This is a genomic window from Geodermatophilus sp. SYSU D00705 (assembly GCF_054050135.1).
Genome location: NZ_JBJGYT010000030.1, coordinates 1 through 54,273, shown reverse-complemented (window position 1 = coordinate 54,273; position 54,273 = coordinate 1). Strand labels below are relative to the sequence as shown.

Annotated in this window: 53 protein-coding genes, 1 pseudogene and 1 riboswitch; of the genes and pseudogenes, 28 read left to right on the top strand and 26 right to left on the bottom strand. The window is 75.5% G+C overall.

Going from position 1 to position 54,273, the window contains the following annotated elements; translation table 11 throughout:
- The first annotated feature begins 139 nt into the window (after window positions 1-139).
- Window positions 140-751: a GDSL-type esterase/lipase family protein gene (locus tag ACI78Q_RS19115; protein WP_456925021.1), complete on the top strand. Its 612-nt coding sequence runs from the start codon at window positions 140-142 to the stop codon at window positions 749-751.
- Window positions 752-793: 42 nt separating this feature from the next.
- On the opposite strand, the gene ACI78Q_RS19110 is transcribed toward ACI78Q_RS19115, so the two are convergent.
- The 11 genes and pseudogenes from ACI78Q_RS19110 to ACI78Q_RS19060 all read right to left on the bottom strand — a co-directional run bounded on the left by ACI78Q_RS19110 (window position 794) and on the right by ACI78Q_RS19060 (window position 12,875).
- Entirely contained in the window at window positions 794-1,945 is a 1,152-nt protein-coding gene (locus ACI78Q_RS19110; protein WP_456925020.1) for a cation:proton antiporter, read from the bottom strand.
- A 12-nt stretch (window positions 1,946-1,957) separates the two neighbouring features.
- Window positions 1,958-2,443 (bottom strand): cation:proton antiporter regulatory subunit, encoded by a 486-nt coding sequence (locus tag ACI78Q_RS19105; RefSeq protein ID WP_456925019.1) that lies wholly within the window; start codon window positions 2,441-2,443, stop codon window positions 1,958-1,960.
- Between the two features lie 29 nt (window positions 2,444-2,472).
- Complete coding sequence (locus tag ACI78Q_RS19100; RefSeq protein WP_456925018.1) at window positions 2,473-5,295, bottom strand: FAD-binding and (Fe-S)-binding domain-containing protein; 2,823 nt, start codon at window positions 5,293-5,295, stop codon at window positions 2,473-2,475.
- Between the two features lie 43 nt (window positions 5,296-5,338).
- On the bottom strand, window positions 5,339-5,980 hold the full coding sequence (locus ACI78Q_RS19095) for a response regulator (protein ID WP_456925017.1): 642 nt from the start codon (window positions 5,978-5,980) through the stop codon (window positions 5,339-5,341).
- Window positions 5,977-7,377, bottom strand: a complete 1,401-nt coding sequence (locus ACI78Q_RS19090; protein WP_456925016.1) for a sensor histidine kinase — start codon at window positions 7,375-7,377, stop codon at window positions 5,977-5,979. The genes ACI78Q_RS19095 and ACI78Q_RS19090 overlap by 4 nt, the downstream gene beginning before the upstream one ends.
- Window positions 7,378-7,505: 128 nt before the next feature.
- The gene (locus tag ACI78Q_RS19085) at window positions 7,506-8,039 is read right to left on the bottom strand and encodes a glycosyltransferase (protein ID WP_456925015.1); all 534 of its coding nucleotides are present in this window, start codon (window positions 8,037-8,039) and stop codon (window positions 7,506-7,508) included.
- Window positions 8,040-8,191: 152 nt separating this feature from the next.
- Complete coding sequence (locus ACI78Q_RS19080) at window positions 8,192-9,478, bottom strand: hydroxyacid-oxoacid transhydrogenase (RefSeq protein ID WP_456925014.1); 1,287 nt, start codon at window positions 9,476-9,478, stop codon at window positions 8,192-8,194.
- Window positions 9,479-9,592: 114 nt separating this feature from the next.
- On the bottom strand, window positions 9,593-10,114 hold the full coding sequence (locus ACI78Q_RS19075) for a zinc-binding dehydrogenase (protein ID WP_456925013.1): 522 nt from the start codon (window positions 10,112-10,114) through the stop codon (window positions 9,593-9,595).
- Window positions 10,115-10,271: 157 nt separating this feature from the next.
- Window positions 10,272-10,508 (bottom strand): annotated as a pseudogene (locus tag ACI78Q_RS19070) (alcohol dehydrogenase catalytic domain-containing protein); the annotation flags it as partial.
- Window positions 10,509-10,702: 194 nt separating this feature from the next.
- A complete protein-coding gene (locus tag ACI78Q_RS19065; protein ID WP_456925012.1) occupies window positions 10,703-11,104 on the bottom strand; it encodes a cupin domain-containing protein in 402 nt (133 codons plus the stop codon).
- Window positions 11,105-11,222: 118 nt separating this feature from the next.
- Window positions 11,223-12,875 (bottom strand): flavin-containing monooxygenase, encoded by a 1,653-nt coding sequence (locus tag ACI78Q_RS19060; protein WP_456925011.1) that lies wholly within the window; start codon window positions 12,873-12,875, stop codon window positions 11,223-11,225.
- Window positions 12,876-13,114: 239 nt separating this feature from the next.
- Between ACI78Q_RS19060 and ACI78Q_RS19055 the strand changes: the two genes are divergently transcribed.
- The 6 genes from ACI78Q_RS19055 to fmdA all read left to right on the top strand — a co-directional run bounded on the left by ACI78Q_RS19055 (window position 13,115) and on the right by fmdA (window position 20,620).
- Window positions 13,115-14,446, top strand: a complete 1,332-nt coding sequence (locus ACI78Q_RS19055) for an MFS transporter (protein WP_456925010.1) — start codon at window positions 13,115-13,117, stop codon at window positions 14,444-14,446.
- Between the two features lie 202 nt (window positions 14,447-14,648).
- Window positions 14,649-15,569 carry a hypothetical protein gene (locus ACI78Q_RS19050; protein WP_456925009.1) on the top strand — a complete coding sequence of 307 codons (921 nt, stop codon included), beginning with the start codon at window positions 14,649-14,651 and terminating at the stop codon, window positions 15,567-15,569.
- 73 nt (window positions 15,570-15,642) lie between these two features.
- The gene (locus tag ACI78Q_RS19045; protein ID WP_456925008.1) at window positions 15,643-17,193 is read left to right on the top strand and encodes a gluconokinase; all 1,551 of its coding nucleotides are present in this window, start codon (window positions 15,643-15,645) and stop codon (window positions 17,191-17,193) included.
- An 81-nt stretch (window positions 17,194-17,274) separates the two neighbouring features.
- On the top strand, window positions 17,275-18,852 hold the full coding sequence (locus ACI78Q_RS19040) for an FMN-binding glutamate synthase family protein (RefSeq protein WP_456925007.1): 1,578 nt from the start codon (window positions 17,275-17,277) through the stop codon (window positions 18,850-18,852).
- Window positions 18,853-19,003: 151 nt separating this feature from the next.
- Window positions 19,004-19,282, top strand: a complete 279-nt coding sequence (locus ACI78Q_RS19035) for an FmdB family zinc ribbon protein (protein WP_456925006.1) — start codon at window positions 19,004-19,006, stop codon at window positions 19,280-19,282.
- 84 nt (window positions 19,283-19,366) lie between these two features.
- Window positions 19,367-20,620: a formamidase gene (fmdA, locus tag ACI78Q_RS19030; protein ID WP_456925005.1), complete on the top strand. Its 1,254-nt coding sequence runs from the start codon at window positions 19,367-19,369 to the stop codon at window positions 20,618-20,620.
- 57 nt (window positions 20,621-20,677) lie between these two features.
- On the opposite strand, the gene ACI78Q_RS19025 is transcribed toward fmdA, so the two are convergent.
- Entirely contained in the window at window positions 20,678-20,845 is a 168-nt protein-coding gene (locus ACI78Q_RS19025; protein ID WP_456925004.1) for a hypothetical protein, read from the bottom strand.
- Window positions 20,846-20,970: 125 nt separating this feature from the next.
- On the opposite strand from ACI78Q_RS19025, the gene ACI78Q_RS19020 reads away from it, so the two are divergent.
- A complete protein-coding gene (locus ACI78Q_RS19020) occupies window positions 20,971-21,189 on the top strand; it encodes a hypothetical protein (protein ID WP_456925003.1) in 219 nt (72 codons plus the stop codon).
- Window positions 21,190-21,292: 103 nt separating this feature from the next.
- Complete coding sequence (locus ACI78Q_RS19015) at window positions 21,293-22,018, top strand: AmiS/UreI family transporter (RefSeq protein WP_456925002.1); 726 nt, start codon at window positions 21,293-21,295, stop codon at window positions 22,016-22,018.
- A 46-nt stretch (window positions 22,019-22,064) separates the two neighbouring features.
- Here ACI78Q_RS19015 and ACI78Q_RS19010 read toward each other — a convergent pair whose 3' ends face one another.
- Together ACI78Q_RS19010 and ACI78Q_RS19005 are read right to left on the bottom strand one after the other, a co-directional pair.
- The gene (locus tag ACI78Q_RS19010) at window positions 22,065-22,685 is read right to left on the bottom strand and encodes an FMN reductase (RefSeq protein ID WP_456925001.1); all 621 of its coding nucleotides are present in this window, start codon (window positions 22,683-22,685) and stop codon (window positions 22,065-22,067) included.
- Window positions 22,682-23,839, bottom strand: a complete 1,158-nt coding sequence (locus ACI78Q_RS19005) for an LLM class flavin-dependent oxidoreductase (RefSeq protein ID WP_456925000.1) — start codon at window positions 23,837-23,839, stop codon at window positions 22,682-22,684. Before ACI78Q_RS19005 ends, ACI78Q_RS19010 begins: the two co-directional genes overlap by 4 nt.
- A gap of 195 nt (window positions 23,840-24,034) precedes the next feature.
- Window positions 24,035-24,182: riboswitch (cyclic di-AMP (ydaO/yuaA leader) on the top strand.
- Between the two features lie 227 nt (window positions 24,183-24,409).
- Here ACI78Q_RS19005 and ACI78Q_RS19000 point away from each other — a divergent pair.
- The 7 genes from ACI78Q_RS19000 to ACI78Q_RS18970 all read left to right on the top strand — a co-directional run bounded on the left by ACI78Q_RS19000 (window position 24,410) and on the right by ACI78Q_RS18970 (window position 30,163).
- Window positions 24,410-25,261: an aggregation-promoting factor C-terminal-like domain-containing protein gene (locus tag ACI78Q_RS19000; protein ID WP_456924999.1), complete on the top strand. Its 852-nt coding sequence runs from the start codon at window positions 24,410-24,412 to the stop codon at window positions 25,259-25,261.
- Between the two features lie 100 nt (window positions 25,262-25,361).
- Window positions 25,362-26,000 (top strand): class I SAM-dependent methyltransferase, encoded by a 639-nt coding sequence (locus ACI78Q_RS18995; protein WP_456924998.1) that lies wholly within the window; start codon window positions 25,362-25,364, stop codon window positions 25,998-26,000.
- Between the two features lie 5 nt (window positions 26,001-26,005).
- On the top strand, window positions 26,006-26,641 hold the full coding sequence (locus ACI78Q_RS18990) for a TetR/AcrR family transcriptional regulator (protein ID WP_456924997.1): 636 nt from the start codon (window positions 26,006-26,008) through the stop codon (window positions 26,639-26,641).
- Window positions 26,642-26,702: 61 nt separating this feature from the next.
- On the top strand, window positions 26,703-28,196 hold the full coding sequence (locus tag ACI78Q_RS18985) for a flavin-containing monooxygenase (RefSeq protein WP_456924996.1): 1,494 nt from the start codon (window positions 26,703-26,705) through the stop codon (window positions 28,194-28,196).
- The gene (locus tag ACI78Q_RS18980) at window positions 28,193-29,041 is read left to right on the top strand and encodes an SDR family NAD(P)-dependent oxidoreductase (RefSeq protein ID WP_456924995.1); all 849 of its coding nucleotides are present in this window, start codon (window positions 28,193-28,195) and stop codon (window positions 29,039-29,041) included. The genes ACI78Q_RS18985 and ACI78Q_RS18980 overlap by 4 nt, the downstream gene beginning before the upstream one ends.
- A 17-nt stretch (window positions 29,042-29,058) precedes the next feature.
- Window positions 29,059-29,787: a DUF72 domain-containing protein gene (locus ACI78Q_RS18975; protein ID WP_456924994.1), complete on the top strand. Its 729-nt coding sequence runs from the start codon at window positions 29,059-29,061 to the stop codon at window positions 29,785-29,787.
- A 19-nt stretch (window positions 29,788-29,806) separates the two neighbouring features.
- Window positions 29,807-30,163, top strand: coding sequence for a nuclear transport factor 2 family protein (locus tag ACI78Q_RS18970; RefSeq protein ID WP_456924993.1), 357 nt, complete (start codon window positions 29,807-29,809; stop codon window positions 30,161-30,163).
- 104 nt (window positions 30,164-30,267) lie between these two features.
- Here ACI78Q_RS18970 and ACI78Q_RS18965 read toward each other — a convergent pair whose 3' ends face one another.
- Window positions 30,268-30,711, bottom strand: coding sequence for a DUF2784 domain-containing protein (locus ACI78Q_RS18965; RefSeq protein ID WP_456924992.1), 444 nt, complete (start codon window positions 30,709-30,711; stop codon window positions 30,268-30,270).
- A 77-nt stretch (window positions 30,712-30,788) separates the two neighbouring features.
- Between ACI78Q_RS18965 and ACI78Q_RS18960 the strand changes: the two genes are divergently transcribed.
- A complete protein-coding gene (locus tag ACI78Q_RS18960) occupies window positions 30,789-31,205 on the top strand; it encodes a hypothetical protein (RefSeq protein ID WP_456924991.1) in 417 nt (138 codons plus the stop codon).
- 7 nt (window positions 31,206-31,212) lie between these two features.
- On the opposite strand, the gene ACI78Q_RS18955 is transcribed toward ACI78Q_RS18960, so the two are convergent.
- Complete coding sequence (locus tag ACI78Q_RS18955) at window positions 31,213-31,596, bottom strand: VOC family protein (protein ID WP_456924990.1); 384 nt, start codon at window positions 31,594-31,596, stop codon at window positions 31,213-31,215.
- Between the two features lie 68 nt (window positions 31,597-31,664).
- On the opposite strand from ACI78Q_RS18955, the gene ACI78Q_RS18950 reads away from it, so the two are divergent.
- The 3 genes from ACI78Q_RS18950 to ACI78Q_RS18940 are packed head-to-tail and all read left to right on the top strand — an operon-like array spanning window position 31,665 to window position 33,261.
- Window positions 31,665-31,874: a DUF4177 domain-containing protein gene (locus ACI78Q_RS18950; protein WP_456924989.1), complete on the top strand. Its 210-nt coding sequence runs from the start codon at window positions 31,665-31,667 to the stop codon at window positions 31,872-31,874.
- A 14-nt stretch (window positions 31,875-31,888) separates the two neighbouring features.
- A complete protein-coding gene (locus ACI78Q_RS18945) occupies window positions 31,889-32,713 on the top strand; it encodes a pentapeptide repeat-containing protein (RefSeq protein ID WP_456924988.1) in 825 nt (274 codons plus the stop codon).
- Window positions 32,710-33,261, top strand: a complete 552-nt coding sequence (locus ACI78Q_RS18940) for a GXWXG domain-containing protein (protein ID WP_456924987.1) — start codon at window positions 32,710-32,712, stop codon at window positions 33,259-33,261. The genes ACI78Q_RS18945 and ACI78Q_RS18940 overlap by 4 nt, the downstream gene beginning before the upstream one ends.
- Before the next feature lie 6 nt (window positions 33,262-33,267).
- Here ACI78Q_RS18940 and ACI78Q_RS18935 read toward each other — a convergent pair whose 3' ends face one another.
- Genes ACI78Q_RS18935 through ACI78Q_RS18915 form a run of 5 tightly spaced genes read right to left on the bottom strand, consistent with a single transcriptional unit; the run spans window position 33,268 to window position 38,626 of the window.
- On the bottom strand, window positions 33,268-33,720 hold the full coding sequence (locus ACI78Q_RS18935; RefSeq protein WP_456924986.1) for a hypothetical protein: 453 nt from the start codon (window positions 33,718-33,720) through the stop codon (window positions 33,268-33,270).
- A gap of 48 nt (window positions 33,721-33,768) precedes the next feature.
- A complete protein-coding gene (locus ACI78Q_RS18930; RefSeq protein ID WP_456924985.1) occupies window positions 33,769-34,728 on the bottom strand; it encodes an anti-sigma factor RsbA family regulatory protein in 960 nt (319 codons plus the stop codon).
- A complete protein-coding gene (locus ACI78Q_RS18925) occupies window positions 34,725-35,606 on the bottom strand; it encodes an MEDS domain-containing protein (RefSeq protein ID WP_456924984.1) in 882 nt (293 codons plus the stop codon). The genes ACI78Q_RS18930 and ACI78Q_RS18925 overlap by 4 nt, the downstream gene beginning before the upstream one ends.
- Window positions 35,607-35,651: 45 nt before the next feature.
- Window positions 35,652-37,058: a Re/Si-specific NAD(P)(+) transhydrogenase subunit beta gene (gene pntB, locus ACI78Q_RS18920; RefSeq protein ID WP_456924983.1), complete on the bottom strand. Its 1,407-nt coding sequence runs from the start codon at window positions 37,056-37,058 to the stop codon at window positions 35,652-35,654.
- On the bottom strand, window positions 37,055-38,626 hold the full coding sequence (locus ACI78Q_RS18915; RefSeq protein WP_456924982.1) for a Re/Si-specific NAD(P)(+) transhydrogenase subunit alpha: 1,572 nt from the start codon (window positions 38,624-38,626) through the stop codon (window positions 37,055-37,057). Before ACI78Q_RS18915 ends, pntB begins: the two co-directional genes overlap by 4 nt.
- A gap of 234 nt (window positions 38,627-38,860) precedes the next feature.
- Here ACI78Q_RS18915 and ACI78Q_RS18910 point away from each other — a divergent pair, with 234 nt between their 5' ends.
- Window positions 38,861-40,912, top strand: coding sequence for a putative bifunctional diguanylate cyclase/phosphodiesterase (locus ACI78Q_RS18910; RefSeq protein ID WP_456924981.1), 2,052 nt, complete (start codon window positions 38,861-38,863; stop codon window positions 40,910-40,912).
- Window positions 40,913-40,944: 32 nt separating this feature from the next.
- Window positions 40,945-41,763 (top strand): HDOD domain-containing protein, encoded by an 819-nt coding sequence (locus tag ACI78Q_RS18905; protein ID WP_456924980.1) that lies wholly within the window; start codon window positions 40,945-40,947, stop codon window positions 41,761-41,763.
- 54 nt (window positions 41,764-41,817) lie between these two features.
- Here ACI78Q_RS18905 and ACI78Q_RS18900 read toward each other — a convergent pair whose 3' ends face one another.
- Entirely contained in the window at window positions 41,818-42,969 is a 1,152-nt protein-coding gene (locus ACI78Q_RS18900; RefSeq protein WP_456924979.1) for an acyl-CoA dehydrogenase family protein, read from the bottom strand.
- 7 nt (window positions 42,970-42,976) lie between these two features.
- Window positions 42,977-44,152 (bottom strand): acyl-CoA dehydrogenase family protein, encoded by a 1,176-nt coding sequence (locus tag ACI78Q_RS18895; RefSeq protein WP_456924978.1) that lies wholly within the window; start codon window positions 44,150-44,152, stop codon window positions 42,977-42,979.
- Window positions 44,153-44,280: 128 nt separating this feature from the next.
- Between ACI78Q_RS18895 and ACI78Q_RS18890 the strand changes: the two genes are divergently transcribed.
- The gene (locus tag ACI78Q_RS18890) at window positions 44,281-45,111 is read left to right on the top strand and encodes a hypothetical protein (protein ID WP_456924977.1); all 831 of its coding nucleotides are present in this window, start codon (window positions 44,281-44,283) and stop codon (window positions 45,109-45,111) included.
- An 8-nt stretch (window positions 45,112-45,119) separates the two neighbouring features.
- Here the strand turns inward: ACI78Q_RS18890 and ACI78Q_RS18885 are convergent, their stop codons facing one another.
- Window positions 45,120-46,289 (bottom strand): 4-hydroxybenzoate 3-monooxygenase, encoded by a 1,170-nt coding sequence (locus ACI78Q_RS18885; protein ID WP_456924976.1) that lies wholly within the window; start codon window positions 46,287-46,289, stop codon window positions 45,120-45,122.
- A gap of 50 nt (window positions 46,290-46,339) precedes the next feature.
- Window positions 46,340-47,116 carry an IclR family transcriptional regulator gene (locus tag ACI78Q_RS18880; RefSeq protein ID WP_456924975.1) on the bottom strand — a complete coding sequence of 259 codons (777 nt, stop codon included), beginning with the start codon at window positions 47,114-47,116 and terminating at the stop codon, window positions 46,340-46,342.
- A 69-nt stretch (window positions 47,117-47,185) separates the two neighbouring features.
- On the opposite strand from ACI78Q_RS18880, the gene pcaH reads away from it, so the two are divergent.
- From pcaH to pcaC, 4 genes are read left to right on the top strand one after another with little or no spacing between them, the layout of a single operon-like run.
- Window positions 47,186-47,932 carry a protocatechuate 3,4-dioxygenase subunit beta gene (gene pcaH / locus ACI78Q_RS18875; RefSeq protein ID WP_456924974.1) on the top strand — a complete coding sequence of 249 codons (747 nt, stop codon included), beginning with the start codon at window positions 47,186-47,188 and terminating at the stop codon, window positions 47,930-47,932.
- Window positions 47,929-48,588: a protocatechuate 3,4-dioxygenase subunit alpha gene (gene pcaG, locus ACI78Q_RS18870; protein WP_456924973.1), complete on the top strand. Its 660-nt coding sequence runs from the start codon at window positions 47,929-47,931 to the stop codon at window positions 48,586-48,588. The genes pcaH and pcaG overlap by 4 nt, the downstream gene beginning before the upstream one ends.
- Before the next feature lie 23 nt (window positions 48,589-48,611).
- Entirely contained in the window at window positions 48,612-49,940 is a 1,329-nt protein-coding gene (gene pcaB / locus ACI78Q_RS18865) for a 3-carboxy-cis,cis-muconate cycloisomerase (RefSeq protein ID WP_456924972.1), read from the top strand.
- Between the two features lie 36 nt (window positions 49,941-49,976).
- Window positions 49,977-50,372, top strand: coding sequence for a 4-carboxymuconolactone decarboxylase (pcaC, locus tag ACI78Q_RS18860; protein ID WP_456924971.1), 396 nt, complete (start codon window positions 49,977-49,979; stop codon window positions 50,370-50,372).
- Between the two features lie 293 nt (window positions 50,373-50,665).
- Here the strand turns inward: pcaC and ACI78Q_RS18855 are convergent, their stop codons facing one another.
- Window positions 50,666-52,462, bottom strand: a complete 1,797-nt coding sequence (locus tag ACI78Q_RS18855) for a ScyD/ScyE family protein (protein ID WP_456924970.1) — start codon at window positions 52,460-52,462, stop codon at window positions 50,666-50,668.
- A 267-nt stretch (window positions 52,463-52,729) separates the two neighbouring features.
- Here ACI78Q_RS18855 and ACI78Q_RS18850 point away from each other — a divergent pair, with 267 nt between their 5' ends.
- Window positions 52,730-54,190: a benzaldehyde dehydrogenase gene (locus ACI78Q_RS18850; protein ID WP_456924969.1), complete on the top strand. Its 1,461-nt coding sequence runs from the start codon at window positions 52,730-52,732 to the stop codon at window positions 54,188-54,190.
- Window positions 54,191-54,273: the final 83 nt, after the last annotated feature.

Sequence of the window (54,273 nt, the reverse complement as noted above, 5' to 3'; positions counted from 1 at the left end):
TTGCGAAGGCTGGGCCCCGGGATTAAGCCCCGGGCCGCCCCCCCCCCCCCCCCCCCCCCCCCCCCCCCCCCCCCCCCCCCCCCCCCCCCCCCCCCCCCCCCCCCCCCATGGCGGAGCACCTGCCGTTGTTGTACGCAGCGTGATCCGCCTCGCCCTCCTCGGTGACTCCCTCGCGTACGGTTCCGGCGCCGCCCGGGTGCAGGACACCCTCGGCCCTCGACTGGCGGACGTGCTGCGCGACGCCGGCTTCGACGTCGACCTGACCGTCCTGGCCGTCCCGGGCGCCGTCTCGCGCGACCTCGCCGCGCAGGCCCGCCGCGCCGAGCCGCTGGCGGTCGACCTCGCCGTCGTGGTCGTCGGTGCCAACGACCTCGCCCGCATGGTGCCGCCGGTGCAGGCGGCCTCCGCCCTGGCGGCGGCTCTGGGCACCCTCCGCGCGAGCGGGGCCGACGTGGTCGTCGTCCCGGCGCCGGACATGTCGGTCGTGCCCTTCGTGCCCCCGGCGTTCCGCGGGCTCGTGCAGGCCGCCTCCACGCAGCTGCAGCGCGAGCAGGCCGCCGTCGCCCGGGCCGCGGGCGCGCGGGTCGCGGGCGTGTCGGACGCCGTGGCCACCGCGTTCTCCGCGGACCCGGCGATGTTCTCCGCCGACCGCTTCCACCCCTCCTCGGCCGGCTACGCCGTCATCGCGGCCGCGCTGGCCCCCCACGTCGTGGCGGCGGCCGTCGCCCGACGGGACGACGCCGCCGCCTGACCGATCCCCGCGATCACGGCGCTGCGGCGGGGGACGACGTGATCAGACCGCGGCCCGCAGGTCGCGGGGCTCGACGAGGCGGGTGAGGACCGGCCCCAGCACCGCGAGGACCAGCACGTAGCCGGTGGCCACCGGCCCGAGGTCGGTCACGCCCGCCGCGACGGCCAGGCCGGCGATGACGATCGAGAACTCGCCGCGGGCGACGAGCGCCGTCCCCGCGCGCAGCCGCCCGGGCGCGCCCACGCCGTCCCGGCCGGCGGCGAACCAGCCCGTGACCAGCTTCGTCCCCGTCGTGACCGCCGCCAGGGCCAGCACGGCGGGCAGCACCGGCAGCACCGCGCCCGGGTCCGTGGACAGCCCGAAGGCGACGAAGAAGGTGGCCGCGAACAGGTCGCGCAGCGGGCTGAGGATCGCCCGCGCCCGCTCGGCGAACGACGCCGGCAGCGCGAGCCCGACGAGGAAGGCCCCGACGGCGGCCGACGCGCCGAGCGACTGGGCGAGGCCGGCCACCAGCAGGGTGAGCCCGACCAGCCGGAGCAGCACCTGCTCGTCGTCGGCGGAGGCCAGCAGCCGGCCCAGCCGCTGACCGTGCCGCTGGGCGGCGAGCAGCACCAGCACGACGGCGCCCACGGCCAGACCGGCGCCGCCGACCGCCGACACCGGCCCGCCGCCGGCCAGCGCGACGACCAGCAGGGGTAGGAACAGCGCCATCGCGAGGTCCTCGAGCACGAGCACCGACAGCACCGCCGGGGTCTCGCGGTTGGCCAGCCGGCCGAGGTCGCCGAGCAGCCGGGCGACGATCCCCGACGAGGAGATCCAGGTGACGCCGGCCAGGGCCAGGGCGCCCTGCCAGGGCAGGCCGAGCAGCAGCCCGGCGACGAAACCGGGCGGGGCGTTGAGCAGCAGGTCGACCGCCCCGGAGGGGCCGTGCCGGCGCAGGGAGGAGAACAGCTCGTCGGCGGAGAACTCCAGGCCGAGGGCGAGCAGGAGCAGCACCACGCCGATCTCGGCGGCGGCCTCGATGAACGGCTGCGCGGTGGCCAGCGGCACCAGGCCGCCGTCCCCGAGCGCGAGCGCGGCCACCAGGACGAAGGGCACCGGCGAGAGGCCGACCCGGCGGGCCAGCAGGCCCAGCAGCGACAGGCCGAGGAACAGCAGTCCCAGCTCGACCAGCAGGGCCGCGACGTGGTCCACGCCGGCCGCGCCTCAGGCCGCGCCGGCCAGGCGCCGCTCCAGCTGCTCCAGGCCGGTCTGCGAGCCGATGGCGACCAGCACGTCGCCGGCCCGCAGCAGGTCGGCCGGCCCGGGGGAGGGGACCACGTCGGTGTCCCGCACGATCGCCACCACGGAGCAGCCCGTGAGCGTCCGGGCCCGGGTGTCCCCGAGCGGCCGGTCGGCGAACGGGGAGCCGGGCGGGATAGGGAAGTGGCCGGACTCCAACCCGGGCACCTCGCGGGACAGGTCGGCGAAGCGCTGGGTCAGCCGGGGCGCGCCGAACACGTCGGCGACGGCGTCGACCTCCTCGGCGTCCAGCCGCAGGACGCTGCGGGCACGGTCGGGGTCGCGCCGGTCGTAGACGGCGAGCTCGGCCGCCCCCTCGCGGCGGATCACGATCGCGAGGAGGTCACCGGCGCGGGTCTGCAGCTGGTACCGGACACCGACGCCCGGCAGCAGGGTCTCCTCGAGGTCCACCGGCGCATCGTGGCAGACCGCCGCCGCGGTCACCGTCCGGCGAGCAGCTGCGCCAGGTGCAGCGCGCGGCGGCCGGCCAGGTCGTCGAGCTGGGTGCGGCAGGAGAACCCGTCGGCGAGGACGACGGCGTCCGGGCCGGCCTCCCGGACGGCGGGCAGCAGCTGGTGCTCGGCGATGGCGACCGAGACCTCGTGGTGGCCGCGCTCGACCCCCCAGTTGCCGGCCAGCCCGCAGCAGCCGCCGACCCGGCGCACCGTGGCGCCGGCGTCGCGCAGCAGCCGCTCGTCGGCCGACCACCCCAGCACGGCGGAGTGGTGGCAGTGCGGCTGCGCGACCACCTCGACCCCGGCCAGGGACGGCGGAGTCCAGCCCGGCGTGTCCCGCAGCAGCTCGGCCAGGGTGCGGGTGGCCGCCGCGACCCGCTCGGCGGCGGACCCGCCGACCAGCTCGAGCGCCTCGCCGCGCAGCACGGCGGTGCAGGACGGCTCGACGCCGACGATCGGCACCCCGGCGTCGGCCAGCGGGGCCAGCAGCTCGACCGTGCGGGCCAGCGTGCGGCGGGCGCCGTCCAGCTGGCCGGTGGTGATCCAGGTGAGCCCGCAGCACGCCTCGGCCGGCGGCACCTCGACCCGGTAGCCGGCCGCCGTCAGCACCTCGGCCGTCGCCTCGGCGACCTCGGGGGCGAAGTGGTCGGTGAACGAGTCCACCCACAGCGCGACCGGCCGGCCGTCACCGCCCGCCGGCCGGTCGGCCCAGCTCGCGCGGAAGGTGCGGGGCGCGAAGGCCGGCAGGCTGCGCCGCTGGTCCACGCCGGCCCCCCACTTGGCGGCCCGGCCGCCGAGGTGGGAGGTCATCACCGCGTTGACCACGCGCGGGGCCCGGGCGGCGAGGTCCGCCCAGCGCGGCAGCCATCCCAGCGTGTAGTGCGAGCGCGGGCGCACCCGGCGGCGGTAGCTCTGGTGCAGCACCTCGGCCTTGTACGAGGCCATGTCCACGCCGGTGGGGCAGTCCCGCGAGCAGCCCTTGCACGACAGGCACAGGTCGAGGGCGTCGTGCACCTCGGGAGAGCGCCAGTCGCGCACCGGCCCACCGGGGGCGAGCATCTCCTGCAGCACGCGGGCCCGGCCGCGGGTGGTGTCCTTCTCCTCGCGGGTCGCCGGCCACGACGGGCACATCACGCCGCCGGAGGCCTGCAGGTCCGCCCGGCACTTGCCGACGCCGGTGCAGCGGTGGACGGCGGCGGAGAAGTCCCCGCCGTCGTGCCGGTAGGCCAGCGCCAGGCCGGTGGTCCGGCGGGGCGCGGAGGCGACGCGGATGTCGTCCTCGACGCGGGCCGGCCGGACGAGCACCCCGGGGTTGAGCACGTCGCCGGGGTCGAACACCGCCTTGACCCGCTCGAACAGGCCCAGGACGTGCGGGGAGTACATCGAGGCCAGCAGCTCACTGCGGGCCCGGCCGTCCCCGTGCTCGCCGGAGACCGAGCCGCCGAAGCGGGCGACCAGCGCGGCGGCGTCGGTCACGAACGCGCGGTAGGCCTTCCGTCCGCGGTCGGGCCTGTGCCCCAGCGGGAAGTCGATCCGCACGTGCACGCAGCCGTCGCCGAAGTGGCCGTAGGGGACCCCCTGCAGGCCGTGCGCGCCCAGCAGCTCCTCGAACCCGCGCAGGTACTCGCCGAGCCGCTCCACCGGCACCGCGGCGTCCTCCCAGCCGGCGTGCGCGGGGCGGCCGTCGGAGGTGCGGGCGGCCAGGCCCGCGCCGTCCTCCCGGATCCGCCAGATCGCCGCGGCCTCCGCCGGGTCGGTGACCACCAGGGAGTCCAGCGCCCCGGCGTCGCCGAGCACGCCCTTCGCCTTGGCCTCGATCTCGGCGACGGTGTCGCCGGTCAGCTCGACGATCAGCCAGCCGTCGCCGCGGGGGAGCTCCGGGACGACGGCGGCGGGGACGTCGCGCAGCCGCTGGACGATCCGCTGGTCGAGCCCCTCGCAGGCGGTCGGCTCGTGCCGGAGCAGGGCGGGGGTGGCGTCGGCGGCGTCGGCCATCGACGGGTAGCCGAGGACCACCAGCCCGCGGAAGGGCGCGTCGGCCACCAGCCGCACGGTCGCGCCGAGCACCAGGGCCAGCGTGCCCTCGCTGCCGACGAGGGCCTTGGCGACGTCGAAGCCGCGCTCGGGCAGCAGGTGCTCCAGCGAGTAGCCCGACACCTGGCGGCCGAAGCGCCCCAGCTCGGTGCGGATCGCGGCCAGCTCGCCGTCCACCAGGCTCCGCAGGTCGGTGAGGACGCCGCCGTCCGGGGCATCGCCCCCCGGGCCCAGCCGCAGCCGCTGCCCCCCGCCGGTGACGACGTCGAGGCCGACGACGTTGTCCGACGTGCGGCCGTAGCCCAGGGCCCGGGAGCCGCAGGCGTTGTTGCCGATCATCCCGCCGATCGTGCAGCGGTTGTGGGTGCTCGGGTCGGGGCCGAACCGGAGCCCGTGCGGCGCGGCGGCCTTCTGCAGGGCGGCCTGGACGAGGCCGGGGTCCACGGTCGCCGTCCGGGCCTCGGGGTCGATGGCGCGGACCCGGGAGAGGTACCGGCTGGTGTCGACCACCACGCCCGGGCCGACGGCGTTGCCGGCGATCGACGTGCCCGCACCGCGTGCGGTGAGCGGCACGCCGGTCTCCCGGCAGACCGCGAGGGTGGCCTCGATCTCGTCGGGGTGGCGGGGCCGCACCACCACGCGCGGGAGCACGCGGTACAGGGAGCCGTCGGAGGAGTACAGGGCCCGGGCGAGGCCGGAGTCGTCGACGTCGCCGACGCCGGCCCGGCGCAGCGAGGAGAGCAGGTCGGCGTCGGTAGCAGCGGCCGCAGTCACCCCGTCAGTCTCGGTGCCGCGGGTCCGCCGCCGCGAGCGGGGGTCAGCGCGCCAGGCTCGTGGGGTCCTCCGGCAGGTGCGTGCGCGCCCAGAGGGCCGCCGAGGTCCGGTCCCGGACGCCGATCCGCTGGAACACGCTGGTCAGGTGGGCCTTCACGGTGCCCTCCCGGATGCCGAGGGCCCGGGCGATCTGCTTGTTGGCCAGGCCGCGGCCGACCAGCGCGAGCACCTCCTGCTCCCGCTCGGTGAGCTCGGCCGTCCGGGGCGGGGAGCGCCGGGCGTGCAGCACGGTGCGGGCCACGCGCGGGTCCAGCGGCGAGTGCCCCTGGGCGGTGGAGCGGATGGCGGCCAGCAGGTCGGCGGGCTCGGTGTCCTTGAGGACGTACCCGCCGGCGCCCGCGTCGAGCGCCTCCATCACCCGCTGCTGGTCGGAGAAGGAGGTCAGCACGAGCACCTCCACGTCGGGGTGCTCCTCGACGATGCGGCGGGTGGCCAGGACGCCGTCCATCACCGGCATGGACAGGTCCATGAGCACCACCCGCGGCCGCAGGCGGGCCACCTCGGCCACCGCCTCGGCGCCGTCGGCGGCGGTGCCCACGACCTGCATGTCCTCGGCCGCGGCGATCAGCCCGGACAGGCCCGAGCGCATGAGCGCGTGGTCGTCGACCACCAGGACGTCGATCACGGGAGTGGCACCTCCAGGCGCAGGGTGGTCCCGGACCCCGGCGCGGTGCGCAGCCACAGGGCGGCGCCCTCGGCGGCGGCGAGGTCGGCGAGCAGCCGCAGCCCGAACCGGCCGCCGTGCCCGTCCGGGTCGGGCGCGGCCTCGAACCCGACGCCGTCGTCGGTGACCTCGCACACCAGGGCGTCGGCGCGCTCCTCCACCGTCACGTCCACGCGGCGGGCGGAGGAGTGCTTGGCGACGTTGCGCAGCGCCTCCTGGACGGTGCGCAGGACCAGGGCGGCGGCGGCCGGTGGCGGGTCCAGGTCGTCGGCCACGTGCACCCGGACGTCGACGCCGCGCGGGCGCAGCCGGCCGGCGAGGTCGGCCAGGGCCATGGGCAGGCCGGAGCGGGCGAGGTCGGGCGGGTGGATCTCCACCAGCAGGGAGCGCAGGGAGCCCACCGACTCCCGCAGCGCGCCGGCGGCCTGGCTCAGCACCTCCGCCTCCGGGTGGGGGCAGCCGCAGGCCGAGGGCCCCCGCAGCTCGTCGGCGGCCCGGGCGACGAGCAGGGCGGAGGCCGAGACGTCCTGGACGATCCCGTCGTGCAGGCTCCCCGCGATCCGCCGCCGCTCCTCGGCAGAGGCGTCCAGCGCGCGGGCCTGCAGCAGCTCGCGCTCCCGCTGGGTGGCCCGCAGCTGGGTCACCATCCGGCGCACCAGGGGCAGCTGGACGGCGAGGAGGGTGAGCACCACGGCCATCGAGATGGGCGCGAACTCCCACCAGATCTCGAACTGCCGGGAGGTGGCCTGCTGGTACACCGAGTAGGTCTCCAGCAGCAGCGGCTGCCCGTCGGGGCCGGCGATGTGCCGGTACACCTCCAGGAGTTGGCCGAAGGAGCGCTCGAACCGGTTCTCCGGGCGGGTGAGGTCGCTGACCTGGGCCCGCGTGACGCCGTCGCGCAGCGCGGTCCGGTCGTCCTCGTCGAGCCCGTAGGCCTGCCCGACGAGGCGGGGCTCGTCGGAGTAGACGATCCGCCCGTCCGCCGTCCAGATCTTGACCCGCACGATGCCGACGGAGGGCAGCCGGTCGCGCATGCGGGCGTCGAACGTCTGCAGGGTCTGCGGGTCGCCGGCGAGCAGGCCGTCGTCGACGTTGGGTTGCACGAGGACGGCGGCCAGCAGGTCGGTCACGTGGCGGGCGTCGGCCAGCGCCTCGTCCTCGGCCGCCTCGACGCCGGCCCAGACGCCGCCGCCGAGCAGCAGGACCACCGCCACCAGGTTGGCGAGCAGGAAGCGGCCGACCACTCGGCGCACCGACGAGGTGCGGGCCGGGCGGTGGGCGGGCGCGGGCTGCACCAGCGGGACCCAGTCGCCGGTCGGGCGCGGTGCGGCGACCGCCGCCGTCGGGCCGGTGGCCATGGCGTCCCCCTCGCGCGTCGACGCTGCACCCGCCTGTCGGGGAGTTGTGTCATCCCGGGGGGTGGCGGCGCAAGGGACCGGGCGCCCGGCTCCCCCGATCTGGGGGCCCGGGACGAGGGGCACGCGCCTCACCCGGTGACCCGCTGCCAGGTGCGGCGCAGCCGTCCGCCGTCATCGGCCGGTGGGAGGACGCCCACTGCCCGGCTGCCGGCCAGGCCGATGCCGGCCGCGCGGACCGGGTCGTCGAGCAGCCCGGCGAGGGCCAGGGCGAGGGCGGTCGGGTCGTCCGGGGCGACGAGCAGCCCCGTCTCTCCGTGCCGGATCAGGAGCGGAGGCGCGCCCGCGGGCGTGGCCACGACCGGGCGCGCACTGGCGAGCGCGTGCCGCAGCGCCGGTGACGGGTACTCCCGGCCGCAGGGCGCCCGGTGCGGGAGGACCAGCGCGGCGCAGCGGTGCACCGCGGCCCGGACCGCCGGGGGCGCCAGGGGCTCGCGGAAGCGCACGGCGTCGTCCAGGCCCAGCCGGGCGGCGGCGGTCTGCAGCGCCCGGCGCAGCGGCCCGCCGCCGACGAGGTCCAGGCAGAGGCCGGGCCGGTCCCCGGCCAGCAGCCCGAAGGCGGTCAGCAGCGTGTCGACGCCACCGGCCGGCTCGAGCGGTGCCACGCCCAGCAACGGGCGCGGAGGCCCTCCCGCGCTCGTCGCCATGCCCGTCCTCCCCGTGGCCCCGGTCGGCCCCCGCGGCCACTGGACCAGCCCGGCGGTCCGGGACGCACCTGGACAGGAGTCCTACGACCAGGTCAGGGCGCCGCGGCGGGTCACCAGAGGGTCAGCGAGCGGCGGAAGATCCCGGCGACGTCGTCCTCCGTGACGTCCTTGGGGGCGGTGGCCAGCAGGCGCTGCTGCTTCATCGTGCCCTCGACGAGGTCGGGGATGTCGCCCTCGTCGTAGCCGACGGCCCCGATGCCGCCCGGGATGTCGATGTCGCGCATGAGGGCGGTCAGCACCGTGGGCAGGAACTCCGCCGGGTCGTCGGTCTGCTCGGCGCGGGGGTCCAGCAGCCGGGCGGCGCGCAGGTGCCGCTCGGGGTCGGCGTCGAAGGTGAACCGGAAGGCCTCGGGCGCGGTGAGGGCCACCGACATCCCGTGCGGGACCATCGGCTCGTCGGCCGGGTAGTCCTTGGGGTGGAAGTCCTTGACGCGGCCGGCGATCGGGTAGGCGTTGGCGTGCGGGATGTGCACGCCGGCGTTGCCGAACCCCATCCCGGCGAAGGTCGCGGCCATGGCCATCGCCGCGCGGGCGTCGTCGTCCTCGCCGTGCCGGACGGCGGTGCGGAAGGACCCGGCCAGCAGCGAGAGCGCCTTCTCCGACCACATGTCGGCGATCGGGTTGGCGCCGCAGTAGGGCACCCGCTCCTCCGGCCGCTTGTGCTCGAAGGTCGTGTACGGGCGCGCGGTGTAGCTCTCCAGCGCGTGGCAGAGGATGTCCATGCCCGACGCGGCGGTGACCCCGGCCGGCTGGGTCCGGGTCAGCGCCGGGTCGACGACGGCCATGGTCGGGCGCAGCCGGGCGTGGCTGATGCCGGTCTTCACCTTGAGCGCCAGGACGTCGAGCACGCAGATCGTGGTGCTCTCCGCGCCGGTCCCGGTGGTCGTGGGGACGGCGACCAGCGGGTGCAGCGGGTTGACCGGCGCCCGGCCCTCGCCGACCGGCTTGTTGACGTAGTCCATGAGCTCACCGGGGTTGGTGGTGAGCAGGTTGATCGCCTTGGCGGTGTCGATGCTCGACCCGCCGCCCACGGCGACGACCGCGTCCCACGGCCCGTGCTCGCGGGCCCACCCGACGGCGTGCTCGAGGCTCTCGTCGGTCGGCTCCACGTGGGCGCCGTCGAAGACCCGCGCCTCGATGCCGAAGGGCGTCATCTGGTCGGCGACCCGCTGGGGGTGACCAGTCGCGGCCACGCCCGGGTCGGTGACGACCAGCACGCGCCGCGCCCCGGTCAGGCTCAGGTCGTAGCCGATCTCGTCGGAGGCGCCGGGGCCGTACTTGAGCTGGGGTGCGCCGTAGGTGAAGACGCTCTCGGGGGTGGCGGGGGTGTGGGACATGGGCGGGGCCCTCCTCGGACGACGCGGCGGTCGGTGGCACGGTCCGTGTGGCACCCGGGAGTCTGCTGCGGCGGCCCCCGCTCGGCCAGCCCGGCGGGAGGCGGCGGCCCGCGCTCAGCCGGCCGCGGCGTCGTCCGGGACGATGACCGCCCGGCCGGTCACCGAGCCGGCCCGCAGGGCCGCGTAGGCCTCCGGCGCGCGGCTCAGCGGCCACTCGGTGGTCTGCGCGACCAGGTCGCCGCGGGCGGCCAGGGCCAGCACCGCGTGCAGCTCCGGCCGGGTGCCCCAGTACGTCGTCAGGACGCGGATCCCGTACGGCAGCCTCAGCCACGAGACCGGCAGCGTCCCGCCGGCGATGCCGACGACGACGATCGCCCCGTCGATGCCGACCGCGGACGCGGCCAGGGCCAGGGTGCCGTCGGAACCGACCATGTCGAGGACGACGTCGGCGCCGGTGCCCGCGGTGAGGTCCCGGATGGCCGCGGCGGTGTCGGCGTCGCTGTCGAGGACGGCGTGGGCGCCCCGGGCGCGGGCCAGCTCCCGCGACTCCGCCCGGGGGTCGACCGCGACCACGGTGGCCCCCGTGGTGGCCCGCAGGACCTGCACGGCCAGGTTGCCCAGCCCGCCGGCGCCCACGACCACCGCCGTGGAGCCCGGTCCGAGGAGGTCCGCGACCCGGGCGATCGCGTGGTAGGGCGTCGGTCAGCGGGGCCGCGGTGCGGGGTTCGAGCCCGTCGGGCAGCGGGACGAGGTGCCGGGCGGAGGGCACCAGGAGGTACTCGGCCATGCCGCCGTCGGCGCCCAGCCCGCCGACCGCGGAGCCGCCACCGGGGGCGCGGCAGTAGTTCTCGGCGCCCGCTGCGCAGGAGCGGCAGACCCCGCAGCCCCACGCGCCGTACACGGCGACCGGTTGGCCCTGCTCCAGGCCGCGCACGCCGGGGCCGGTCCCGGCGATCCAGCCGGCGTTCTCGTGGCCGAGGGTGAACGGCAGCTGCCAGGGCATCGCGCCCGGCGGGAACTCGTGCAGCACGTGCAGGTCGGAGTGGCACACCCCGGCGCCGCCGACCCGGACCAGCACCTCGCCGGGCCCGGGCCGTGGTGGTTCGAGGTCGCGGAACTCGGGGTCGCTCTGCCAGCCGGTGATCTGCAGGGCACGCACGGGGCCTCCTCGTCGGCAGGTGCTGGAGGTGGGGCCGCCGCGGGTGCGGCGGCCCCACCCGGGCCTCACTGGGTCGGCGGCTCGTCCTTGCCGGCCTCCTCGAGCTCGTCGGCCTCCTCCTTGGTCTTGTGCACCGCGCCGTCGGCGTGCTCCGGCGGGCCGTAGACCGTGTAGAGGACCAGCGGGTTGGGCCCGGTGTTCACGAAGTTGTGCTTCGTGCCGGCGGGCACGACGACCAGGTCGCCCTGCGTCACCTTTTTCTTGCTGCCCGCGATCCGCGCCTCACCGGTGCCGCTGACGAAGGTGAGGATCTGGTCGATGTCCTCGTGGACCTCCTCGCCGATCTCCCCGCCCGGCGGGATCGTCATGATCACCAGCTGGGTGTTCTTCCCGGTCCACAGGACCCGGCGGAAGTCGGCGTACTTCTCGGCCTCGGTCGCGATCTCGTAGTGGATGACGGACGCCATGGAGGCGCTCCTCTCGTCGGACGGTCTCGTGCGACCGGGGCCGGCTGGCCCCGGCGGACGCGGTCCTCCTGCCCGCCGACGTGCACGGTTAGTCGTGTCCGGGAGGGGAGTCGATCACTCACCCGGCGAGGACGAAGCCCTCGTAGTCCTTGGCGGCCACCTCGTCACACCGCTGCCGGTAGGGGCCGAGCCCGCCGATGTAGGGCATGAACACCCGCGGCTTGCCCTCCACGTTCGAGCCCATGTACCAGGAGTTCGCCGTGGGGAACAGGGTGGCGTTGCCGACCTCCTCGTTGTGCGCCACCCACTCGTTCTCGGCCTCGATCGTGGGCTCGATGGTGGGCACGCCCCGCTCGCGCAGGTGGGCGATGCAGTCGCCGATCCACTCCACGTGCTGCTCGATCGCCGTCATCATGTTCGTGAACACCGAGGGGCTCTGGGGCCCGGTGATGATGAACATGTTCGGGAAGCCGGCCACGGTGATGCCGAGGTAGCTGCGGGGCCCCGCGGCCCACTTCTCCTTCAGCGACAGGCCCTCCCGACCGCGGATGTCGATCGAGGTCAGCGCCCCCGTCTGGGCGTCGAATCCGGTGGCCAGCACGAGGGCGTCGAGGGGGTACTCCCGCTCCGTCGTCCGGATCCCACTCGGCGTGATCTCCACGAGGGGGGTCTTGCGCAGGTCGACCAGGTGCACGTTGTCGCGGTTGTAGGTCTCGTAGTAGTCGGTGGCGACGCACAGCCGCTTGGTGCAGATCGGGAAGTCCTTGGGGCACAGCGTCTCGGCGACGTCCGGGTCCCGGACGATCTGGCGGATGCGCTCCCGGACGAACTCCGAGGCGGTGTCGTTGGACGCCTGGTCCACCAGCGTGTCGTTGAAGGCCAGGTACATGTCGGCGAGGATGTTCTCCGGGTTGGACCAGGCGTTCTCGTACCGGCGCCGCCGCTCCTCCTCGTCCACCTCGAGGGCGGACTTGTCCGGCATCTCGTACGGCACGCCGAGCATCGACATCCGGGCCTGCTCCCGGTGCTCGCGGTAGCGCGCCTTCACCGCTTCCTGCTGACCGGCCGGGAAGTCGTGGTTGTTGGCCGGGATGGCGAAGTTGGGCGTCCGCTGGAAGACGTAGAGGTCGGCGGCCTGCTGGGCGATCAGCGGGATGCTCTGGATCGCCGAGGAGCCGGTGCCGATCACGCCCACCCGTTGCCCGGTGAAGTCCACGCCCTCGTGCGGCCAGCGGGCCGTGTGGTACCAGGCGCCGCGGAAGCTCTCCAGTCCGGGGACCTCCGGCTTCTTGTAGATCGACAGGCACCCGGAGGCGTGGACCAGGTACCGGGCCGCGACCTCGTCGCCCTGGTCGGTGCGGACCGTCCAGCGCTCGGCGGTCTCGTCCCAGACCGTCTCGGTGACCCTGGTCCGGAACTGGATGTCGCGGCGCAGGTCGTACCGGTCGGCCACGTGGTCGGCGTAGCGGAGGATCTCCGGCTGGGTCGGGTACTTCTCCGTCCAGTGCCACTCCTGCTCGAGCTCGGGATCGAAGGAGTAGGAGTAGTCCAGGCTGTTGATGTCGCAACGGGCGCCGGGGTAGCGGTTCCAGTACCAGGTGCCGCCGACGCCGTCACCGGCCTCGAAGACCTGCACCGAGCAGCCGAGCTGCCGCAGCCGGTGGAGCATGTACATGCCGGAGAAGCCGGCGCCGATGACGACGACGTCCACCCGGCGGGTGGGGGTGTCGGCCGCAGCGGTCTCCTGCGGGGTGGGCGCGGTCTGCGTCATGGGGTCGGGTCCTCCTCGTCGAGGCCGGGGGCGACCCGCGACCCGGCTGCCCGGGATCGCGGGAGCGGGAGTGACCGGCGCAACCGCCGGTGTGTCCTGGGTCACACAAGCTAGGAGCCGGGATCGGGGCCGGTCAAGGGCGGTGGCGGGACCCCCGGGCCGGCCGCGGGGCGGTGGTGGTGAGGGATCTCACGGCCCCGCGCCGGAAGCCTCCGGGCCGGCCGGACGTCGTCCCTGGGGTGAGCTCGCCGACCGCCACCCGCCCGACGGCCCGCGCCTACACGGTGTGGCTGGTGGCGCTGGCCGCGTACGCCGTCGCCGTCTTCCACCGCGCCTCCCTCGGTGTCGCCGGGGTGGAGGCGCAGGAGCGGTTCTCCGCGGGCGCCTCGGCGGTCTCGCTGTTCCTCGTGCTGCAACTGGTCGTCTACGCGGGCATGCAGGTCCCCGTCGGTGTCGCCCTCGACCGGTTCGGCTCGCGCCGGCTGATCCTGGCCGGCGCGCTGACCATGGCCGCCGGCCAGGCGCTGCTCGCCCTCGCCGGCGACGTCCCGACCGCCGTCGCGGCGCGGGTGCTGGTCGGGGCCGGCGACGCGATGACCTTCGTGAGCGTGCTGCGGGTGATCGGCTTCTGGTTCCCCGGCCCCACGGTCCCGCTGATCACCCAGCTGACCGGCATGCTCGGCCAGTTCGGGCAGATCGTCGCCGCCTACCCGCTGGTGACCCTGCTGCACTCGACGTCGTGGGAGACCACGTTCCTCGGCGCCGCGGCCGTCGGCGTCCTCGTCGCCGTGCTCGTCGTCGTCGCCCTGCGCGACGCGCCGCCCGGCACGCAGCTGGCCACCCCCAGCGGCCTGTCGGAGGTGCGCCGCAGCCTGGTGCTGACCTGGCGGGAGCCGGGCACCCGGATCGGCCTCTACACCCACCTGGTCACCCAGTTCTCCGGCACCGTCTTCGCGCTGCTGTGGGGCTACCCGTTCCTCGTGGTGGGGGAGGGGCGCAGCCCCGCGACGGCGGCCGGCCTGCTCACCCTGCTCGTCGTGGTCGGCATCCTCGTCGGCCCGCTGCTGGGCCGGCTGTGCGGGCGCTGGCCGCTGCGCCGGTCGGTGCTGGTGTTCTCGATCCTCGCGCTCACGGCGGCGACGTGGACCGTCGTCCTGCTGTGGCCGGGTCCGGCGCCGCTGCCGCTGCTGGTGCTGCTGGTCGTCGTCCTGGGCACCAACGGCCCGGGGTCGATGATCGGCTTCGACTTCGCCCGCACCTGGAACCCGGCCGAGCGGCAGGGCAGCGCCAGCGGCGTGGTGAACGTCGGGGGGTTCGTGGCCTCGCTGCTCACCATCCTCGCCGTCGGGGCGGTCCTGGACGTGCTCACCCCCGGCGGCTCGACCGACTACTCGCTGGACGCCTTCCGCGCCGCCTTCGCCGTCCAGTACGTGTTCTGGGCGATCGGGTTCGCCGGGGTGCTGCGGCACCGGCGGCAGCTGCGCGACCGGCTGGCCCGCGACGGCGTCGTCCTCGCGCCGCTGCACGTGGCCGTCGGCGCCCGCCTGCGGGGCGGGTCGGCCTACCGCTGACCCGGCGCCCGCCTCACCGGTCGTAGCCGTTCCGGTACGGGCAGCCGAGCTACGCCGGGGGCCCCCTCCGGCCGCGCCCGGGGGGCCCTCCGCGCGCCCGCGCGGTGGGACCGTGCGACCACCAGCACGACATCGAGCTGGCCGGGCGTGCGGCAGCCAGGCCACGGCTCCGACCGCACGTCGGGTCAGGAGGGAGGCCCCGGTGTTCGGACGGAACGAGGTCGTGGACACCGACGAGGCCCGGCCGGCCGACGCGCCGGCGTCCGCGGACGAGGTGAGGCGCCCCAACCTGGCCGGCGACCTCGACACCATCTTGGAGGGGCGGCCGCTGTTCCGGGGGGCGCTGCGCGGCTACGACCGGCTGCAGGTGGACAACTACGTCGCCTGGGCCGAGACCGAGCTGACCGCGATCCGCAGGGAGAACGACGACCTGCTGTCCCGCTACGGCACCTGCTCGGCGGAGCTGGAGATCTCCCGCCGGCTGCTGGCCTGCTCACCCGAGGGCCGCGAGCTGCTGAAGACCTCCGAGCGGATCGGCGAGATCCTGCGCCTGGCCGCCGACGAGGCCGCCGGGCTCACCGAGGCCGGGGCGGCCGAGGCCGACCGGCTGCGCGCCGAGGCCCGCGCGGAGGCCGACGCCCTGCTGCGCCGTGCCACGGAGATCAAGGAGGCCGCGCTCGCCGACTGCCAGCGGGCGGAGGAGGAGGCACGCGCCGCGCGCGCGGAGGCCGTCACCCGGCTGCAGGAGGCCGCCGCGGAGGCCGACCGGCTGATCGTCGAGGCCGCCGCCGAACGCGACCGGCTGGCCCTGGAGGCCGCCGGGGAGCGGGAGCGCCTGGCAACGGAGGCCCGCGCGGACCGGGAGCGGCTGGGCGCCGAGGCCGCCGCCGAGCGGACCCGGCTGCTCACCGAGGCCCGGGCGGAGTACGACCGGCTCACCGGTGAGGCCCGCGGGGCCGTGCGGCGGCTGGCCGAGCAGCTCGACGACGCGGTCGGCACGCTGACCGGCCTCCTGGCCGAGGCCCGGGTGCACGAGCAGCCCGACCCCGAGGAGCCCGGGGGGCCCGCGGAGCCGTCGGAGCGCTCCGAGCCGCCGGCGCCGGTGCAGCAGCTGGCCTCCTGAGCGCCCGGCTGGCGCCCGCCTCCCGCGCCGAGCACGATCGCGGCAGGGCCACGGGGCCGGTCAGGGGGTCGAGGTGGACGTCGTCGTCGGGCTCGACTCGGGCACGACGGCCACCAAGGCGGTCACCGCCGGCACCGACGGCCGGGTGCGCGACGTCGCCAGCGTCGGCTACCCGCTGCAGGTGCCCGCGCCCGGCCGCGCCGAACTCGACGCCCGGCAGCTGCAGTCGGCCGCGGTCGAGGCGCTCGCCGCCGTCGCCGCCCGCGCCCGCGAGCGCGGCGACCGCGTGGTCGGGGTCGGCCTCAGCGCCGCCATGCACGGCCTGGTGCCCATGGACGACGCCGGGGTGCCGCTCGGGCCCCTGGTGACCTGGGCCGACGACCGGGCCGCCCGGTGGGCCGGGGAGCTGGTGGCCGACGGCCGCGCCGCGGACCTGCACGCCCGCACCGGGACGCCGGTGCACGCCATGTCGCCGCTGGTGAAGCTCTCCTGGGAGCGGGCCGAGGACCCCGACCTGGTGGCCCGCACCCCGCGCTGGGGCGGGGTCAAGGAGCTCGTGGTCGCCGCCCTGCACGGCGGCCGGCACGTGCTGGACCGGTCGTGCGCCTCCTCCACCGGCCTCTACGACCTCGCCACCGGCCGGTGGGACGACGAGGCGATGACGATCGCGGGGGTACGGGCGGCCCAGCTCGGGGAGGTGCTGCCCACCACGGCGGTGCTGCCCGGGCTGCGCCCCGAGGTGGCCGCGGCGACCGGCCTGCCCGCCGACCTGCCGGTGGTCGTCGGCGCCTCCGACGGCGTGCTGGCCAACCTCGGCATCGGGGCGGTGCGGCCGGAGGTCGCGGCGGTCTCCCTCGGCACCAGCGGGGCCATGCGGGTCGTCGTCCCCCGGCCCACGGTGGACCGGGACCGTCGGCTGTTCTGCTACGCGCTCACCGACGACGCCTGGGTGGTCGGCGGCGCGGTCAACAACGGCGGCTCGGTGGTGCGGTGGGCCGCGCGGGCGCTGGCCGCCGGGTTCGACGCCCCGGACCCCGAGGGGGAGGACGCCGACGCCCTGGACGCCCGGCTGCTCGACGAGGCGGCCGGGGTGCCGGCCGGCAGCGCCGGGCTGCTCTGCTTGCCCTACCTGCTGGGGGAGCGGGCGCCGTGGTGGCGGTCGGGCCTGCGCGGGGCCTACGTCGGGCTGCGCCGTGAGCACCGCCGGCCGCACCTGGTGCGGGCAGCGGTCGAGGGGGTCTGCCAGCAGCTGGCCCTGGTCCGCGACGCGTTCGCCGCGACCGACCTGCCGGTGCGGGAGGTGCGGGCCACCGGCGGTGCCGTCGCGTCGTCCCTGTGGGTGCGCACCCTGGCCGCCGCGCTCGACCTGCCGGTGCGCGTGGCGGAGTCCCCCGAGGGGACGGGCCTGGGGGCCTGCCTGCTGGCGTGGCACGCCCTGGGCGAGCTGCCCGACCTGGACGCCGCGACCGCGCTGGTCGAGGTCGGCGACCCGGTGGTGCCCGACCCGGCGGAGGTCGCGGTCTACGCGCGGCTGCGCCCGCTGGTCGACCGCTCGACCCGGGCGCTCACCGACGTCCTGGCCACGCTCGACGCGGTCGACGACCCGCAGACCCACCCGGAGTGACCCCCGAGACCGAGGAGGAACCGTGCCCGCGAGCGATCCTGGAACCCGACCCGGAGCGGCCCGACCGAGGGGGGCCGCGTCGTGAGGCGCGGTGCCCGTGCCGCCGCCGCTGCCGCCCTGTCCGCCGTCGCGGGCGTCGCCGCCCGCGACCTGCTGCAGCGGGAGCACACGCTGCTGCGCAACTTCCCCGTGGTCGGCCACGCGCGCTACCTGATCGAGGCGATCGGCCCGGAGCTGCGCCAGTACCTCGTGGCGGGCAACAACGAGGAGCGGCCGTTCACCCGTGACCAGCGCCGCTGGGTGTACGCCTCGGCGAAGAAGGCGAACAACTACTTCGGGTTCGGCACCGACAACGACCTCGAGTACACCGCCGGCTATCCCGTGATCAACCACAAGACGTTCGGGGCCGCCGTCCCGACGTCGGCCCCCATGTCCGCGCACGACGTCGCCCTGCCGTCGGCCAAGGTGCTGGGCGGCCCGCGCGGCCGGGCGCGGGCGTTCCGCCCGCCGTCGGTCGTGAACATCTCGGCGATGAGCTTCGGCTCGCTGTCGGGCGCCGCCGTCGAGGCGCTCAACCGCGGCGCCGCGCTCGCCGGCTGCCTGCAGAACACCGGCGAGGGCGGGATCTCGGTGCACCACCGCAACGGCGGTGAGCTGGTCTACCAGATCGGCACCGCCTACTTCGGCTGCCGGGACGAGCACGGCCGCTTCGACCTCGCCCGGCTCAAGGGCCTCGTCGCCTCCGCCCCGGTGCGAGCGCTGGAGATCAAGCTCAGCCAGGGCGCCAAGCCCGGCCTCGGCGGCGTGCTGCCGGCGGCGAAGGTGTCGGCGGAGATCGCCGCCGCCCGCGGGGTCCCGGAGGGGGTGGACTGCGTGAGCCCGTCGCGGCACGCGGAGTTCTCCGACGTCGACAGCATGCTGGACTGGGTCGAGCTGCTGGCCGCCGAGACCGGGCTGCCGGTCGGCATCAAGTCCGCCGTCGGCGACATGGCGTTCTGGCACGAGCTGACCGACCAGATGAGCCGCACCGGCCGCGGCGTGGACTTCGTGACCGTCGACGGCGGCGAGGGCGGCACCGGGGCCGCGCCGCTGATCTTCACCGACTCGGTGTCGCTGCCCTTCCAGCTCGGCTTCGCCCGCGTCTACTCGGTGTTCGCCCGGGCCGGGCTGCACGAACAGGTGACCTTCATCGGCGCGGGCAAGCTCGGGCTGCCGGACAACGCGATCGTCGCCTTCGCCCTCGGCTGCGACATGGTCAACGTCGGCCGCGAGGCGATGCTGGCGATCGGCTGCATCCAGGCGCAGAAGTGCCACACCGACACCTGCCCGACCGGGGTGGCCACCCAGAACCCCTGGCTGGCCCACGGGCTGGACCCGGCGCTGAAGTCGGTGCGCGCCGCCAACTACATCGACACGCTCCGCCGGGACCTGTTCAAGGTCTCCGAGGCCTGCGGCGTGCTGCACCCGGGCCTGATCGGCCCCGACGCGGTGGAGGTCCTCGACGGGCGCACCAGCTCGACCCCGCTGGCGGAGGTGTACGACTACCGGCCGGGCTGGGGCATGCCCTCGGCGGAGGACCGCGCCGCGATCAGCGCGCTCATGGAGGGACGCGCCCCGCAGGGCGGCTCGGCCCCGGCCTCGCCCGACGCCACCGGCTGAACCCACCGGGGGTCACCCCTCCTGAGCCCGGGGTGGCGACGCGCGTGGTGCCGCGATCGGAGGGGTCGGACGGGCGTCCACCGGCTCCGCGCGACGCCAGGGGCCGCTAGCTTCCGCGTTCACCTGTGGTCCCGAGCCCCGGAGGACCTCCATGGCGGGTTACGTCTACCGGTGTCCCAGCTGCGGCCCGTGGGAGGTCCGCCGTCCCATCGGCACCGCGGACAGCACCTCCCGGTGTCCCGCCTGCGGGGCGGTGGGCCGGCGCGTCTACACCGCCCCTCTGCTCAGCCGCACGGCCGCCCCGGTGGCCGCCGCGCGGCTGAGCGAGGAGGCCAGCCGGGACGCGCCCACGGTCACGACGGAGGTCCCGCGCGCAGCCGGCCGCCCGGCGCCGCGGAACCCGCGATGGGACGCGCTGCCCCGGCCCTGACGGCTGCGGGCCCGCGTCCCCCACGGACGGCCCGTCTTCCCGCGGGCCGGCGCTCACCATCAACGCAGATCGGAGAGTGGGGACATGCCAGACGTGGTGTTCACCGTCGACCAGGCCAAGTCCATGAGGGACCAGGCCGTACCCGGCCACAACCGCTGGCACCCGGACGTCCCGGTCGCCACGATGGTGCGCCCCGGACAGAGCATCCGGGTCGAGTGCCGCGAGTGGACCGACGGCCAGATCGGCAACAACGACTCGGCCAACGACGTCCGCGACGTCGACCTGACGCACGCCCACATGCTGAGCGGGCCGATCGGGGTCGAGGGCGCCGAGCCGGGCGACCTGCTCGTCGTCGACATCCTCGACCTGGGCCCGGTGCAGGCGCCGCAGGAGTTCGGCGACGCCCCCGGGCAGGGCTGGGGCTACACGGGCATCTTCGCCAAGGTCAACGGCGGTGGCTTCCTGACCGACTACTTCCCGGACGCCTACAAGGCGATCTGGGACTTCCAGGGCCAGGTCGCGACGTCCCGGCACCTACCGGGGGTGCGCTACACCGGCCTGACCCACCCCGGGCTGTTCGGCACGGCGCCGTCGGCGGACCTGCTCGCGAAGTGGAACGAGCGCGAGCGGGCGCTGATCGCGACCGACCCCGACCGGGTCCCGCCCCTGGCCCTCCCGCCGCTGGCCGAGAACACCCTCGGCGGGACGGCGTCCGGCAACGTGCTCGACGGCATCGCCCGGGACGGCGCGCGCACGGTGCCGGCCCGGGAGAACGGCGGCAACCACGACATCAAGAACTTCTCCCGCGGTTCGCGGGTCTTCTACCCGGTGCACGTCAAGGACGCGAAGCTCTCCGGCGGCGACCTGCACTTCAGCCAGGGCGACGGCGAGATCACCTTCTGCGGCGCCATCGAGATGGGCGGGTTCATCGACTTCCACATCGACCTGATCAAGGGCGGCATGGAGACCTACGGCGTGACCACGAACCCGGTGTTCATGCCCGGCAACGTCGAGCCCCGCTACTCGGAGTTCCTGACGTTCATCGGGGTCTCGGTCGACCACGAGAGCAACACGAACAAGTACCTGGACGCGACGCTGGCCTACAAGCGGGCGTGCCTGAACGCCGTCCGGTACCTGGAGAAGTTCGGGTACTCCGGCGAGCAGGCCTACCTGCTGCTGGGCTCGGCTCCGATCGAGGGCCGGGTGAGCGGGATCGTCGACATCCCGAACGCCTGCTGCTCGCTCTACCTGCCGACGGCGATCTTCGACTTCGACATCAAGCCGTCGGCGTCGGGGCCGGTGCGCGCCGACCGCGGTCAGTGCGCCGTCAGCTCGTGACCACCCGGCGGGCGGGAGCCCGCGCCGGGTGAGCCCGTCCCGGGCCGGGCGCCGTGCTCAGGCGGCGTCCGGCTCGGAGGCGAGCCAGATGGTGGGACGGGCGGTCACGACGACCGGCCCACCGCAGTTCCAGCAGGTCGGGTCGGCATCGCCGTCCTCCTGCGCGTCCTGGCCACCCACCTCGCACGGGTGGCACGTCCACACCACCTCGACCCGGTGCTCCACCGATCGGCCCCCTCGAGTCCCCTCCGTCGTGGCCGCCGGGTGTTCGAGGCCGGGAGGGTGGTACCCCGGGGGTGCGGTCGCCGAACACGCGGCCGCGTGCGCCACCGACCCCCCTGGAGGACGCCGTGTCCGACGAGCTCCCGCCGATCGCGCGGCACGAGGCCGCCGACCGCTTCGGCAAGGCGGCCCTGCGCACCGCCGCCGACCTGACCGCGGCGGTGACCGACGACGAGGACGCCGTCCCCGACCCCGTGGTGGTGCGCACCGACGGGCCGCACCGGTCCCTCGAGGGCCTCGCCGCCCTCCTCGACGAGGCGCTCGCCGAGGACGACGCGGAGCGTTGACGCGGGAGGGGTGCGGCGCCATCGTTGCCGCTGAACGTCTGCGCACCGGCACACCTCACGGGGGACGTCCGCACCGTCGCGGGACCCGAGGAGATGACTGCACATGGGAGCCGTCGGACTGCTGTACGTCGGGGCCGTCCTGATCGTCAACGGCCTGATGCTCCTCGGCAGGGTGGACCCCCGCGCCGCGGCACCGCTGAACCTGTTCGTGGGCGCGCTGCAGGTGTTCACGCCCACCTACCTGATCCTGACCGCCGGTGGGGACCAGGCCGCGATCCTGTTCGCGGGCGGCATCTACCTGTTCGGCTTCACCTACCTGTACGTCGGGATCAACCTGCTGGGGAACCTCGACGGCACCGGGCTGGGCTGGTTCTCCGCCTTCGTCGCCGTGTGCGCGGTGGTGTACGCGGGCCTGAACTTCTTCTACTTCGAGCCGCGGGACCCGGGGTTCGGCGTCATCTGGCTCTACTGGGCCGTGCTCTGGGGGCTGTTCTGGCTGGTCCTCGGGCTCAAGCGCGAGGACTACACCCGCTACACCGGCGCGATCGCCATCGTCGCCGGCGTGCTGACCGCGGCCCTGCCGGCCTTCCTGCTGCTCACCGGCTCCTGGACGCAGTACAGCGGCGTGTGGGCGGTCATCCTGGCCGTCGTCCTGCTGGCCAGCCTCGTGCTGCCGTACTCGCGGCTGCGGGGACGGCCGGAGCCGGCCGTGCCGCCGGCGGCGCCGGTCCCGTCAGGGGCGCCGGCCGCACCGGAGGGCGTGCCCGTCGCACGGCAGACCACCGAGCGCGGCGCCGACCGGCGGACGGACACCCGCGGCACCACCTGACCCGACCCGACGGCGCCGGGAGGTCTCCCGGCGCCGTCGTCCGCGGTCAGCTGTCGCGGAGCAGTTCGTCGAACGGCGTGAAGTCGGCGAACGGGTCGGCCGGGCGGGCCGACGCCGGCCGGCCGGCCACGAGGTCGGCCAGCTCGCCGGCGGCGCGCTCGACCCGGGCGGCCAGCGCGCGGTCGACGCCCTCGCCGCCGCCCCAGTCCTCCGGGGCGGCGAAGACGCCGGTCGGGACGGCGATCGCGCGCAGGTAGGCGAACAGCGGGCGCAGTGCGTGCTCGATGACCAGCGAGTGCCGCGCGGTGCCGGCGGTGGCCCCCAGCAGCACCGGCTTCCCGGTCAGGGACTCCTTGTCGATGACGTCGAAGAACGTCTTGAACAGGCCGCTGTAGGAGCCCGAGAACACCGGCGTCACCGCGATCAGCCCGTCGGCGCCGACGACGGTGTCGATCGCCGCCTGCAGCGACTCGTTCGCGAACCCGGTGACCAGGTGGTCGGCCAGGTCGCGGGCGTGGGTGCGCAGCTCCACCACCTCGACCGTGGCGTCCTCACCGCGCGCCCGGAGGGCGTCGACGGTGGCGGCGGTGAGCCGGTCGGCCAGCAGCCGGGTGGACGACGGGGTCGACAGCCCGGCGCTGACGACGGCGAGGGTGCGGGTGCTCATCGGACCTCCACCTCCTCGGCCTCCTCGCGCGCCTGCCCCGTGACACTGTCGGCGGCCGCGTGGACGGTCGCGTCCTTCGCCCCGCCGCGGGCGGCGACCCGGGAGGCGTGGGTCGGGGCGTCGGGCACGTGCGCGGGCTTCAGCGCGGCGAACTCGCGGCGCAGGACGGGCACGACCTCCTCGCCGAGGATGTCCAGCTGCTCCAGCACCGTCTTCAGCGGCAGGCCGGCGTGGTCGATGAGGAACAGCTGCCGCTGGTAGTCGCCGACGTAGTCGCGGAAGCCGAGGGTGCGCTCGACGACCTGCTGCGGGGAGCCGACGGTCAGCGGCGTCTCACGGCTGAAGTCCTCCAGCGACGGGCCGTGCCCGTAGACCGGGGCGTTGTCGAAGTAGGGCCGGAACTCCCGGACGGCGTCCTGGCTGTTCCTGCGCATGAAGACCTGCCCGCCGAGGCCGACGATCGCCTGGTCGGCCGAGCCGTGGCCGTGGTGCTCGTAGCGCTGGCGGTAGAACTCGACCATCCGCTGGGTGTGCTGCGGCGGCCAGAAGATGTGGTTGTGGAAGAAGCCGTCGCCGTAGTAGGCGGCCTGCTCGGCGATCTGCGGCGAGCGGATGGAGCCGTGCCACACGAACGGCGCGACGCCGTCCAGCGGCCGCGGGGTCGAGGTGAAGCCCTGCAGCGGCGTGCGGTACTGCCCCGACCAGTTGACGACGTCGGTGTCCCACAGCTTGCGCAGCAGCGCGTAGTTCTCCACGGCCAGCGGGATGCCGTCACGGATGTCCTTGCCGAACCAGGGGTAGACCGGGCCGGTGTTGCCGCGGCCCATCATCAGGTCCACGCGGCCGCCGGCCAGGTGCTGCAGCATCGCGTAGTCCTCGGCGATCTTCACCGGGTCGTTGGTGGTGATCAGCGTGGTCGCCGTCGACAGCTGCAGCGTCGAGGTCTGCGCGGCGATGTAGGCCAGCGTGGTGGTGGGGGAGGACGAGAAGAACGGCGGGTTGTGGTGCTCGCCGAGGGCGAAGACGTCGAGCCCGACCTCCTCGGCCTTCTTCGCGATGGCCACGACCGCCTTGATCCGCTCCGCCTCGCTGGGCGTGCGGCCGGTCGTGGGGTCGGTCGTGAGGTCGCTGACCGAGAAGATCCCGAACTGCATCTCGTGCTCCAAGTGGTTGAGAGCGCAACTACTGCTGCGTGCAACAGCGCCGCCCCGGGCGTATTCCGGATCCGCCGAGAACTCTCCCGCGACGAGGGTCACGTGACGGATGGGGCCCACGGGATTGTCACAGGACGATAACGGCCCGTACGGTGAGTGGGTCCGGTCGGTCGTGCTTCCCCATCCGGGGAGCCTGGCCGGACGCCGCCGAGTCGTGTCCGCCTCCCGCGGACGTGAGCCGGGGACCCATCGAAGCACTGGGGTGAATCCTGCTCTCGAGCAGGTAGGGCACCTTCCCGCCCGAACCCGTCAGCTAACTCGGTAGGCGGCCATGGAAGGAACGGAGAGCATCCGCATGCCTCGCCCACGGGCCCTCCCGGCTCGCAGGGATCCCGGGCCACGCGCACCTCGCGCCTCTTCCTCGGTCCGCTGATCCCGCCTCGCCGTTGACCGGCCGCGCGCGTCACTGACCGCCGCCGGACCCCTCCCGTAGACCCTCGCGTCCCGGGCTGCCCTCCGTACGAGTCGGCAGGCCCGCGGGCGCCCTCGCGCCCCGGAGCACCCCACTCGATGAACGACCGCACCGTGCAGTTCCCCGCCGTCGACGCCGCCACGACCCCCGCCGCCGACGCCGCCACCCCCCAGACCACCTCCCGCCGCGGCTTCGGCCTGCCGGCCAAGGGCCGCCGTCCCGCGTTCTTCCTGGCCGCCGCCGCGGCCGGCGCGATCGTGGTCAACGTCCTGGCCAGCGGCGCGCCCGACGCCGAGGCCACCGCCACCCGGACCGAGTCGGTCAGCGTGGCCGAGCAGCTCGGCATCACCGCCGACGCCGCGGCCGCGGCGACCCCGGAGGCCGCCGACCTGGCCCCGCTGCAGCACCTCGCCGCCTCCCGCAGCGAGCGCCAGGCCGCCGAGGCCAGCGCCGCCCAGGCGCAGGCCGCGGCCGACCAGGCCGAGCTCGACCGCCAGGCCGCCGAGCGCGAGGCCGCCGAGCGCGCCGCCGCGGAGGCCGCCGCCGCCGAGCAGGCCGCCCGCGAGGCCGCCGAGCGTGAGGCCGCCGCCGCTGCGCAGGCCGCGGCCGCGGCCGCTGCCGCTCCTGCCGCCGCCCCGGCGCCCGCGGCCGCCGCGGCTCCCCGCGGCTCCTTCAAGGAGTACGCGATGTCCAAGGTCGGCAGCGCCCAGCAGTTCAGCTGCCTGGAGAACCTGTGGGGCAAGGAGAGCGGCTGGAACCCCAACGCGCAGAACCCCACCAGCACCGCCTACGGCATCCCGCAGTTCCTGAACTCCACCTGGGCCGGCACCGGCATCGCGAAGACCTCCGACGGCTACCGCCAGATCGACGCCGGGCTCATCTACATCGAGAACCGGTACGGCAGCCCCTGTGGCGCGTGGGCGCACTCGCAGGCCCACAACTGGTACTGATCGCCGCCCCGGTCCCGCACCGGGCACCCGTTCGAGGGGCCGCTCCTGACAGGGGCGGCCCCTCGAGCCGTCTCGGGACCGGGTGTGGGACGGTCGGGCGGTGAGGGTCGTCCCGTCCGGTTTCGTCCGTACCCACACCCAGGTCCGACGGCCGTCGTCGGTCCCGGAGGTGCGGCTGCACGTGGCCGAGGACGTCGTCGCCCTGTGGGAGGCGATGGAGACCGAGGACGGTGGCGCCGGGGAGGCGCCGCCGTTCTGGGCGGCGGCGTGGCCGGGCGGCCAGGCGCTGGCCCGCTTCGTCCTGGACCGGCCGGAGGTGGTCGCTGGACGGACGGTGCTCGACCTCGGCGCCGGCAGCGGCCTGGTCGCCCTCGCCGCCCGGCTGGCCGGTGCCCGGTGGGTGCTGGCCAGTGACGTCGACGAGTTCAGCCGCACCGCGGTCGGCGTCAACGCCGGCCTCAACGGCATCGACGGCGTGAGCGTGATCGGTGACGTCCTCGGCCGCGAGCTGCCCGGCATCGACGTCGTCCTGGCCGGGGACGTCTGCTACGACCGGGAGATGACCGAACGGGTGCTGCCGTTCCTCGACCGTGCCCGCGCCCGCGGGGTCGAGGTGTACGTGGGCGATCCGGGGCGGCCCTACCTGCCGCACGACCGGCTGGCCGCCGCCGCGGTCTACGAGATCCCGGAGACCGAGGGGCCGGGTCTGCGGCGGACGACGGTCTGGCGGCTGCCGTGAGCAGCGTGGCACCCGACCGTGGCCGCCGCGCCCGCCGTCCCTCCGGTGACGACCGGGAGCGGGCGATCCTCGCCACCGCCGAGGCGCTGCTGGCGCAGCGGTCGCCGGCGGAGATCTCCGTCGACGACCTCGCCCGCGGTGCCGGCATCTCCCGGCCCACCTTCTACTTCTACTTCGCCTCCAAGGAGGCCGTCGTCCTGGCGCTGCTGGACCGCGTGGTCGCCGAGGCCCGGGAGCTGCGCGCCGCCGCCCTGGCCGGCGCCTCCGACGACGTGCGGGAGAGCTGGCGCGCGGCGCTGGTCGCGGTCCGCGACACCTTCCGCGCACACCGGGCCCTCACCGCGGCCGCCACCCAGCTGCTGGCCGCCAGCGCCGAGGTGCGGGAGCTGTGGTCCCAGGTCATGGAGGGGTTCGTCGCCGAGACCGCCGCGGCGATCGAGGGGGAGCGGGCGCGCGGTGCGGCGCCGGGCGGGCCGGCGGCGCGCGACCTCGCCACGGCGCTGAACTGGATGAACGAGCGGGTCATCCAGGGCACCCTCGCCGGCCAGCAGCCGGCCGTGGGGGAGGACGAGCTCATCGACGTGCTGCTCACCGTCTGGCTGCGCACCATCTACGGCACCGACGAGCCGACGCGTCGTTGACGTCCTCGACGACGTGTCGACTACCGTGGCGCAGGTCACCGGCCGAGCCAGGGGGAACGACATGACCGCACCCGCCGAGCACGTGGACGTGCTCATCGTCGGCGCCGGGCTCTCCGGCATCGGCGCCGCCTGCCACCTCCAGCGGGAGTGCCCCGACCGCAGCTACGCCGTCCTCGAGGCGCGGGAGGCCATCGGCGGTACCTGGGACCTGTTCCGCTACCCCGGCGTCCGCTCGGACTCCGACATGTTCACCCTCGGCTACTCGTTCAAGCCGTGGACGCAGGCGCGGGCCATCGCCGACGGCGAGTCGATCCGCCGCTACGTGCAGGAGACCGCGCGCGAGCACGGCGTCGACCGGCACATCCGGTTCGGCACCCGGGTCGTCTCGGCCGAGTGGTCGACCGACGAGGCGCGCTGGACGGTGACCGCGCAGCGCACCGGCACCGGCGAGACCGTGCGGCTGACCTGCTCGTGGCTGTCGGTCTGCTCCGGCTACTACCGCTACGACGAGGGGTACCGCCCACGCTTCCCGGGCGAGGAGCGCTTCGCCGGCCGGATCGTGCACCCGCAGCACTGGCCCGAGGACCTCGAGCACGCCGGGAAGCGGGTCGTCGTCATCGGCAGCGGCGCCACCGCGGTCACCCTCGTCCCCACGCTGGCGCGCACCGCCGCGCACGTGACGATGCTGCAGCGCACGCCCAGCTACGTGCTCGCGCTGCCCGGTCGCGACCCGCTGGCCGACACCCTGCGCCGCCGGCTGCCGGCGCGGGCGGTCTACCCGCTGGTCCGGTGGAAGAACGTCCTGGTGTCCATGGCCTCCTACCAGTTCAGCCGGCGCCGGCCGGCCGCCATGAAGGCCCTCATCCAGAAGCTGGCCCGCAAGCAGTTGCCCGCCGGGTTCGACGTCGAGACCCACTTCGGGCCGCCCTACGACCCGTGGGACCAGCGGCTGTGCCTGGTGCCCGACGGCGACCTGTTCACCGCGATCCGCGAGGGCCAGGCCGACGTCGTCACCGACCGGGTCGCGACCTTCACCGAGACCGGCGTCGCGCTGGAGTCCGGGGCCGAGCTGCCGGCCGACGTCGTGGTGACCGCCACCGGGCTGAACCTGCTGCCGATCGGCGGCATGGCCCTCACCGTCGACGGCGAGCCGGTCGAGCTGTCGGAGCGGGTCTCCTACAAGGGGATGATGATCTCCGGGGTGCCGAACTTCGCCATGACGATCGGCTACACGAACGCCTCCTGGACGCTCAAGGCCGACCTCGTCGCCCGCTACGTCTGCCGGCTGCTGCGGCACATGGCCGCGCACGGACACGCCATCTGCACGCCGGTTGCCCCTCCGGGCGGCGGCACGGAGCCGTTCATCGGGCTCACCTCGGGCTACGTCCAGCGCAGCGTCGCCGCCCTGCCCCGGCAGGGCGCCCGCGCACCCTGGCGGCTGTACCAGAACTACGTGCGCGACGTGCTGCTCATGCGCCGCGGCCCGGTGGCCGACCAGGGCGTCCGGTTCACCGCCCGCCCGCCGGCCCGGGCCACCGAGGAGGTCGCCGCGTGAGCCTCGCCCCCTACGTCTTCGCCGGCGGGACGGCGGTCGTCACCGGCGCGGCCGGTGGCATCGGCGCCGCCCTCGCGCACGGCCTGGCCCGGCGCGGGAGCTCGCTGGTCCTGCTCGACCGGGACGCCGCCGGGCTCGCGACGGTGGCCGGGGCCATCGGCAGCGCGTACCCCGGTCTGGCGGTCACCACCCACGTCGTCGACCTCTCCGACGCCGAGGCCACCCGGCGCGCGGCCACCACCCTCGCCGAGGCCCACCCCGAGGTGACGCTGCTGGTCAACAACGCGGGGGTGGCCCTCGGCGGCCGCTTCGACCAGGTGACCCTCGAGGAGTTCGAGTGGGTGCAGGAGGTCAACCTGCGCGCCACGGTCCGGCTCACGCACGCGCTGCTGCCGGCGCTCAAGGCGCACCCCGGCTCGCACCTGGTCAACGTCTCCAGCCTGTTCGGGCTGATCGCGCCGGCCGGACAGGTGGCGTACGCGACCAGCAAGTTCGCCGTCCGCGGGTTCACCGAGGCGCTGCGGCACGAGCTGGCCGACGACGAGGTCGGCGTCACCTGCGTCCACCCCGGCGGGATCCGCACGCGGATCGCCGCGGACGCGCGGGTGGGCTCCGGCGTGCCCGTCGAGGAGGGGGAGGCGGGCAAGCGCGACTTCGCCAAGCTGCTCACGATGGACCCCGCGAAGGCCGCGGAGATCGTCCTCACCGCGGTGCAGCGGCGCCGTCCCCGCCAGCTGGTCGGCTGGAGCGCCGTCGTCCCCGACCTGCTGGTCCGGCTGGCACCGGGCTCCTACGGCCGGCTGCTGGCCGGCCTCACGTCGCTGGCCGCACGGGGCCGCCGCTGACGGGGTAGGGGCGTCCCGTGGCCGTGCACGTGGGGACGTCGGGGTGGAGCTACGACCACTGGGACGGCGTCCTCTACCCGCCGGGCACGCCGGCGCGGGACAGGCTGGCGCACTACGTGCGGCGGTTCGGCACCGTCGAGCTCAACGCCAGCTTCTACCGCTGGCCCCGAACGGCGACCTTCGCGAGCTGGCGCCGCCGCCTCCCGCCCGGCTTCCAGCTGTCGGTCAAGGCGCCGCGCGGCCTCACCCACGCCAAGCGGCTGTACGGGCCGGAGGTGTGGGTGGAGCGGCTGGTCGCCTGCTGGCACGAGCTCGGCGACCGGCGGGCGGTGCTGCTGGTCCAGCTGCACCCCGCCCACCAGCGGGACGACGAGCGGCTGCGGTACTTCCTGGGCCTGCTGCCGGACTGGATGCGGGTGGCCGTGGAGTTCCGGCACCCCAGCTGGCACACCGACGAGGTGTTCGGCCTGCTGGAGCGGTACGGCGCGGCCTACGTCGTGATGAGCGGCGCCGGCCTGCCGTGCGTGCTGCGCGCCACCGCACCGTTCGTCTACCTGCGGCTGCACGGCCCCGACGACACCCACCTCTACGCCGGCTCCTATCCCGACGCCGACCTGCGCTGGTGGGCCGACCGGGTGGGGGAGTGGGCCGGGGACGGTCGCGACGTGTACGCCTACTTCAACAACGACGGGTACGGGCACGCCGTCCGCAACGCCGAGACGCTGCGTGGGCTGGTCGATGGCTGACCGCGGGCACCCTGTGGACGTGGACCACGTCGACGCGGACACGGCGGCGGTCGTCGAGCGGGAGCGGCTGCTCCTGCGCCCGGACGTGCGAGCGGACCGCCACGAGGTGGAGGGTCTGCTGCACCCGGACTTCCAGGAGTTCGGAGCCTCGGGACGGGTCTGGGACCGGGCGACGATCATCGATGCGCTGGTCGCGGACCCCGCGGTACCCGGCGCGGCTGAGGGGTTCGCACCGGTGCGGCTCGCCGAGGACGTCGTCCTCCTCACCTACCGCGTGCGCGGGGAGCCCGGTTCCCTGCGCAGCTCGCTGTGGGTGCGTGACGTGGCGGCGGGCTGGCAGCTGCGCTTCCACCAGGGCACCCGTCTGCCGGCCTGAGGCCGGCGGGCGCGTGCCGGCCACGTCGACGCTCCGTGCCAGGTGCGTCACCGGGCCGGGCCTCCCACCGGCGCGGTCCCGCGGGAACGACCGAGCGACGCACGTCAGGTGGCTCCTCCGGTGATCCGAGCTCCCGCGCGGCGGTCACCGCCCGCCCCGGTGGCCCGCCCGGCCCGGCCGCCGGGCAGCCCGCGCCGCCGCAGTACGCGGGCGGCCAGCAGCCCGTAGCCGGCCGCGTTCGGCAGCAGCGCCACGGTGTAGATGCCGGCCTGCACGGCGGGACTCGTCGCCTCCAGGCCGAGCGGGGTGAAGACGTGGTGGCCGAGGAACCCGCCGGAGTACGGCTCCGCGCCGGCCCGCTCGCGCAGCGCCAGTTCCCACTCGGTGAGCGGGCAGGGCGCGCCGGCGAGGTGGACGGCCAGGATCGCCGCGGCGACCGGGGCGTGCACCAGCAGCACCCGGGGCCACCGCAGCGCCAGCAGCGCGCCGGTCAGCATCACGACGACGGCGAGCGCGTGCACCCCCGCGACGGCGTACGCCCAGGACACGCCGTCAGCGTGGCACGGGGCGCGGCGCCCCGGGAGGCGGGGCGCGCCGGGAGTGCCCGGGCGGGAGACTGGGCGGCATGAGCGAGCGCGAGGAGAGCAGCCGCGACCCGGGCAACCGGGTGTCCCGGTCCATCGAGGAGTTCGTCAGCCAGCTGCGCGGGTTCACCGACCGCGCCCGCGGGATGGCCGCCGGCGCCGTCCCCTTCTCCCTGCCCAAGCTGCCCTCGCCGCCGGGAGCGATGTCGGCGGCCCAGCTCCAGGCGATCGACAAGGCCGTCCGCGGTCAGCGCCAGCAGATCCAGGCCATGACCGCGCAGCTGCAGGCCTTCGACGAGCAGCTCGCCGTGTTCGAGCGGATCCTCGACCCGCTGGTCGAGTGGAGCGCCACCTGGGCGCGGCTGGAGGAGTCGGTGGCCGACCTGGTCCGCCGTCAGCCGGCGGAGCCCGACGACCCCGCACCGGACGGCGGCCCGCCGGCCGGCCGCCGGCCCTGACCGGAGCTCAGCGCAGGTCGCGGCGCAGCGGGTGGTCCGGGGGCACCTCGACCAGCACGATGCGGACGCCGTCGGGATCGGCCACCCAGCCCTCGACCAGACCCCACGGCTCGGGGGAGGCCTCCCGCAGCACCGGCACCCCGGCCGTGCGCAGCCGCCGGACCTCCGCGGCGGCGTCGCGCACCTGCAGCCACATCGCCAGGCCCCGCGGCCGCTCGTCGCTGCGCCCGGCGACCTCGAGCAGACCGTTGCCCAGGAAGAACACCAGCCCCGGGGCGTCGGGCGGGCCGAACTCGCGGTACACGGCCAGGCCCAGGACGTCGCGGTAGAACGCCCGCGACCGGGCCGGATCGGTCGGGCGCAGCAGGATCCGGCTGCTCAGCACGTCCACTCGGGCATCATCGGGGCACACCGGCGTCCCCGACAGGGCCACCGGCCGTGCCGAGACCAGGAGGACGGATGGCTCAGCGCTACGAGTACAAGGTCGTCGAGCTCCGGGAGGGCCTGCTCGGCGGCAAGATGTCGGGTGACAAGCTGGAGAAGGTGCTCAACGAGCACGCCCGCCAGGGGTGGCAGCTGAAGGCGATCACCTCGGTGGAGGTCAAGGGCCGGATCGGCCCGGGCGGTGTCGAGGGCGTGCTGGTCACCCTGGAGCGCCTCACCGCCTGACCCCGGAGGAGCCCGTGCCCGACGTCACCGACGCCCGGGCGGAGCTGCGGGCCGACTGCGCCCGGTGCGCGGGCCTGTGCTGCGTGGCGCCCGCCTTCGCCGCCTCGGCCGACTTCGCGCTCGACAAGCCGGCCGGGAGGGCGTGCCCGCACCTCCAGGGCGACTCCCGCTGCGGGATCCACGCCGAGCTGCGCGAGCGCGGTTTCCCCGGCTGCACGGTCTTCGACTGCTTCGGCGCCGGCCAGCGGACGGTGCAGGTGACCTTCGGCGGCCGCGACTGGCGCGCCGGCCCGGACGTGGCCGCGTCCGTCTTCACCGCCTTCGGCGTCCAGCGGCAGCTGCACGAGCTGCTCTGGTACCTCACCGAGGCGCTGTCCCTCCCCGCGGCCGCGCCGCTGCGGCGGGAGCTCACCGCGGCCCGGGACCGCGCCGCGGAGCTCACCGGCGCGACGCCCGAGGAGCTGGCCGACGTCGATCCCGCGGTGTTGCGCGCCGAGGCCGGTGCGCTGCTGGCCTCGGTCAGCGAGCTGGCGCGGGCCGGCGTCCGCCGCGGGGGCCGGGACCGCCGCAACGCCGACCTCGTGGGCGCCGACCTCCGGCGCACCGACCTGCGCGGGGTCAGCCTGCGTGGTGCCTACCTGATCGGCGCCGACCTTCGGGCCGCCGACCTGACCGGGACCGACCTGCTCGGCGCCGATCTGCGCGCCGCCGACCTGCGGGGCGCGGACCTGTCCGCCGCCCTCTTCCTCACCCGCCCCCAGGTGGCCGCCGCCCGGGGGGACGCCGGCACGCGGCTGCCCGCCGTCCTGGAGCACCCCGGGCACTGGGGCGCCCGGTGAGCGCGGACGACGACGTCCGCTGGCTGGCCCGGCACCGCGGCGGGACGGCGGCGGCGGACGCGCTGGCGTTCTTCGACCGGCTGCCCGCGGTCGAGCCGGACGCCGTCGTCGGCCGCTGGCGCGGTGCCGAGCTGCCCACCGGCTCGCGGCTGGACGGGCTGCTGCCCGCGCACGGCTGGTGGGGCAAGGAGGTGGTCGACGCCGACACGGTGCACCCGCTGCTGTTCCCCGACCGGGCCGGCCGGCCGCGGCCGGTGCAGCCCGCGGCGGCCCCGCTGACCCTGCTGCGCCGCGCCCCCCGGCTGGCCGCCGGCCGGCCGGCCCGGATCGGGTTCGCCGCCCTCCGCCCGCTGCTGAGCACCCGGCGCCCGGCGGCGCGCATCCGTGTGGTGTCCCACCGCGGGGTCGCCACCGCCGCGGTGGTCTACGACCGGCTGCCGGTGGTCGACGTCCTGCGCGCGGTCGGTACCGACGTCCTGCTGGGGCTCATGGACCTGCGGGGCCTGCCGGAGCCGTTCTTCTTCGTGCTGGAGCGGGACGCCGGCTGAGCCGGCTCACGGCTCGGGCGTCTCCTCGGCGGCGTACCCGGCCTCCCCTCGCCGGCCGCGGCGGCGCAGCATGCCGGTGACCGAGCCCAGCCGGTCGGTGGCCTGCCGCAGGCCGTGCACCAGGGGCAGCAGGTCCTCCGATACCTTCCGCAGGGTGTCGGGCACCGTGTCGATCGCCGGGTCGTCGAGGACCTTCCCGACCCGCTCGAGCCCGGGCTTCAGCGACCGCACCGGGTCCTCGAGCTCCTCCACGAGGGTCTCCAGCCGCTCGGCGGTCCGCTGCGCCGAGGAGATGGTCTCGGTGGCGACCCGCGTGGCCGCGATCAGCTCCCGGACGGCGGTGTTCAGGTCGGTCAGCGTGCGCGGCAGCTGGGCCAGGGCCTCGGTCTGGGCCTGCAGCGTGCTGATCAGCTCGGAGAGGCCGGGGATCCGGGGCATGCCCATGCGGAAGGGGTCCACGCCGCAACGGTCGGTGACGCGGCCCGCCGCCGCAACCGCCGGGGAGGCTCAGTGCCAGGTGGTGACGCGGACCGTCGTCCCCGCGGGGGAGGAGCGCAGCTGCACCAGGTCGCACAGCTGGTGCACCAGGTAGACCCCGCGCCCGCCGCCGGCCTGTCCGGGATCGGGCCGCCGCCGGCCGAGCAGGGGGTCGGTCACCTGGCCGCGGTCGGAGAACTCCACGACGGTCGCGCCCGGCTCGCTCCACATCGCCAGCACCCCACCGCCCCCGCCGTGGCGGACGCTGTTGGTGGCCAGCTCCGAGGCGGCCAGCTCCAGCGCCTCCACGCGCTCGGCGGGCAGGCCGGTGGTGCGGGCGAACTGCGCGACGGTGCGCCGTACCGCGTGCACGTCCGCGGCGCCGAACTCCCCGCGCAGCACGACGTCCCCGGGCGAGGGGAGCGGGGCGGCCAGCAGCCCGGCGGCCGTCAGCCCGCCGGGGCCGTCGGTGGGGTGGACGCCGTCGGCGCCGGTCCACCACGGGTGGGTGCGCAGCGCGCCGGCGCACACCGCCCCCGGGAGACCCCGCTCGTCGTAGGGGCACAGCAGCCGCCAGGCGGGGCCGCCGTCGAAGGCCTCGTTGAGCAGCAGCTCGTGCAGCTCGCACTCGACGAGCTCGGCGGGGGACCGGCCGGGGTAGGCCGGCTCGCCGACACCGCGCAGCGTCCGGCCGGCGGCGGTGTGCCGGTCGAGGACCTCGGTCCACACCCCGATGATCCGGCCGGGGTTGCCGCCGATCTCGGACATGTCGAGGAAGTCGACGGCGGCGGCGTCCGCACCCAGCGCGGTGCGCAGCTGCGCCAGCCGGTGCGGGGGCTCGGCGACCACGACGGCCTCGCCGGAGGCCAGGCCCTCCCGGACGAACGCGACGACCGTGTCGGTGAACCCGGCCTCGTCGCGGTAGGCGAACGTCTCGTGCGAGAAGCCCGGTGCCGCGGCGCCGGCGGCACGCAGGAGGGGTGTGCTCACGCGCGCTCCCGCGGGGAGACGGTCACGATGCGGTCGTACCCGAGCAGCCCCCACACCCGGGCGAACAGCGGCGGGACGCCGACGACGGCGACGTCCCCGCCGGCGGCGAGCCGGTCCTGGGCCCACCTGGCGATCGCCCGGCACCCGGCGGCGTCGGCGAACTCCAGCCGGGTGAGGTCCAGGACGGCCGTGCCGGTGCGGAGCACGGGGGAGTGGGCCAGCACGCGGCGCAGCCGGTCGGCCCCGAAGGCGTCCACGCTGCCGGCCACGGCCACGCGACCGCCGTCCACGTACACCCGGAACGGGGCCAGGACGTCGTGGGCGAGCCCGGACGGGGTGCGCACCTGGGGGTGGACTCCGGCCACGCCGGCGAGGACCTCGGGCGCCAGCGCGCCGCGCTGGTAGGCGCACATCGCCGACATGCCGGACCCGGCGGCCACGAAGTCGTCGGCCAGGTGCTCCCAGCGGACCAGCTCGGCGTGCCGGTCGGGGTCGGCGGCCAGCCGGGTCAGCTCCGCGACCACGCGCAGCCCGGTGTGGCCCGCGGCGATCGCCTGCTGGGTCAGTGCGTCGTAGAACTCCAGCTGCTGCTCCGGAGCGAAGCCGCCGTCGCCGTCGTAGGCCTCGCCCAGCGGCAGCAGGACCAGCCTGCCGTCGGAGAGCAGGTCACCCAGTGGCCCGAGGGGGCCCGGGGTCGCGTGCAGCCGCGCCACGTCGTCGTCGGAGCCCACGAAGACCAGCCGCTCGCCGCGGGCCAGGCCGGCGGCGAGGAACCGCCCGGCGGCGGCGGGGAGGGCGGCGGCGTCGTCGTAGACCCAGCAGAGGTGGTCGGCCGGACCGACCGGGACCGGCTCGGTCACCGGGCCCTGGGTGCGCATGTGCCCACCGTAGGACGGCGGCCTCCGGGATGACAGCCGCGCAGGTCAGAGGCTCTTGAGGATGTCCTCGACCCGCTCGCGGGCGTCGCCGAAGAGCATGCGGGTGTTCTCCCGGAAGAACAGCGGGTTCTGGACGCCGGCGTACCCGGTGTTCATCGAGCGCTTGAACACGATCACCCGCTCGGCCTCCCACACCGCCAGCACCGGCATGCCGGCGATCGGGCTGCCGGGGTCCTCGAGGGCCGCGGGGTTGACCGTGTCGTTGGCCCCGATCACCAGGACGACCGACGTCTTGGGGAAGTCGTCGTTGATCTCGTCCATCTCCAGGACGATGTCGTAGGGGACCTTCGCCTCGGCCAGCAGCACGTTCATGTGGCCGGGCAGCCGGCCCGCGACCGGGTGGATGCCGAACCGCACCTCGATGCCCTTGTCGGTGAGCTTGCGGGTGAGCTCGGCGACCGGGCCCTGGGCGTGCGCGACCGCCATGCCGTAGCCCGGCGTGATGACCACCGACTCCGCAGCGAGCAGCAGCTCGGCGGCCTCGTCGGCGGTGATCTCGGTGTGCACGCCGTCCTCGGACGCCGCGGCGGTGCTGCCCTCGTTGCCGAAGCCCCCGGCGATGACCGACAGGAACGACCGGTTCATGGCCCGGCACATGATGTAGGAGAGGTACGCACCCGAGGAGCCGACCAGCGCGCCGGTGATGATCAGCAGGTCGTTGTCGAGCAGGAAGCCCGACGCCGCGGCGGCCCAGCCCGAGTAGCTGTTGAGCATCGAGACGACCACCGGCATGTCCCCGCCGCCGATGGAGGCGACCAGGTGCCAGCCCAGCGCCAGGGCGATGACGGTCACCGCGGCCAGGACGCCGAGGCTCGGGGTGACCACGAAGGCGACGGTCAGCGCGAGGAAGGCGACCAGCGCGCCGAGGTTGAGCCAGTTGCGGCCCGGCAGCATCAGCGGGTTGCTCTTGATCCGCGCCGACAGCTTGAGGAAGGCGACGATCGAGCCGGTGAAGGTCACCGCGCCGACGAACACGCCGATCGCGACCTCGGCGGAGTGGATGCCCAGCAGGTCCGCGGGCACCTCGGTCTGCGCGGCGCCCTCGCGCTCCACCGACAGGTAGCCGTTCCAGCCGACCAGCACCGCGGCCAGGCCGACGAAGCTGTGCAGCACCGCGATCAGCTCGGGCATGCCGGTCATCGGCACCCGGCGCGCCCGCCACAGCCCGATCGCGGCGCCGACGAGCATCGCGACCACGATCGCCGCGACGGCGGCCGCGGAGATGCTGCGGGCGGCCAGCCCGATGGTGGCGACCAGGGCGATCGCCATGCCGGCGATGCCGTACGCGTTGCCGGCCCGCGCCGTCTCGTGCCGGGACAGCCCGGCCAGGCTGAGGACGAACAGCAGCCCGGCCACGATGTAGGCGGCCGCGGAGGCCGAGGCCGCGCTCACCGGGAGGTCCGGGTGGGGGAGCCGGCGGCGAACATCCCCAGCATCCGCCGGGTGACGGCGAACCCGCCGAAGACGTTGATCGAGGCGACCAGCACCGCGACGAACGCCAGCACGGTGACCAGCGTGCTCGTGTGGCCCAGTTGCAGCAGCGCGCCGACCAGGATGATCCCGGAGATCGCGTTGGTGACGCTCATCAGCGGCGTGTGCAGCGCGTGGTGCACGTTCCCGATGACGTAAAAGCCGACCACGATGGCCAGCGCGAACACCGTGAGGTTGCCGATGAGCTGGTTCGGCGAGAACGCGGTGGCCAGGAACAGCAGCGCGGCCGCCGTCCCGACCAGCGCGGCGGTGCGGGCCGGCGAGGGTGGCCGGCGCTGCGCCGGCGGGGGGACGGCGGTCCGCGGGACGGGTTCGGCGGTACCGGCCCCCGGCCCGCCCGCGGACACCTGGACCGGCGGAGGTGGCCACAGCACCTCGCCGTCCCGGACGACGGTCATCGACCGCTGGACGACGTCGTCGAGGTCGAGGACCAGTTGCCCGTCCTTGCCCGGGGTCAGCAGCTTCACCAGGTTGACCAGGTTGGTGCCGAACAGCTGCGAGGCCTGCCCCGGCAGCCGGCCCGGGAGGTCGGTGTAGCCGATGATCGACACCCCGTCGGGAGTGGTGACCACCTCGTCGGGCACCGAACCCGCGACGTTGCCGCCCTGGGCGGCGGCCATGTCCACGACCACGCTGCCCGGCCGCATGCCCGCGACCATCTCCTCGGTGATCAGCCGCGGCGCCGGCCGGCCGGGGATGAGGGCGGTCGTGATCACGATGTCGACGTCCCGGGTCTGCTCGGCGTACATGACCGCGGCCCGGCGGTCGTAGTCCTCCGAGGTCACGGTGGCGTACCCCGTGCCGCCGCCCTGCTGCTCGTCGGCCGGCACGCCCACGTACTCCCCGCCGAGGGAGGCGATCTGCTCGGCCACCTCCGGGCGGACGTCGGTGGCGCGCACGACCGCCCCGAGGCTGCTGGCCGTGCCGATCGCGGCCAGCCCGGCCACGCCGGCGCCGACCACCAGGACCGTGGCCGGCGGCACCTTCCCGGCCGCGGTCACCTGCCCGGTGAACGACCGGCCGAACACGTGCGCGGCCTCGATCACCGCCCGGTAGCCGGCGATGTTGGCCATGGAGCTGAGCACGTCCAGCGACTGGGCCCGCGAGATGCGGGGGACGGCGTCCATCGCCAGCGCGGTGACCGGCCGCGCGGCGAGGGTCTGCACGAGCTCGGGGTCGAGCGCGGGGGCCAGCGTGCTGACCAGCACCGCGCCGTCGCGCAGCAGCCCGACCTCCGCGGCCGACGGCTTCGCGACGTGCAGCACCAGGTCGGCGGCCCACGCATCGGCCGCCGACCCGATCCCGGCGCCGGCCTCGGCGTAGGCGGCGTCGGGGAAGCTGCCGGCCTGCCCGGCCCCGCTCTCCACCACCACCGCGTAGCCGAGGCCGATCAGCTGCCGCACCGTGGCCGGTGTGGCGGCCACCCGTGTCTCGCCGGGGCGGGTCTCCCTGGGCACTCCGATGAGCACGTCGGCTCCTTCCTGACCGTGGTGCAGCCGCGGCCCGATCATGCCGCCCCCCGCCACCCCGGCGCCCCTCGACGGCCATCACGCCGGTCCCTCCCCCGGGAGGGTGAGGTGCGCGGCCGCTCGGGTGCAGACACCCGCCCGGGCTGCCGTACTGGCAAGTGAGCCGGGAACGCCCGGACCACGTCCGGTGGGAGCCGGCACGGCCACGTTGGGGGGAGCGTGTCAGCGCCGACCGTGCCTGCCGAACCGCTGGTGCCACCGGAGATCGTCTCGTCGATCTTCTACGGCGCCGCCGTCAGCGACACCCTGGTCCTGCTGGTCGCCGAGATGGTCGGGGGCGCCGCGCGGATCACCTGGTGCAACGAGGGCGCCACCCAGCTGCTCGGCTACGGCCTCGAGGACCTGCGCACCCTGCCGGTGTCCGCGCTGGTGCCCACGCTGCGCGGGGCCGAGGTGAAGCTGCTGCTGCGCCGGGAGCGCAGCGCGCGGATGAGCCTGCCGGTGCGGACCGCCAGCGGCGCCATGGTCGAGGCGGTGGTGCTGTGCACCCCGGCGCCGTCGGGCCGGATGTGGACGCTGCGCCTGGTGCCCGCCGCCAACGAGCAGGAGCGTGCCCTGCGCGCGACCGCCGACGCCCACGAGCAGCGCTTCGCGACCCTCACCGAGCGCTCGCCGGTCCCGACCCTGCTCTCGGAGCAGGGCATGCGGCTGGCACACGTCAACGACGCGTTCTGCAGCCTCGTCGGCCTGCAGGCCGAGCAGCTCCTCGGCACCGGCTGGATGGCCACCGTCCACCCCGAGGACCTCGACGGCGTGATCGAGCAGGTCGTCGCCGTCCTCGGCGGTGGGGACGGCGAGGCGCAGGCCCGGCTGCTCCGCGAGGACGGCACCGAGCGGACGACGGTCATCCGCTTCGCCCACCTGTTCACCCCGGGCGTGGGCGCGGGCTTCGTCGGCACGATCGAGGACATCACCGACCGGCTGGCCTTCGAGGCCCGGCTGGCGCACCAGGCCAACCACGACCCGCTGACCGGCCTGCCCAACCGGACCCTGCTGGCCGAGCACGTGGCCGAGCGGTTCACCCCCGGCGGCGGCGGGCTGGCCTGCCTGTTCCTCGACCTCGACAACTTCAAGGTCGTCAACGACTCCCTCGGCCACGCGGCCGGCGACGAGCTGCTGGTCGAGATCGCCGGCCGGCTGCGGTCGACCGTGCGCCCGGGTGACCTGGTGGCCCGCTTCGGGGGCGACGAGTTCGTCGTCGTCTGCGAGGGCGTGGACGAAGCCGACGCGGTCACCCTCGCCGAGCGGATCGGGGCGGCGCTGGCCGAGCCGGTCCGGCTGGGCGGGGTCGACGTGCGCCCGCACGCCAGCGTCGGCGTCACCGTGCAGACCGACGAGCACACCGCGGCCGAGGAGCTCATCCGCGACTGCGACATCGCGATGTACCAGGCCAAGGCCGGCGGCAAGGGTCGCATCACCGTGCTCGACCAGGCCGCCCGCGCCGAGGCCCGGGACAAGCTGCGGCTGGTCGCCGAGCTGCGCACGGCCATCGAGCGCCGCGACGTCACGCTGCTGTACCAGCCGATCTTCAGCACCGCCGACGGCACCTCGACCGCGGTGGAGTCGCTGGCCCGCTGGGAGCACCCCGAGCGGGGCGCGATCAGCCCGGCGACCTTCGTCGCCCTGGCCGAGGAGAGCGGCCTGATCGGTCCGCTGGGCCTGCTGGTGCTCGACGAGACGTGCCGCCAGCTGGCCGAGTGGGACCGCCTCCTGGGGGACGCCGCACCGCAGCGGGCCAACGTCAACGTCTCCGCCCTCCAGCTCGACGGCAACCTGCACCCGCAGGTGGTGGCCGCCCTGCAGCGGCACCGGCTGCACCCGTCGCGGCTGTCGATCGAGATCACCGAGTCGGCGCTGATGAAGGACCCGTCCTCGGCGCGGGAGGTCCTCACCCAACTGCGCGACCTCGGCGTCCAGCTGGCCATCGACGACTTCGGCACCGGCTACTCGTCGCTGGCCTACCTGCGGCACCTGCCCGTCGACTGCCTCAAGGTCGACCGCTCCTTCGTCGCCGAGCTCGGCGACGGGCACACCGAGATCGCCTCGGCGGTCATCGCCCTGGCCAAGAACCTCGGCCTGACCACCGTCGCCGAGGGCGTGGAGACCGCCGAGCAGGCCGAGCAGCTGGCCCGCCTCGGGGCCGGCTTCCTGCAGGGCTTCAGCCTGGCCCAGCCGATGACCGGCCACCGCACCGCGGCGTGGTTCGCCGCGCACTCCGCCCGATGACCCCCACCCCACTCGCCCGACCGGGAGCCGACGTGCCCACCAACCTGGCCCCCGCGCCCACCTTCGACCTCGAGGGCGTGCTCGCCAGCATCGACACCATGGCCACCCAGAAGCCGGTGGCCGCGCAGATCGTGTCGGTGGCCAACTCCGACGACACCTCCGCCAAGGCGCTGGCGCAGATCCTCGCCGGGGACGTCGCGCTGGCCAGCCGCGTGATGAAGCTGGCCAACTCCGCCTACTTCGGCATGCGCGGGCGGGTGACCTCCCTGCAGTTCGCGGTGACCGTCGTCGGCTTCACCACCGTGCGCACGATGGCGACCGTCGCCCTCACCGACCTCGACGACGAGGCGCGCCTGCCCGCCGACTTCTGGCGGACCAGCACCAGCGTCGCGCTCGCCGCCTCGACCCTGGCGCCCCGGTTCGGGGACCGCCCGCAGGACGCGCTGTGCCTCGGGCTGCTCGCCCCGCTGGGCATCGCCCTGCTGCACCACAACGACCAGGAGGGCTACGCCGCGCTGGCCGCGTCGGAGCCGACCAACGTCGGCCGCCGCGCCGCGGAGGTGCACCGCTACGGCATCCACGCCTACCGGCTCAGCGCGGTCGCCCTGGAGCAGTGGGGCTTCGCGCACAGCATGGTGGCCCCGCTGGCCGCCGTCGACGACCTGTCCGACCCCGACGCGAGCCTGCTGCGCTGCGCGCTGGAGGTGGCCTCCCGGCTCACCGTCGAGGACTACGAGCCGGTGCCGGTGGAGCGGCTCACCGACGGCGCCCTGCGGGAGGACGCCGTCCCGCCGGTCATGGACAAGGTGCGCGCGGAGGCCGAGGAGCTGCGCCTGGCGATGCTCGGCTGAACCGACGGCAGCGGCCGGCGTCCCACGGGGGGACACCGGCCGCTGCCGTGTCGATCAGCTGGTGTAGGGCGCGCCCAGCGGGTCGACGGTCTCGTACGCGGTGACCCCCGACGCCAGGCGGCCCAGGGCCCAGTCGCCGTCGCCGAGCAGGTGGTCGATGGCGGTGAGCCGGCTGGTGTGGTGGCCGACCTTGTACTCGGCGGTCACGCCGATGCCGCCGTGCAGCTGGATGGCCTCCTTGCCGATGTGCCGGCCGGCGCGGCTGGTCTGCAGCCGGGCGCGGTCGGCCGCGGAGACGACGTCACCGCCGGCGTCGGCGACCATCGACGCCCACAGCACGGTGCTGCGGGCCAGCTCGAGGGCGATGTACATGTCGGCGGCCCGGAAGGTCAGCGCCTGGAACTTGCTCAGCGTCACGCCGAACTGCTTGCGGGTCTTCAGGTACTCGGCAGTGGTCCGCAGCGCGGTCTCCATCGCCCCGATCGCCTCGTGGCCGTAGGCGATGCGGGCGTGCGCGAGCACCTTCTCGACGTCGGCGGTGCGATCGGCCGTTCCGGTGCCGAGCAGCTCGGCCGGCGTGCCGTCGAGGCGGACGTGGGCCGCCCGGCCGCCGTCGTGGGTGCGGTAGCCGGTGCGGGTCAGGCCCTCGGCGTCCCCGCGGACGAGGAACAGCGCGGTGCCGCCCTCGACCACCGCGGAGACGACCAGCACGTCGGCCCGCGCGCCGTTCGGTACCGGCTCCTTGACGCCGGTCAGCCGCCACGCGCCGCCGTCGTCGGTCGCGGTGACCGCGGCGGCCGCGGGGCTCCAGCGGGTGCCGGGCTCGGCGAGCGCCGCCGCGAGCACGCTCGTGCCCTCGGCCAGCGGGCCGAGCACCGCGGCGCGCTGGTCGTCGGTGCCGACGGCGGCCACCAGGCCACCGGCCAGGACGACGGCCTCGACGAACGGCTCCGGCGCGAGTACGCGGCCGACCTCCTCGGCGACGATGCCGACCTCGATCGGGCCGGCGCCCATGCCGCCGTCCTCCTCGGCGAAGGGCAGGCCGAGCAGGCCCATCTCCGCCATGCGCGACCACGTCTTCTCGTCGAAGCCCGGGTCCTGCGCGGTCACCTTCCGGCGCTGCTCGCTGTCGCCGTAGGCCCGCTCCAGCAGGCCGCGCACGGCCTCCCGGAGGTCGTTCTGCTCGCTGTCGTAGTCGAAGTCCACGGCTACCTCACAACCCCAGGATCGTGCCGGCGATGATGGTGCGCTGCACCTCGTTGGAGCCTCCGTAGATGGAGACCTTGCGGTAGTTCAGGTACTCCGGGGTCGCCACCCGGGCCCAGTCGGGGACGTCGGAGCCCCCGTCGGCGAACGAGGCCACCGACAGCGGGCCGGCGATGTCGACGATGAGCTCGGTGGCGGCCTGCTGCAGCTCCGAGCCGCGCAGCTTGAGCACCGAGGACGCCGGGTGCGGCCGGCCGTCGGCGGAGTTGGCGACCACGCGCAGCGCGGTCAGCTCCAGGGCGAGCAGCTCGTTCTCCACCTCGGCGATGCGGCCCGCGGTGCGCGGGTCCTCGGCCAGCGGGCGGCCGTCGACGGTGATGGCCCGCGCGTACTCCTTGGCCTGGGCCAGCAGTCGCTTGGTGGCCCCGACCCGGGCGATGCCCACGCGCTCGTTGCCGAGGAGGAACTTCGCGTAGTCCCAGCCGCGGTTCTCCTCGCCGATGAGGTTCTCCGCGGGCACGCGGACGTCCTCGAAGAAGACCTCGTTGACCTCGAAGCTGCCGTCGAGCAGCTCGATCGGCCGCAGCGTGACCCCCGGGGAGTCCATGCGGAACACCAGCATCGAGATGCCGCGCTGCCGCTTCTCCGCGGTCGGGTCGGTGCGGACCAGGCAGAAGATCCAGTCGGCGTGCTGCCCGAGCGTCGTCCACGTCTTCTGGCCGTTGACCACCCAGTCGTCGCCGTCGCGCACCGCGGTGGTGCGCAGGCTGGCCAGGTCGGAGCCGGCGTCGGGCTCGGAGAAGCCCTGGCACCACCAGATGTCGAGGTTCGCCGTGGCCGGCAGGAACCGCTCCTTCTGCTCCTGGTTGCCGAAGGCCGCGATGACCGGGCCGATCATGCTGGCGTTGAACGCGAGCGGCTCCGGCACGTTGGCCAGCTGCATCTCCTCACGCCAGATGTGGCGCTGCAGCGGTGTCCAGTCCCGGCCGCCCCACTCCACCGGCCAGTGCGGCACGGCGAGCCCGGCGGCGTTGAGGACGCGCTGGGTCGTGACGTAGTGCTCCTTGGACACGTGCCGCCGGGCCGCGACGGTGTCGCGGATCTCCTGCGGGACCTGGGTGGTGAAGAACGTCCGCATCTCCTCCCGGAAGGTCTCCAGCTCCGGGGACAGCTGCAACCGCATCGGACCTCTCTCCTGACGGCTGCGTCGCCGTCTCGCAGGTTGGGACCCCGACGATCCCACAAGAGCTACCCGCCGGTAGATCCGGCCTCCGCGCGTGTCCGCGCGCCGGTCGGGGGACGCTGGGGAGCGTGTTCGACGTCGACTGGATGGGGCAGCTGACCCGTGAGGTGCTGCGGGAACGGGTGCCCGCGCTGATCGCCGAGGCGTGCGCCTGGAGCGTCGGGATCTCCGACCGCCGGCACGTCGAGCGGCGACGGGGGCGGCTGGTGGAGACCGGGGGCACCAACGCCGACCGGCTGGCCCGCGGGCAGTCCCTCAGCGGCGAGGAGGACGGCCGCCTCGACCTGGGCGACGCCCGGCCGGGCAGCTTCCGCGACGCGCTCAACGCCGTGGACGGCGACGGGGTCGTCTACGCCGACCGCTTCGACCGCGAGGTGATCGAGCCGTTCGTGCTGGCCACCTGCGTGCTCGCCGCCGAGCGGGCGCGCAGCACCCGCCGCGCCGACTGGGCCGACCTGCTCGACGACCTCGGGGAGGACGGCCGCGATCTGGTCGGCGTCGTCCGGGCGGGGGAGTGGGAGGCGCCGCTGCGCACCGAGGCCGAGCACCTCGTGCTCGCCGCGCTGGCCGACGTCCCCCTGCTGGACGTCGAGGCCGAGGGGCTGCCGCTGTCGCTGGTCCGGGCCGCCGAGGCGCTGACCCGGGACGCCGCCGGTCCTCCGCCGCCGGCCCCGGCGGGGGAGGACCCGGCCGCCTCCGGTGCGGTGTTCCTCGCCCGCGCCGCGCTGGCCGCCGAGCAGCTGCCCGAACCGGTGGCCCCGCGGTACGCCGAGCGGCTGCTCACCGCGCTGCTGGCCGAGGGCCTGGAGCCCGACGAGCTGCGCGACGTCCTGCCGCACCTGCCGCTGGCGCCGGGGACCGCCGAGGCCGTCCTCACCCTGCTCGACGGGGGCCGCTGACCCGCGGGTCAGACCTCCAGCGGCAGGCCGGTGTAGTTCTCCGCGAGCTCGCGGGCGGCCGGCTCGGAGGCGGCGATCCGGCGCAGCTGCGACAGCTGCAGCTCGGCGTCGAAGTCGTCGCCGGAGCGGTGCAGCATCGAGGTCATGAACCACGAGAAGTGCGTGCACCGCCAGACGCGGGCCAGCGCGCGGTCGGAGTAGGTGTCGACCAGGTCGGTCTGCTTCTCCTGCAGCAGCCGCACCAGCGCCTGGGCCAGCAGCGTGACGTCGGCGACGGCGAGGTTGAGGCCCTTGGCGCCGGTCGGCGGGACGATGTGCGCCGCGTCCCCGGCGAGGAAGAGCCGGCCGCGGCGCATCGGGGCGCTGACGAACGAGCGCATCGGCAGGACCGACTTCTCGGTGATCGTGCCGGTGTTGATCTGCCAGCCCTCGAGCGCGAACCGCGTGGCGAGGTTCTCCCAGATCCGGTCGTCGGACCAGTCCTCGATCTTCTCGCCGGGGTCGACCTGCAGGTACAGGCGGGACACCGACGGGGAGCGCATGGAGTACAGCGCGAAGCCGTCGGGGTGCCAGGAGTAGATGAGCTCGTCGGTCGCGGGCGCGGCGTCGGCCAGGATGCCCAGCCACGCGTAGGGGTAGGTGCGCTCCCACACCGTCCCGCCGGCGGCCTGCACCACCTGGCGCGAGGGGCCGTGGAAGCCGTCGGTGCCGGCGATGACGTCGCACTCGAGCACCTGCTCGGTGCCGTCGGCGTCGGTGAACCGGATGCGGGGGCTGTCGCCGTCGACGTCCTCGGGGCGGACGTCGGAGACCTCGAACAGCAGTGGCGGGCCGCCGTCGAGCTGGGCCTTGATGAGGTCCTTGGTGACCTCGGTCTGGCCGTAGACCCACACGGTGCGCCCGCACAGCTCGGGGAAGTCCAGCGTGAAGCGGTTGCCCGGGTACTGGAGGTGGATGCCGCGGTGCTCGAGGCCCTCGCGCTGCAGCCGGTCGCCGACGCCGGCGGCGGTCAGCGTGTCGACGGTGTGCTGCTCGAGGATGCCGGCGCGGATGCGGGCCTCCACGTAGTCGCGCGACCGGTTCTCCAGGACGACGGAGTCGATCCCCTGGAGGTGCAGCAGCCGCGACAGCAGCAGGCCGGCCGGGCCGGCTCCGATGATCCCCACCTGAGTACGCACGGGCCGAGTGTGACCGCCGGTACGTTCCCGTGGGAACCGCGCGCTCCCGCTCAGTGGAAGTGGCGCACCTGCGACAGCTGCCGGCCGATGCCCCGGGCCGCCACCTCGAGCACCGGCACCAGGCGGGTGAGGTCGCGCCGGTGGCTGGGTGCGACGACCCCCAGCGCCGCCACCACGACCGGGTCGCCGGACCGCTCGGCGCGCACCGGGACGGCCACCGACAGCGTGCCCAGCGACATCTCCTCCGCCGTCCGCGCGTACCCCCGGCGGCGCACCTCGCCCAGTTCCCGCCGCAGCCGCGCGGGGTCGACGACGGTGTGCCGGGTGGCGCGCGCGGGCCTCCGCAGCACGGCCTCGACCACGTCGTCCGGCGCGGAGGCCAGCAGCACCTTGCCGACGCCGGTCGCGTGCAGCGGCAGCCGGCTGCCGACCTGGCTCACCACCGGCACCGACTCGCGGCCGGAGATCCGCTCCACGTACAGCGCGGAGCGGCCCTCGCGGACGGCGAGGTGCACGGTGTCGCGGGTGGCGGTGTGCACGTCGAGCAGGAAGGGCGCGGCCACCTGCCGCAGCTCCAGCTGCACCGGGGCGAGCAGGCCGAGGTCCCACAGCTTGCGGCCGATCTCGTAGCGGCCGTCGTCGCGCCGGGCCAGCGCCCCCCACTCGGTGAGCTCCCCGATCAGGCGGTGCGTGGTCGACAGCGGGGTGCCCGACCGCTCGGCGATCTCCGACAGCGACAGCCGGGGCGCGCTGCTGTCGAAGGCGTCCAGCACCGCCAGCGCCCGGGAGGTGACCGACCGCCCGGGCGTCGTGCTCCCACCGGCCACGGGCACCTCTTTCCACTGGACGGGAGTCTTGGCTTGGGCAGCGTAGACCCGCGGCCGTACGGTCCCAGCATGACCGGGACCACATCGGGCAGCCGGCTGGTGCTGCCGCGCTACCTCCGCGAGGACGCCTCGCTGCGCACCCCCGTCGGCTTCCCCGACTATCGGAGCACCGGGCTGCGGGCACCGCTGCGCGAGCCCGTCGACCTCCCGCAGCGGCTGACCGAGATCACCGGCCCGGTGCTCGGCGAGGACCGCGTCCTCGCGCAGGACGCCGACCTCACGTGGCGCAACGGTGGCGAGGCGGTGGGTCAGCGCATCCTCGTCTACGGGCGGGTGCTCGACAGCGACGGCCGGCCGGTGCCGGACGCCCTGGTCGAGGTCTGGCAGGCCAACGCCGCCGGCCGCTACCGGCACGTCGTCGACAACTGGCCCGCGCCGCTGGACCCGCACTTCGACGGCCTCGGCCGGGTGGTCACCGACAGCCTGGGCCGGTACGAGTTCCTGACGATCAAGCCCGGCGCCTACCCGTGGGGCAACCACCACAACGCCTGGCGCCCGGCGCACATCCACTTCAGCCTGTTCGGCCGCGCCTTCACCCAGCGGCTGGTCACCCAGATGTACTTCCCGGACGACCCGCTGTTCGGCCAGGACCCGATCTACAACGCCATCCCGCCGGCGGCGCGGCACCGGGCGATCAGCCAGTACAGCCTCGAGCGCACCCAGGACAACTGGGCGCTGGCGTTCGAGTGGAACATCGTGCTCCGCGGCACGGACCAGACCCCGTTCGAGACCGACGACGACGGAGATGTCGCGTGAGCACCTTCAACCCGCTGGACGTCCCCGCCGACCCGGCCACGCCCTTCCAGCCCCGGTCGGGGCAGCGCGGCACCGGCTTCCTCACCGGGCCGTTCCGGCTCGGCCCCACCCCGAGCGCGACCGTCGGCCCGTACCTGGCCATCGGGCTGACCTGGCCGGACGGCGCGTGGGCCGCCGCCGAGGGCACCGAGGGCGGGATCTGGATCCGCGGGCGGGTCTTCGACGGCGCCGGTGACCTCGTCCCCGACGCGATGATCGAGACCTGGCAGGCCGACCCCGACGGCCGTTTCCCGTCGCCGGAGGACCCGCGCGGCGCCGCCACCCGCCCCGGTTTCCGTGGCTACGCCCGCGTGCAGACGATCGACCCGCCCGGGGAGTTCGCCCTGTACACGCTCAAGCCGGGCCGGGTGCCCGACGGCGAGGGTGGCCTCCAGGCGCCGCACGTCGACGTCAGCGTCTTCGCCCGCGGCCTGCTCGACCGCGTGGTCACCCGCATCTACTTCGCCGACGAGGCCGAGGCCAACGCCGAGGACGTCGTCCTGCGGAGCGTCCCGGAGGACCGGCGGGACACGCTGATCGCCACGCCCACCGGGGATGGCTACCGCTTCGACGTCCACCTGCAGGGCGACGCGGAGACGGTCTTCTTCGCGGTGTGACCGGTCACGGTAGGAAGGGGCCCGTGACAGGTCTGTTCGCCGGCACGTTCGCCCGCGGCGCGGCGGCGGCCGCGGTCTCCGACGACGCCTGGTTCCGGGCGCTGCTCGACGTCGAGGCCGCGCTCGCCCGCGCCGCGGCGCGTACCGGCCTCGTGCCGATGACGGCGGCCGACGCCGTCACCGCCGCCTGCGCCGACCCCTCGCGGCTGGACCTGGCCACCGTCGTGGCCAGGGCGGCCGACGCCGGCAACCCGGTGCCGCCGCTGGTGCGGGCGGTGCAGGACGCGGTGGGGGAGCGTGACGCGGTCGCCGTCCACGTGGGCGGCACCAGCCAGGACGTGCTCGACACCGCGCTGGTGCTGCTGGCCCGCAACGCCGTCGCGGCGATCGACGCCGACCTGGCGGCCGCCGCGGAGACCGCCGCGGCGCTGGCGCGCACCCACCGGGACGACGTCGTCATGGGCCGCACGCTCATGCAGCAGGCACTGCCCACCACCTTCGGGCTCAAGGCCGCCGGCTGGCTGGCCGGCCTCGACGGCGCCCGGCTGCGGCTGGCCGAGGTGGTCGCCTCGCTGCCGGTGCAGTACGGCGGGGCGGTCGGCACGCTGGTGGCCAGCGACGGCTCCGGCGTGGACCTGCGGGCGGCCCTGGCCGAGGAGCTGGGGCTGGCCACCACCGCCGTCCCGTGGCACACCGTCCGGCTGCCGGTCGCCGACCTCGCCGGAGCACTGGGCGCCGCCGCCGGGGCGGTCGCCACCGTGGCGGTCGACGTCGTGCTGCTCGCCCAGTCCGAGGTGGCCGAGGCCGCCGAGGTGGGGGAGGGCCGGGGCGGCTCGTCGGCGATGCCGCACAAGCGCAACCCGGTCGCGGCGATCTCCGCCCGCGCCTGCGCCCGCCGGGCCCCCGGTCTGGTCGCCACCCTGCTGGCCGCCATGGAGCAGGAGCACGAGCGCGCCGCCGGCGCCTGGCACAGCGAGTGGCCGGCGCTGACCGACCTGCTGACCACCGTCGGGTCGGCCGCGGCCTGGCTGGCCGAGAGCCTGCGCGGGCTGCGACCCGACGTCGCCCGGATGGCCGCCACCGCCGCCGCGGCCGCCGAGGGCCCGCTGGCCGGCGCCCTCGCCGACGCGCTCACGCCGTCCCTGGGCAAGGGGCCGGCGCACGACGCGGCGGCCGCCGCGGTCCGGGAGGCGCGGGACACCGGCCGGCCGCTGGCCGAGGTCGTGGCGGCGCGCACCGACGTCGACGCCGGCGCGGTCCTCGCCGCCGCGTCGCCCGACGTGGGCGAGGCCGGGGCCCAGGTGGACGCCGCCCTCGCCGAGCACGCCACGCTCATCGACGGCACGCCGTGACCGGCGCGCCGCCCACCACCCCGACCGAGGAGCCCCATGAGCGAGCTGCCCAGCACCGACGACGCCCGGCGCGAGGCCGGCATGGCCACCCGCCGGCAGGTGCTCGGCGACGAGTGGGTCGACCGCGCCGTGGCCGGCACGACGCCGTTCACCGCCGACTTCCAGGACTTCATCACCCGGGTGGCGTGGGGTGACATCTGGCAGCGGCCGGGGCTCGCCCGCCGCGACCGCAGCCTGATGACGCTCTCGATCACCATCGCGCTGCGGCACTGGGACGAGTTCGCGCTGCACGTGCGCGCGGCGGTGAACAACGGCCTCACCGACGCCGAGATCGGCGAGTGCATCCAGCACGCCGCGGTCTACGCGGGCGTGCCGGCGGCCAACCACGCGTTCAAGGTGGCCGGCCCGATCCTCGCGGAGCTGCGCGGCTGACCGCCGTCCGCCGGGGTGACCGGGCGGTGCCGCGGGCGGGGGCGTCCCGCGGCACCGCGCGGCCGGCCCGGGTGCCGGCGACCGCGCGACGGTGTCGACGCCCCTGACGGTAGGTCCGCACGGGGCCGGGTGGACCCGCCGGCACCTCTGTCCACAGGGCGGCGGCGTGGTGGACACCGGCTGTCGAGGCGGCGCCACGGCCGGTCGCGCGGTGCGGCGACCGACCCGGGCAGGGTCGTGCGGCGCCGCGGCAGGGGGTTCCCGCGGCACCGCACGACCGGTCGGGGGCGCGGTCAGGGCCGGTTGGCCCGCCGGGTGGGCGTGGCGCTGTCGTCGTCGCCCGGGACGACGGTGTCGTCGCCGGTCGTGACGCCCGGGGTGACGGCGTCGCCGGAGCCCTGGTCGGCGGTGCCGTCGTCATCGCCAGGGACCACGGTGTCGTCGCCGGCCGTGACGCCCGGGGTGCCGGTGTCGTCGCCGGCCGTGACGCCCGGGGTGCCGGTGGCCGTGTCCCCGGAGCCCTGGTCGGCGGTGCCGTCGTCGTCACCCGGGACCACGGTGTCGTCCCCGGTCGTGCCGCCGCCGGTCGTGCCGTCGTCCGGGGTGGCCGGATCGGCCGGCGTCGTGGTGGGCGGCGCCGTCACCACCGGGAGCGGGAGCTCCGCGGCGTCCTCGGGGAAGCTGAAGCGCCACACCTGGCCGCTCTCGGCGTCCCCTTCGGCCGCGTCCGGAGCGTCCCCGGGGGAGAGGCTGTAGGCCGCGACGTAGACGGTGTCGCCCCGGCCCAGGACCACGCCCGCCGGGAACGGGATGTCGACCTGGGCGTACGTGGCGTCGTCGGAGTCGTCGGTCTCGAAGCGCACCACCGTGCCGGTGCCGCCGCCCGCGGGGCCTTCGCTGCCGAAGACCTGCGAGACGTAGACGTGGTCGCCGTCGGGCTCGACGGCCAGGCCGTTGATGCCGGTGAACCCGCCCCAGCGGCCGGTCTCCTCGCCGTCGGCGTCGTAGCGCACCACCTCCGCGGCGCCCGGCACCAGCCCGCCGACGCCACCGACGTAGACGTTGCCGTCCTCGTCCTGGGCCAGCGCGCTCGGGACGAACTGCGGCTCCGCGTCGTCCGCGTCGCCCGCGGGGAAGGCGGCGAAGACGCTGACTTCGTAGTCGGGCAGCTCGTCCTCGTCCAGGTCGTCGAAGTCGGCGGTCACCTTCCACACGGCGTTGGCGCCGGCGTCGGCGACGAGGGCGTACTCGTCCCCGTCGCGGTCGTCGTCCCCGTCGCGGTCGTCGTCCGGGTCGACGACGAGGACCGCGTTCGGGTTGCTGTCGGCGATGCCGTTGCCGTCGGGGTCCTCGTCGGCCTCGTACTCGCCGAGGTCGACCCACGGGACGGCCGTGCCGTCGACGCTGACCAGCAACTGCTCCTGCGTCTCGGCGCCCTCGGTGGCCGGGTCGGCGAGCGCGTCGGGGGTGAGCTCACCCTGGGCGATCAGCAGCACGCCGGGGGTGCCGGTGGCGGCCACCCCGTCGGGGCCGACCGCGCCCTCCGCGCTCTCGACCGAGTGCAGGCCGTCGACGACCGGCTCCGCCTGGCCGCGTTCGGTCCGGCCGGGCCGCTCGATGGCGGAGATGCGGCCGGTGGGGCCCTCGCAGTCGGCCGCTGCCACGGCGGCCGCCTGGTCCGCGGTGCCGGCGACGTCGCCGCTGCCCTGGTCGGCGGTGCCGTCGTCGTCGGTGGTGTCGGGGGCCGTGCCGGCGTCGCCACTGCCCTGGTCGGCGGTCCCGTCGTCGGTGACGGGGGCTCCGGGCGTGTCGATGACGGGGGTCTCGTCCACGGGCGGGTCGGCGACGGGCGCGTCGGCCGGCGGCGCGTCGGCGACGGGGGCCGGTGCCGGGGCACAGTCCGCGCCACCCTGGCCGGCCTCGGCGACCAGGAGGCCGCGACCGGCCCAGGCGAGCTGGCGGGGGTTGTCGAGGCCGGCGGCGACGACGACGTGGTCCGGCGGGTCACTGCCCTCGGGGAGGGCGTTCGCTGCGGTGGCACTGCCCAGGAGGAGGGCGAACGAGCCGGCGGCGACGATGGTTCTGCGCATGGGGGCTCCGCTGCGGGGTCGGCGGTGGGAAGGCCCGGCTCGGGCCGGGGACGGAACGGCCGGGTCGGCCGATGCGGCGACGCTAGGTGCGCCCGGTGGGCGTCCGGAGCCCCCATCGAGGGGGACGGACCGGTCCCCCTCTGGGGAGGGCGGCGCGTGGCCGCCACCGGCTGTCAGGAGCGGCACACGGAGAGGCCGCCGGAGCGCTGGTTACCCGCAGGTAACCTGGCCGCAGGCCGCACGGGCGGCCGGAACGGGAGACGAGAGATGGCACTGCTGGACGACGGCGCGTGGCGGGGGAAGGTCTGGACGGGGGCCTGGACCGACGGGTCCGGCGGCACGTACGACGCGGTGGAGCCGGCGACCGGCGACGTGATCGCCCCGGTCGGGAAGGCCACGCCGGATGACGTGCACACCGCGGCCGAGCGCGCGGTCGCTGCGCAGCGGGCGTGGGCGGCGCTGTCCTACGAGGAGCGGGCGCGGGTGCTGCGCCGGGCCGGCGAGGTGTTCGAGGCCTCCGCCGAGGAGATCAAGGGCTGGCTGGCGCGGGAGTCCGGGGCGATCCAGCCGTTCGGGGACTTCCAGGTGCACACCACGGCTGCCGAGTGCTTCGAGGCCGCGGCCCTGCCCAGCCACCCGTACGGCGAGCTGCTGCGCACCGGCGCCCCGCGGCTGAGCTTCGCCCGGCGGGTGCCGGCCGGCGTCGTCGGGGTGATCGCGCCGTTCAACGTGCCGACCATCCTCGCCGTCCGGGCCATCGCGCCGGCGCTGGCGCTGGGCAACGCGGTGATCCTCAAGCCCGACCCGCGGACGGCGATCTCCGGCGGCGCGGTGTTCGCGCGGGTGTTCGAGGAGGCGGGCCTGCCCGCCGGCGTGCTCCAGGTGCTGCCCGGCGGCGCCGACGTCGGCGAGGCACTGGTCGTCGAGCCCGCGGTGCGGGTCATCGCCTTCACCGGCTCCACGAAGGCCGGCCGGGCCGTGGGCGCGCTGGCCGGTCAGCACCTCAAGCGGGCGCACCTGGAGCTCGGCGGGAACTCGGCGCTGATCGTCCTGCCCGACGTGGACGTGACCGCCGCGGCCTCCGTCGGCGCCTGGGGCACCTTCGCCCACTCCGGGCAGATCTGCATGGCCACCAGCCGCCACCTGGTGCACGAGTCGATCGCCGAGGAGTACACGGCGATCCTCACCGAGAAGGTGGAAAAGCTCCCCGTCGGCGACCCGTTCCGGGAGCAGGTCGCGCTCGGCCCGGTCATCGACGCCGGCCAGCGCGACCGGGTGCACGGGCTGGTGACCTCCAGCATCGACGCCGGCGCGACGGTGCGCACCGGCGGCACCTACGAGGGGCTGTTCTACCGGCCCACCGTGCTCGGCGACGTCCCGGTCGACGCCCCGGCGTACCGGGAGGAGATCTTCGGGCCGGTCGCGCCGGTGACCGCGTTCTCCAGCCTCGACGAGGTCGCCGCGCTCGCCGCCGGCACCGAGTACGGCCTGAGCCTGGGCATCCTCACCCGCGACGTCTACGCCGGGCTGCAGCTGGCCGAGCGGATCCCGTCGGGGCTGGTGCACATCAACGACCAGACGGTCAACGACGAGGCGGTGGCCCCCTTCGGCGGCGTCGGCGCCTCGGGCACCGGCTCCCGGCACGGCGGGCCGCAGGCCAACATCGAGGCCTTCACCGAGACCCAGTGGGTCACCCTGCGCGGTGACCTCCCCGCCTACCCGTTCTGAGGAAGGACCCCGTCCCCCTCACCGCTCGCAAGCTCGCGGCGAGCCTCCGGACGGGGCCAGGTGCCCGGCCGCGATGTGCGGCC

What these genes read in the sequence shown, in the direction of transcription:
- ACI78Q_RS18960 (WP_456924991.1), top strand. Translation starts at nt 30,789, where the DNA reads ATGAGCGAGCGCGAGGAGAGCAGCCGCGACCCGGGCAACCGGGTGTCC.
- ACI78Q_RS19010 (WP_456925001.1), bottom strand. Translation starts at nt 22,685, where the DNA reads ATGAGCACCCGCACCCTCGCCGTCGTCAGCGCCGGGCTGTCGACCCCG.
- ACI78Q_RS18925 (WP_456924984.1), bottom strand. Translation starts at nt 35,606, where the DNA reads ATGCGCACCCAGGGCCCGGTGACCGAGCCGGTCCCGGTCGGTCCGGCC.
- ACI78Q_RS18855 (WP_456924970.1), bottom strand. Translation starts at nt 52,462, where the DNA reads ATGCGCAGAACCATCGTCGCCGCCGGCTCGTTCGCCCTCCTCCTGGGC.
- pcaC (WP_456924971.1), top strand. Translation starts at nt 49,977, where the DNA reads ATGAGCGAGCTGCCCAGCACCGACGACGCCCGGCGCGAGGCCGGCATG.
- pcaH (WP_456924974.1), top strand. Translation starts at nt 47,186, where the DNA reads ATGACCGGGACCACATCGGGCAGCCGGCTGGTGCTGCCGCGCTACCTC.
- ACI78Q_RS19065 (WP_456925012.1), bottom strand. Translation starts at nt 11,104, where the DNA reads ATGGCGTCCGTCATCCACTACGAGATCGCGACCGAGGCCGAGAAGTAC.
- ACI78Q_RS19015 (WP_456925002.1), top strand. Translation starts at nt 21,293, where the DNA reads ATGGGAGCCGTCGGACTGCTGTACGTCGGGGCCGTCCTGATCGTCAAC.
- ACI78Q_RS19060 (WP_456925011.1), bottom strand. Translation starts at nt 12,875, where the DNA reads ATGACGCAGACCGCGCCCACCCCGCAGGAGACCGCTGCGGCCGACACC.
- ACI78Q_RS19005 (WP_456925000.1), bottom strand. Translation starts at nt 23,839, where the DNA reads ATGCAGTTCGGGATCTTCTCGGTCAGCGACCTCACGACCGACCCCACG.
- ACI78Q_RS18895 (WP_456924978.1), bottom strand. Translation starts at nt 44,152, where the DNA reads ATGCGGTTGCAGCTGTCCCCGGAGCTGGAGACCTTCCGGGAGGAGATG.
- ACI78Q_RS18985 (WP_456924996.1), top strand. Translation starts at nt 26,703, where the DNA reads ATGACCGCACCCGCCGAGCACGTGGACGTGCTCATCGTCGGCGCCGGG.
- ACI78Q_RS19035 (WP_456925006.1), top strand. Translation starts at nt 19,004, where the DNA reads ATGGCGGGTTACGTCTACCGGTGTCCCAGCTGCGGCCCGTGGGAGGTC.
- fmdA (WP_456925005.1), top strand. Translation starts at nt 19,367, where the DNA reads ATGCCAGACGTGGTGTTCACCGTCGACCAGGCCAAGTCCATGAGGGAC.
- ACI78Q_RS18950 (WP_456924989.1), top strand. Translation starts at nt 31,665, where the DNA reads ATGGCTCAGCGCTACGAGTACAAGGTCGTCGAGCTCCGGGAGGGCCTG.
- ACI78Q_RS19000 (WP_456924999.1), top strand. Translation starts at nt 24,410, where the DNA reads ATGAACGACCGCACCGTGCAGTTCCCCGCCGTCGACGCCGCCACGACC.
- ACI78Q_RS19090 (WP_456925016.1), bottom strand. Translation starts at nt 7,377, where the DNA reads ATGGCCACCGGCCCGACGGCGGCGGTCGCCGCACCGCGCCCGACCGGC.
- ACI78Q_RS19080 (WP_456925014.1), bottom strand. Translation starts at nt 9,478, where the DNA reads ATGTCCCACACCCCCGCCACCCCCGAGAGCGTCTTCACCTACGGCGCA.
- ACI78Q_RS18850 (WP_456924969.1), top strand. Translation starts at nt 52,730, where the DNA reads ATGGCACTGCTGGACGACGGCGCGTGGCGGGGGAAGGTCTGGACGGGG.